Below are 57671 nucleotides of genomic sequence, written 5' to 3'. Positions count from 1 at the left end.
ACCTAAAAGCATAAAAAATATGTTGAATTAGGGTTCTAGATATTTGAAATAGAGTTGTTAAAACTTATATTTGGTATAAATCGATTATTAAAATTTTAGTCAATGAAAAAACAATTACTAGTATCAATACTATATTGCTTTCCCATATTTTTTTATGGTCAAATAAGTGGAATTGGAGAAGAGTTCGAAGACGGAATTTCTGATTGGACTAATACAGACGGTTCTACAACAATGCTTTCTCAGGAAATGCATTCGACTCCATATCAATCTAATCAATACTATTTGTTAAAAACCTGTGATGGCTCTAATACTGCTATAGGAGAAATGGCTGTTGTATATGGGTATGGTGGTAATTTTTATGATGATACATGGGGAATAGGTTTTGATTTTGATGTAAAAAATGATAATAACTTTCCGTTACATATGCGATTGGGATTTGAAGGATCCAATAATGTTGAATTAGCTACAATAAATTCCGTTGAAGTCCCTGCAATGAGTGATTGGACTCATGTAGTTTTTTGGGTAGAAGGTGGCTTTGATGTAGAAGTAACAGATGAAGGTGACTATGTTCCTAGTATGTTTGGTATTGTCTTTGATACCCTGTCTAATGTCGAAAAAATTCGAATTATACATAATGCAAATGTAAGTTTTGATGGAGAAATAGTGACAGGAACATTACAGGTAGATGATTTTAATATAGTTCTTCTACTTTCAACAGAAGAAAAGTTTTTAAATGATATCCAAATATTTCCAAATCCAGTAAACGATCTATTATTTATTAACTTTCCGCATGCAGTCAAAGGAAAGCTGACAATAACTTCTATTGATGGGAAACAATTGCTAACTAAGGAATTAAAAGCGGAACAAATGCAATTAGATCTTTCAAACATCAAAAGTAAAGGCATTTATTTCTTAAAGATAGAAACGCCAAAAGGAACAATCACTAAAAAAATTATAAAAGCTTAATTTGATAAACTAATCAAGCTTTTTTATACACTAAACTTACGTGAATTCGATATAACTTTACTTTAAGATAACTAGACCTTAAACATTTTATTAAAAATGTCAAATCGAGCGCAGTCGAGATTCTATAAAACAAAAAGTTTAGTAGTTTTTCGATTGCGCTCGAAATGATAATAGCGTATTTATAATATTTAAGAATACGTTCCTTGCTTATACTGAATGGTTTTAGTATTGGCATCAGCCCAAACAAGCGTGAGTGTTTTACCATCAGAAGCCATAGAAATTGGACCAGTTACATTAATAGCAACATCGGTCATTTCATCTTCTTTTGTCCAACCCGCTTGATCTAAGGTTCCATAACCGTTGCTTAGTTGACTTTCGGCAGCGTAAATTCCTGTAAGTCCAAATACTTCGGTATATACATTTGGCAAATCGTTATAACCGCCTCTGTGTACTAAATGCATTTCTCCAGAAGCAGTTGCCATGGCCATGTTTCCTAAGTTTTGATATTCATCTGCCAAAGCCGCCATTTTCTTTGAGAAGTGACCTACAGAGAAATCAGTAACCGACCATTGATGCAAGGTTGTATTGTTTTGCGGCGCAGGATTTCCTTGAAAATCTTGAGCTTCAAAAGCGTTGAATGGACCCGTATTGTAGGCAGTAATGCGCATTTTACGTGTATTTCTTTCTTTGTACACCAAGAATAAGGTTGCTCCTAATTGATACATGGTCATGGCGCCATCTGTGAGTTGATTGACAGCGACTGTGTTTCCAGAAAATCCTGTAGCGTCTCCTTCCATCGATTGAATGAATCCTTGATCGGAAACCCAGCATAACATTAATTTGTTACTGCCAGAAGCGATATCTTCATACGATGATAAAGCAATACTACCTTGCGGTTTTATATTTATAGATGAAGTGTCTGACCATTGTTTTGTGTCTGCATCATAAGTAGTAAGCATGAGTTCATCGCCAATACCTGTATACACTAAAAACGTTTTAGAATCTACAGAAGCCAAAGCAATTTGTCCTTGTGTGATAATGTCTAATTTGGTAGGATCACTCCAACCAGAGGTTTGCAAAATGCTGCTATATAATTGTCCATTAGCATTGGCGTATACCATATGTGTACCTTCGGCACCATTAGTCACAGCTAATTCATTACTCGCATCAATTTTTGTGTCAGTCGCTTCGTTCCAAGCAAATGATTCATCCCAAAGAAAGCGAAACCAGTTTGCTTTGTAATCGTTTTTATGTAAAGAATCTAATTGAAAGTTTTCTTGAACCGTTCTGATGAGGTTGTAATGATTGTAAGGTGTTTCAATAGAAGTTCCGGGTTTGATCATATCGCCCAATAATACCGTATAAATTTGATTTGGACCATCGTAATTGGTATCATAACCGTCAGCGTCATAATCGGCTTCATCAAAAGTAACTACAAGCAAGGTTCCTTTTGGAATGTTGGATTGTTCCCAAGCTTTTTCAGGATCGGTCAGTAATAAATCGACATCTAGATTCAATCCAACATTTTTAAGTCCAGTAGCAGCACTATCTTGAAGATTTGAAGTTTCAATATCTCCCAAAAATACATGTTCTAACCAAGCAGATAATTGCGGTACTAATTGCGTACGCGGATTGGTGTCAATATGTGTGTTGTATAAATAATGTCCGTCATTCCAAATATCGGGAGTAAACCAACTGTATTCTGGTAAATCATCATTCGCTACATCTTGCCAAAATTCATTTTCGCTGACAATTTTTTTCCATCTATCTTCATCTTTCTGTACGTTATGAAACGAAGCAAAAGCATTGTGTTTACGAAAATATCTAGAAAGATTTGCATTGTCGCCAGCAGGTGGAAATTGTGTAACTGGTTGTAATTTTTCATCATAGTTTGGATTTGCCCAAGCAGGATTCCAAGGTTCATTAGGATATGCTTCCATATACGCTTTCCAACTCACATTTTTAGCTTCTAAGATGTCTACTAACGTTTCTTGCATGAGCGGAGCAGCTGGAGGCGTATCATTGGTAACTCCGCAAATTTCACCAGCAAAAGATGCTAAGTAATTTGTTTGCGACGGATGAAAAGCGCCAAAATAATTGGTCATATCTGCACCAGCAGCGGCTAATTTTTTAAGAAATGGATTTTGAATTACATAACTACGGTATTGATTCTCAAACATTACAGTAATCACACGATCAAAGGGTTTGTTCATGGTTTCTTGATTAATAAGGTTAGATAATATGGTTTATAAATGTAAAACAAAGATTATGTAAATACAATGAGAAGCAATCCAAATCAAGCAAAAACAGGTATTAGTACGTGCCGCTATAGAAGTGAATTTTCGATAGCGTTTTTGTTTTTTGAATAAAAAGGACTCAGATAGATTCTAATGGAATAATCTACAGATTTTTAAAAACCAATATTTGGAATGTATGACTTTAAGGTATTAAGCAAAAAGCAATAATGTCGTAATTACTGAATAAAAAGCACCAATAACAGCAATAATCATCAAGATATTTCCAATTTTCTCGACATAATCGGTAGTGTTCGAAAAGTCACCTGAATTTTCACCTTTCGATTTTACGCCCAAGAAACTCCTTAATTGTTCGCTATCACTAAGTACTTTTCCAAAGAAGAATAAAGCCGCAGAATAAAGAATAGTTAATAGTAAAGTAATCAATGTAGAAAATGTTAACATATATCAGTATTTTAGTGAGTTAGTTTTTTAAATATAAGATAAAGATTATAATAAAAAAAAGCTACCTCATAAAGAGATAGCTTTTCTATAATTGATAGGCACTATGCTGTTTCTACACTTGGTACATCTGCTAAATTCCAATTATTTGGTCGTGTATACGTTTCTTCCATGTGAGCAGTAAGAATGGCATGTAGTTCTTTCCAAGTTTTTAATAAAGAATCTTCTACACTATCAGGATCTGCTAAAAGATTTTCAACTTCTATTTCTCCTTCATGAGTGCTATAGTCATACAATTCATATTGAATTTCTTCTGAAGCTGTACCATCATCATTTAATGAGATTTCACCATTATAATTGATCACACCATAATTTTGACTTCCGTAATCAGCAGCATAATACACTGCATATTTATATTTTTTGTTGATCAATCCTCGAATGCAGGTATATTGTGAGATAGAACAATCATCCGTAGCAAAATAGTTATACTCTTTACCGTTAGATTCTCCTTTTAATACTGCGTTGGCATAACTTTTTCCTTGCAATACATATTTATCAGCAACCTTAGCGCCCGTAATATCTATAATTGTTGGCATTAAATCGATGAGAGAAACCAAATCATCTTTAACGATATTCTGTGGCAAATTTGGATTGGAAAATATCATAGGAACATTAATGGTTTCTTTGTAAATGGTATTTTCTTTTTGACGTAATCCGCCTTGCGACATTGCCATTTCTCCATGATCTGACAAACGAATCACATATGTGTTTTGCTCTAACTGTTTTCCAACATGTATATTGGATCGCATTGCATTGATAATATCTCCAGTTAAATCATCGATAAGCGTTTGTAAATACGCATAGAATTTTAAATAATCTAAGGCTTCTTCATCACTGTCTAACTTTCCTCCTTGAAAACCTGCTAGAAATTCTTTTTGAGCATTTGGTTTGTTTTTTAAGGAGCTGAAATAACTCTCAGGCAATTTAAAATCATCATATGCCTTTCCTAACCATGCTTTGTCCGTATAACCTGCACTAATTGGTGTATATGGATATACCCAAATATCATGCGGATTTGCTAACGAAACGACCAAACAAAATGGTTTTTCTGCATTTGGATCATAGTTTTTAATAAAATCTACTGCCGATTCTTGACTGTCCAAAAACATAGGTCCATTTACAATTCTATTATCATTAGCTGCAGTTCCGCCTCCGAGGGAATTTAAAGGACTATTTTCATCAGGCGGTTGTTGTCCTCTTTCCGTAATATTCGTTTCGCATGTTCCCAAATCTGGAGAAGTCCATCCTGGAAACGCATAATGATTTTCCATAGCATCATCTTCAATCATCATACGATCCATATCCGAAGGACGCATATAACTAAAATTAGCAAATGAAGCATCTAAGTGCCATTTTCCTTTGTAGACCATTTGATAGCCTGAATCAGTCATTATTTGCCCTAAAGTAGCAATAGAACCGCCCATAGGTAAGGTACGACTCATATTAATGGTGTCATTTACTTTAAGCACACCATTGACCGTGGGATAAGTTCCAGAAAAAATGGTGGATCTACTCGGAGAACATGCCGTAGAACTACACATATTATTTGTAAACGTAACACCTGTCTTTTTCAAATGTGTTGTCCAAGGCAAATGCTCTTCAGCCCAACCATCAGGGAAGTGCTGTATGGTTCGTTGTTGATCGGTAATTAGAATAAGAATGTTTGGTTTTTTTTGTGTGTTTTTCATGGTGATTAGTTTTCTGAATTTTGATCTAGACAAATGTATATCAAAGATTTAGCTTATGCAGTTTCAGTAGAATCAAATTTTGAAAAACACGTATTATTACGTAACGATGATGAAGTGGTTATACGTTATAAATTATAAAAAAGCTACCTCATAAAGAGATAGCTTTCATTGATTGTTTTTTGATTGATGGTTGATTTCTACAACGTCTGTGGTATGGATTGATTCCAAATGCCAGTAGCTGCAGTTTTTGTAGCAAACTCTGTAAAACTGGTTGCTTTTCTTCCTAAAACTTTTTCAATGTCATGAGAAACCATTTGATTGTCTGTATTTGCAATTACGACTTCAAATAAATAGCCTAAAAGCCATACAAAATCTTCCGGAACACCCGCGTTTTTCATACCTTCTAAATAATCATTGAGTGAAATTTCTTGAAAGTTGATGGTTCTATTAGTTGCTTTGGCAATGGTTTGTACTGCTTCCTCGAAGGTTATCTTTTCAGGACCTGTAACGGTAATGATTTGTCCGTTGAGCGAATCATCGATCAATGCTTTTACTGCAACTTCTGCAATATCATCTGCATCTACAAACGGAATTTTTGCAGCTGCCATCGGTAAAGCAAGATGACCTGCTAAGACTGCATCTAAAAATACACTTTCGCTAAAGTTTTGATTGAACCAAGATGCTCTTACAACAGTATAGTTTAAGCCTGAGTTAGCCACAATTTCTTCGCAAGCTTCTGCTTCTTTTTCACCTTTCCCAGAAAGTAAAACTACTTTTTCTAATCCTTGTTTTAATGCCGTTTCTGTAAGTGTTTGAATGGCTTCTTTGGCACCCGGAATTGCCAAATCTGGATGATAAGAAATATAAGCACAATCCATTCCTTTTAGCGCATCTGCATAGGTTTTTGGATCATTCCAATTGAATGCTGGATTGCCATTTCTGGAACCGATACGTACGTTGTGACCTTGATTTTGTAAAATGTGAGCAATACGGCGACCAGTTTTTCCTGTGCCACCAAGTACTAAAATATTTGATTTCATAATGTTTACTGTATTTAAAATTTATATTGTGATACTTTGATAAGCGTGATGAGCAAGAGTCCAAAAGAAAGAACACTTGTAATAGTTCTGATGAGATGCAATCGATTCCATTTGACTTCAAACTGATTGCGCACTGTTTGTAAATCACTCACAGAAGCTTCTGCCAACTTGGTTTTGTCTAAGATTTCATTTAACGGAACATTTCCAAAAATGGTCACCAATACCAGTCCGAAAAAGTAGAGCAGAGTTGCCACTACAAGTAAGGAAATGATCGTAGTTGAGGTATTTTTCAATAAAAATATGCTTCCCATTTGTGCTACGAATGGACCGAAAAAGACCAGTATAAACGTCGGATTGATAATGGCGCGATTCATTTGCTGAAAAGCTTGTAAATAGCCCAAGTTGTCCAATCTACCAATTCCTGTGGTGACGGCATTTGTCCATGTAAAACACAATCCTGCGGAAAGTCCAGTGAGCAATGTTGCAATTGTGATTATTGTTAATTTAAGTGTCATCGATTAGTTGTTTTTGAAAGTAGTCCAAGTGAATAGTTCGCTTTTTTCTGTTGCTGTTGAATGCACTTCTAGCGTGATCGTTTCTTGCTTGACGGCAACAGCATCTGAGTTCATTTCCGCGGAAGCGAATAGCAATATAAGCTTCGAAATGATTGAAATTAAAATGATGTTTATAAGTCCCATAACTGATTGTTTTTGTTTGATGAGACAAAATTCAGAAAAGGAGTGAAGGGAAGATTGACCGTTTACGCCAATGTTTTGACAGTTTGCGCCAAAGCATTGATTTTCTTAGGATTTACGGAATTCAATAGGCGTTTTTCCTGTCCAACGTTTAAAAGCACGATTGAAAGCACTTTGTTCAGAAAAGCCAGTTTCAAAGGCAATTTGTGCCATATTTACAGTTACTTGTTTCAACAATATTTTTGCACGTTCTTCTTGTTTCTGTTGAATTAAATCGCGAAAAGTGACACCATGTTCGGAAAGTCTCCTTGTAAAAGTACGTGCACTCATTCCAAGAATTTCAGCCAATTGTGCCACACTCGGAATTCCGCTAGGCAAGGCATCTTCAATCAATTGTTGTATATCCGTAATGAGTTTATTGGTGTTGATTTCAATGCCTTTGGTTTCTTCTTCCACACGTTCTACCAAAAACTTATTGATACTGATATCGGCTTTGGCAGTACGTAGGTTTAAATCTTCAGTTTTATACGCAATGATATTGTGCGATTGATTGAACAGTATGGGACATCGAAACGCTTTGTGATAATCGTCTAATTTCTTTGGCGGATCATGCTTGAATGCTACTGAAACTGGGAAAATAGCTTTTTCACACATGGCCTGCAATACTACGACCGTTGCAGAAAAGGTGGCTTCGTTTGACAATTCCAATCCGCGGCGATGCGCATCTCTATATAAGTATACTTTGGAAATTTCGTTGCCTTTTTCAACCTTAAATACATACGTGTCTGATAGCAATTTGAAATAGCGTTCGCTTCGGTCAAATATTTCGCCAGCCCAAGAACAGGTTCTCCATGCCAAACCTAAAACACCATAATCTTCAATTTTCATTTCTTGTCCTACACGTACTGAAAAACCTGCACCTAGTTTTTCATCTAAAAATTCATGCAATTCAAAAAAGTGATCGGCAGGAACGGCGTTGATGTTGGGAATGGCTTCTATTGGTGTTTGTAAACTTTGGAATTCGTCTGTATGTAATCCTTCTGCTAGCGCATGATGGATCATCTTTTTGTAGAGGTTGATGGAAATATATTTCACGATACAGACTTTGTAACGAAAATACTAAAAAATGAAAGTAGTTTTTGTTTTAGATATTATTTTTAATGAATTCCGCAATCTTTTCCGCTTCGTTGATAACACAAATATGACTTCCCTTTTCAATGATAAAATCAGGTTTGCTGACGAGTTTGTACGGCAAGGTTTTGTCGTTGGTTCCATGAATCCGAATGATTTTAGTAGTTGCAGGAACTTTGGGTGCAGACCAAGAAGATAAAGCGCGCAATGCCCATTGTAAGTACGAATTGGTTTGTTTGCCAATCATACTTTTAAATAGTTGTGTTGTTTCTGCATTGAAACCGTGACTTTTGCCCCAGAACTTGATAGATTTCGTGCAGATTCCTTTGGTGAAAAATAGATCTAATCGTAATGGTTTGGCAATTTTGAAGGAAAGTGGTATTTCTTTTCTTGAGATAATGCTTGAAATTAGGATGATTTTTTCAATGGATTGCGTGCTTGCAATTTCCTGAGAGACAACTCCGCCAAGCGAATGTCCAATCAGAATAGTTTTTTCAGAAGTCTTAGGAATTGTAGCAAATAAACGTTGTGAATAGTCGTGAATATGCTCGTTTTTAAGCGGTTCAATCCAGTTTAGGTATTCAATTGTATATTCTGTTAAATTCAGATTGTGAAAAATACGATCGTCGTATCCCAATCCTGGAATTAAAATAAGTCTCATGCGATTTCAAAACGTTGTGTATCAACAAAGTTACGGCTTATTGATGGACTACAAACCAAACTGCGACAAATTCTTCTAAGCTAAGTTCGCCATCAAAGTTGAATAGAATATCGCCTCTAAAATTGGATCGTCCTTTGTATACTTTACCATCTTCAATCGTGGCAATAATATCAAAAGACGAAATGGAGTTTCCGTTGTAAATTACATTGTCTTGAATATTGAAGAGAATATCGCCTTGAAAAAAAGAATTTCCTCGGTACACTTTTCCATCTCTAATATTGGCAATAATATCTTTGATAAAGGTGAAATTTCCTTTGTAAATCTTGGAATCTTTTATGTTTACTATAATATCGAGTCTGAAGTTTGAATTGCCATCATACACTTTTCCATCTTCCACCGTACAAATAATATCATTCGTAAAATTTGAATTTCCATTGTACACAAAAGTTTGTGCTAGCATTATAGAATTAGCGAAGAGTAGAAGCGAAGTGAGTAACAGTTTTTTCATGGAATGAAGATAATCAATTCTGTCATTCTTGCGTAAGCAGAAATCTATTTTTAATGAAGCCAAAAATTTCCTATGGAGGAAATCCATTTACCTTTCGTTTTGGTAAAAACAATGGTCTTTCCATTTCCACACAATCCAGGACACAAATCTCTGATCATCATTACGGCTTTTGTTCTATCTTTTGAAAATAAAGGAATAGAAAAAACATACCAATTATCTTTATTTTCTTGATTAAAGCCTAGCTTGGAATTGTCCCATTGGAAATCATCCAATTTACTTTTTTGCTGTTTTATTTCTGAAATATCTTCTTCGGTAAATTTATCAAGATGATCAATGAGATTAAATGGTTCAATATAAAGTACAGTTTGGTTAGGAGACTCTTTTGTTAGTTCTTTTTTTTGCCCTTTATTTTGAATTTTTAAAATTAACTTATCGAGTGTTACACTATCTGCTTCTACTTGATTAAACCCAGATTCTGGAGTGATTCTGATGGCATAATTTTTATCTAGCTTTTGCTCTTTAATTACAATTTGCATAAAATCATAAATATCTTGATGGGAAGTGTCTTGCTGTTTACACCCAATAATTGTGAGTACTATTAAAATAAGTATACTATTAAAAGTTTTCATACTAAAATGTTTATATGGGATAATCATTAATCTTAAATATACTAATAATCCTACAAGTATTTTAAGTATTTAACATAAGATGTATATTCTATGATGTTGTATGTTATTGAATTTCAATATACACACACTTCAAATACGCACCTTCTTTAAAACCAATTGGATGATCAATATCGTGCAGTGTTTTTTGAAGAATGCTATAGTTAGCGTTGTTTCTGTGCAATGTTTCTTCTACCAAATCAAAAAAGATTTCAGCGGTAACTCTAGAACTACAAGAAGCCAATACAAGTGTTCCTTTTCGTTTTACTAATTGTAAGCCCAATTGTGTGAGTTTTTTGTAACTCGCCATGACTTTGTCTACTTCCGCAGCACTTTTGGCAAACGAAGGCCACAACTCTAATGTAATGAACGCTCTTCCCTTTTTAGAGGGAATTTCTGGAATTGGACTAGTTATATTAGATTATTTAGCTGATTATGATTCTAATTGGGATGAATGCTTGATGATAAATTAATAGTAGTTATAACTTATTTTGTATTGACGAAAAATTCTAATAGCCCACTAATTATTGTCAAAACTCCAGCAACCAACATTATATAACTCCATAATCTATTGGATATAAAAAATAAATGATGGTTCATTTCGATTCTTTGTTTTTCACCATGAACTTCTATGTAATCATAACTCGTCAAATATGTCCATATAAAAGAAATTAGAAGTCCAATACCTATTGAGATTTGAAAAACAACTTCTGATGAGATATTTTCTGCATAATAACTTCTTAGTGATGCAGCAATTATAAAAATTCCAAAACATGGAATTACTAAAAAGATCGGTATTAAGATTCCACGATTGTTATAAATTATAATCATCAGATTTTATATAAGATTGAAAATTAGTTAATGTATCTGCACATACACACACTTCAAATACGCACCTTCTTTAAAGCCAATTGGATGATCAATATCGTGCAGTGTTTTTTGAAGAATGCTATAGTTAGCGTTGTTTTTGTGCAATGTTTCTTCTACCAAATCAAAAAAGATTTCAGCAGTAACTCTAGAACTACAAGAAGCCAATACAAGTTTTCCTTTTCGTTTGACCAATTGTAAGCCCAATTGTGTGAGTTTTTTATAACTCGCCATGGCTTTGTCTACTTCTGCAGCGCTTTTGGCAAACGATGGTGGATCAATGACCACAATGTCAAATTTCGTGTTGACACGTGCTAGTTTACTTAATTCGTCAAAGGCATCGCCTACAATGATTTTATGTGTTCCTGTGTATGGATTGAGTTTGGCGTTACTTTTGGCAATTTCCAAAGCCGGAGCACTAATATCCAAACTTGTCACTTCTTTAGCGCCACCAACCAAAGCATGTACAGAGAATCCGCCAGCATAAGAGAATACATCTAAGACAGTTTTGTTTTTAGAAAGTTCGCCTACCTTTTTTCTGTTATTTCTATGATCTAAAAAATAGCCAGTTTTGTGTCCGTGAATGACGTTTGCAGAGAAATTAACGCCGTGTTCTTTAAAGATGATGACTTCATTTGCGAGTTCTCCATCTAAAATTTGTCCGTCAGTAAATTCAAATGCATTCTTTTCTTTTTGCACATTTCTACTGAGTCGCAATACAGTCGTTGTTGCTTTGCTAGTTTTGATCAATTCAGGCAAAATATCCTTTAGGTAATAAAACCAATACGAAGCGTATAACTTTACAACAAGCACATTATCATAGACATCGGCAACCAATGAAGGTAAGTTATCATTTTCGCCGTAAATCAGTCGGTAACTGTTTGTATCAGTTTGTAAAAGCGGTATTCTTTTGTTGTACGCTTCTTGCACTTTGTCAGCAAACCATGCTGCATTGATATTCGCAGGTTTGTTGGCTTGTAATATTTTGATGCGAATTGGAGAGTTGGGATCGTAAAATCCGCAAGCCAGAAACTTATTCCTTCGGTTGTCAAAAATAATGGCTAAATCACCAGATTTCCCTTCTTTGTTTTGCTTGACGATACTATTGTCAAAAACCCACGGATGTCCTTTTTTGACTAAAGTTTCCGCTGAAGGTTTCAGTTTTATAGCAATTTTGTTGGTGGATATTTCTGGTAATTTGATCAATTTTTCTGCTTTGCGATGAATTTGAGCAAAAGTACGGTTTTTGGTGTAGTATTGAGGTGTTAGTAGTGAGTATTGAGAAGTTTTGTTATGCTGAACTTGATTCAGTATTTTATTTTAAAGGTTTTTGGTCACGAATTCACGAATGTTTTTAGTTTGTTTATGGCATGACTTTGAAATTTGTGTTAATGCGTTGTTGGTCTTCGTTTTTCTATAACCTCCGAGCTTACCCAATACAAGTTTGATAATCCTTCTTCGTTTTCAGATCTAGTAAAAAACAAATATTTTCCATCTGGTGTGATACTTGGACATCCTTCGTTAAGATTAGAATTCACTTCATTTCCAAGATGAATAGGTTTTGTCCATGTTTCGTCTTTTTCCTTAAAACAGACATAAATATCAAAATCTTTTCTTTCTTCACTTTCTTTGTTTTGAGAATATACTAGCAAATAGTCTTGAGATGGAGATATAAACCCATGATGACCAAATTCAATATCAACTTCTTGTGCCTCGGGAAAATTTCCATTTTTATTCTGGGCATAGTACATTTTTCTTTTTGAAATATTTGTATAAAAAAGATCTCCGTTTTTAGCTTGATTTATATAAAAAACTAGATCCTCATTTAGAGGTGAATCAAGTTGTATAGCATCACTCCAAGAATCTTCTAAACGGTTTACATACCATATTTTCTCATCCGAAAAAATAGAATCCAAAGCCGTGAAATAAATTCTTTTGTTATCAAAGCTAACGAATGGATATAATTCCTCTTTTTTTCTTCCATTGGTGAAATTTGCTTTTTTAGCGGGCGTCCATGTATTGTCCTTAAGTTTTGAGAAAAAGATAGATACATCTCCTTCTTTTTCATTCACCGTAAAATAGACTTCTTCTAAATCAGGAGAAAACGAAATATTCGATTCATTCCTTCCATTGACTGAAATAATACCAGGAGCAAAAACTTCAGGCATTAAACTAGGTGGCTTTTGACCAAAATAAAAATTTTCTTTGGTTGAAGAATCCTCAACTTTTGTATTTGATTTATCAGTTTTGCATGCATTTAGAAGTATTATAAGTATCAGTGCAGAAAGTTTAATTATGTTATTTCTCATTACTTAATTTGTTATAGTTTCTGTGAACATTTCGTATAAAAATAGTAACGAATTTTTAGATACGTACTATTTCGTTTATTATTGACGTCTTATTTATAAAATTCTTTTTCGTTTTAGCGATTAAACTGCTGTTATTTCTATACACTGTTACCAAACGTGAGTATATTTATTATCCGATTTATTTGTTTCATAATTTATCAACTCTTGGGATCTGTTTAGTTAGCTATTTTAACCAAGCTGGTTTTGTTCCACCTTCTATAATTTTCTTTTCTGAAGAGCCATCACTGTTTATCGTGTAGATATCCCATCTTTCACCTAGTCTTACAAATATTACTTTAGAGCCATCAGGTGACCATGATGGATGCCAATCTTCAACAGTACTATGAGTCAACCGTTTTTGATTAGACCCATCGATATTCATTGTATAAATTTGATATATTCCGTCTCTATTAGACATAAAAGCGATTTTCGTAGCATCTGGTGAAACCTCTGGGTTCCATTCTTCAGCATCGTTATTTGTTAAATGAACAATGTTGCTACCATCAACGTTTGCGATACTTATCTCACTCTTTTTATCTTTGTATTCTGAATTATAGACAATTCTTCCATCCCGAGTAAAACAAGGAGCAGTACCTTTGAGTGACTTTATTTGAGTTTGATTACTACCGTCAGCATTCATAATCCAAATTTCTGCCTGAAAAACTCCTGTCGAATCTGTATATTCTCTTGCGTAAGCAATTTTTTTTCCATCAGGTGACCACGTTGGTGCGCTATCCCATTTATTTTTTTCATGAGTTAAGCGTTTTCTATTTGTACCATCGCTGTTTATTGTATGAATAGACCATGTTTTTTTTTCATCGTACTTTCCATAAAAAGCAATGCGTTTTCCATCTGGAGACCAGGCAGCATATCCTGCATTCTCAGTAATTTTTGTTTTACCCTCATTGGTGGCCACAATAATTCCGCCACTGCTATAAGCAATCGTATAGGGTGTTGGTTTGGATTTGTCGTTTTCTTTATTTTCTTGAGCAAAGACTATGTTTAGCGATAAAGCAAATGTCAATATTAATAACTTTGTTGTTTTCATGTTTTCTTCCTTTATTATAAATGTGTTGACTTCTCATTGTGTTAATTAAGAAAACAAATGTACTTCTTGAAAGAACTACAAGTCTTGTAAAATCTTGCTATTCTTTTTATAATCGCCAGGAGTTACTCCAACGTATTTTTTGAAGCTATGCGTAAAATGACTTTGGTCATAAAACCCTGATTCAAGGGCAATTTCTACCAAAGGGACATCCGTATAAAAAAACTTTTTTGAATTTTCTATTCTAATAGTAGTTAGATATTCCAAAGGTGTTAAACCAATACTCTTTTTAAAGCTTTTTTGTAGTTTAAATTTATTCACTTTAAACTTTTTTTGTAGCGTTTCTAAAGTGATTGATTGGTTATAATTTAAAGACAAATAATTTAGAATATCATCAAAAGGTTCATCAGCATTTTTTTGAAAATAAGATTGTTTTACATCATTCAAAGTATCCAAAAAAAGATTTTCAAGAACCTTAAAAACCGATGCTTCATTTATTTCAAAATCACTGCTACAGTAGGATAGAAAATAGGGAAAGCTTGCTAGGTGAGAATAATCGGTATTTATTTTTTTTGAAACACTTTTGATTACATCATCACTAATATAGAGGGCTTTGTAAGTCCAAGCACTATTTGTATTGCTCCAGTTTTTATGAATTGAGTAAGGGGGAATTAATTGCAAAGCATTTTTGCTAACCAAAAACTCCGAATTGTTAAACGCTATGTTTTCGCTTCCGTATTCGATAAAAACCATACTCCAACATTGATGGAAATGAAAAGGGAATTTTTTATCAATAAACGTTGCAGATTTAACTTCAATGCCGTCTAGTATCGGTAATTTTATTGTGCTTACTTTGTTTATTTCCATCATTTTAATTTGCAATTAAGTACTTGTATTTATTGAGCAAAGACAGCACCTAGCAATACGATTGTCAGTATTAGTAGTTTTATATTCCTTCTTTTGTCAATATGTTTGGTAACGTTTAGTATATGGCAAGTAGAGCAGTAGAAAACGATAAACTTTCGAGTTTGCACTGAGCCAAAACGTTGTATTTTGTTTTTAATTTATTCATTCTTAAAAGCCAAATTAAAAATTTGGCAGACTTTCCAGATATACATAAACCTTTCGGTTAAGTACTTATTAGCTATGTTTTATACGGCGTGTTATCAGACGTTATTTTTTTTGTATTTCTATTATTTGATTATAAACCTTTCTAACATTAGATATCAAATCGAGTTGCGGGTTGACTTTCATTCCAGGCCACCAATTCATTCCATTTCCCCATATCATCATAGGGTTTTTAGGTCCGATTGAAATAGTTCCGCTTCCATCATTTTTCTCATTGTATTGGATATCAGATAAAGTCCTAATATTTAAAGATTTTACATTTTTAGAAAATATTCCACTCTTTATAATTATTCTATCCTCTGTTAATCCGTAATAAGTATTTTCTCGTTGTTTTGAGTCAATTATAAACCTTCCGAATACAAATACTAATCCGACAATAACAAACGGAATTCCGAATAATGCAAATAATCCACCATCTTGTGAAGCCATAATTACCCAAAAAATCGCAAATCCGCACCACAAAATACTGAAAGGAATTAGAAAAATATCGGCAGTTCTAAATACGATTCCTTTTTTCGGTTGACCTGTCCAAAGTAAAGTTTCGTTATTGTCTAAATGTTGTCTTAATTCTGATTGTATTTCTCCTCTCATTTGTTTTTTCTAATGCGTGGTAACGTGTTTGTGTATGGTTAGTTGCGTGGTTTAAGCAATTAATTATACACGGTTTTAGGGTACGTTTTTTTTATAGTTTTCTATTAAATTACTCAATTCAGATGGCTTTTTTTCTAAACTATCAATAGATACTATAATTTCTTTTTCAAATGGCTTTTTTACAACTAAAAACTCATTTCTCATCCAAGAACTTTCTCTATCAGTATTCGCATATTTAGTCAAAATATAAGTAAAAGTATTATTCCAACTTATTAAGTCTTTGTTTTCAATTTTTAATCCATTTTTAGATAGAGCTATCTTTTCGGTTTGGTCAGCCATTTTAGCAAGCAAAATTCCAAAAATTGGAATTGAAAAGATTGTCAGAAAACCAAATATCTTTAAGAATTCAACATTCAGAATGTCCAGCGTGTCATTTATAAAATAATTGAAAAAATAAGCTCCGAAGAAATCTAAAAGGAACAGATAAACAAAATTAAAATCGAATTTTTTATTTCTCAAGATTAATTCATTCGGCAATTTTTTCTGCTCTTTAGTTAATAAGGTTGGTCTAATTTTCTCAAAGTATCTATCGTCTTTAAGATTAATCTCAATCAGTTTTTGTTGACTTTTTATTAGCTTCTTATTATTTCCGACATATTGAGTGCAAGTACTTATAAAGTCAGGTCTTTTCTCTGTGATTTCACAAATTGGTCCATTTAGGGATTTTCTATGATTTTCACAGCCAAAACACCAATTATGTAATAAGTCAATATCGTTCATCTTAAATGTACCCTAACGTGTTTGTGTATGATTTCATTGCGTATTTCAGCAACTAATTTAGCAAATACAAACCGAATAGAAAATCCACGAGGATTTTCGTAAGTAGGCGCGAGTACAAACCATAAATTATACACCGTTTTGTCTTTCGTGATAAATTAAGTAATCGACTACCAATTGTTAATCATTCTTTTAATACTTGTCATCGAATACATATTTTGCTATAAAACTTGTTATGTTTATACTAATTAATAAGAATTGCTCTATGATAATGTTATTGGAATATTTCTTGAGAATTTATCAACTCATTTTTGAGCAGCCCTTTTTCTAATTAAACATTTTTGTCAGCGTAATTTCTTTAACTCTTCATGTGCAGATTTAACTGGGTCTCGACTATCTTCTGGTAACCTAACACTTGTATTACATGTTGGTTCAGAACAGCTGAAGCTTTTGCCCGTTACAAGATTTGAAAAATCAAATTTGATTTTTCCATTTTTACATGCAGGACAATCTATAATATGTTCCATTTTGTTTTTTAATTTGGTTGTTACTAATTGTACTTAGTTAGGTTTTCTTAAATGGTGTGCAACGTGTTTGTATAAGATTAGTTGCGTGGTTTAAGCACTAAAGTTAGCAAATAAATCACAAATAGAAATTCCGCGAGGACTTTTGTAAATGGGCTTGTACTAGCAATTAATTTCATACGATGTTGCCAGTTGTTTTTATTCAAATTCAATAATTTCTTTTCCTTCAGTTCTGATTTGAAACAACTTTCGTAATTTAAAGTTTTCTGAATTTTCAATATAGAATTTTAAATTCTCAAAATTTATAGTAGTTGTTCCATTTTGTTCATTAATCAAAGTTTTTGCGTATTGTTTTCTTCTCTCTAGAAATCCACTTTCTTTTTTGTTGATAAACCATAGAGTTCTTAATTCGTCTTTATCTATTGCAATTGAAAAGTCTCTAAATGTTAATTCTTTTGAGTTTTGATTTATATTACTCAAATCAAATAATTCTCCAGAAGAGAAAATAACATTTGTATTTTTATTAGAAATCCAGTCTTTTAAATGAATTCCTTGTTGGAAATTGATTTGGTCATTTAGATGCAAATGAACAAGTTCTTGATATTTGAACTTGTTTTTGAGAAAGTACAAGTCGATGAATTTTTTTTTGCCATTATCGTATAATTCATATTTTAATTTCCCTTTTTGATTAATTGTTTTTTCAAATCCACAATTTCTATTTCCGTAGTTTATATTCAAATAAATTTTAACTTTCTTGAATTTTACAATTTCTGCTTTTTTAAAATCTTTTGATGTATTTAACCGGCTAATAATCTTATTATTATCAGAATTTTTTAAAACAATGTTTAAATTTCCATATTTGGTTTTGTCATCCTTTTTTTCGAGGTTAATATAGATATCAACAGGAACGAGTTTCCTTGAACATCCAAAAATCAGACATAAACAAAATAGAAGAGTTATTTTTCTTAAAGTCACTTTTTATAATTTAAGCCCAATATAATTCAGATGATTTATTTATGAAAGTTAGAATGAGTGTGAGCTAGTATTCATTGAGTTAACGGGTTTCTCAAATTACTGGCAACGTTTAGCATAAACGGTCGTTTTAATGCCGTTTATATAGTGTTGTGCTTTCGTTTTTTATTGCAATTGGCTGCTAAATTTCATCATTATTATAAATAATCATACTAACCTCATCATCGATAGGTTCCATTAATCTTTTAGTAGAAATACACTTACCTAAACTCTTTTCATTAAGCAAATACTCTCCATTTACTATTTTTTCGTAATCTTTTTTTCCTCCTCCAGAATTCCACACAGGATGCCCCAATTCGTGTGAATTCGTTAAAAAGAACTTTGTTACAATCTTAAAGTCGTTATTTTCTATTTCTATAACCAACAATAAATCTAATTCTTTCCAAGATTTACTTGCATCTGGTTCGGAAATCATGCAGAGAAAAACTGTCTTATCAATACTATTTCTATACTCATCTATTCGAAATAGATGCCTTTCATTAGTCTTTGGGTAATTTTTAACTCTTTCATAAAACTCTTCATCCATTAAACTATTCATCTTAGCTCCAAATGAATTTTTTAACTCTGGCACTAAATATTTCCCTAACAAATCTACCTTTGAATTATAGGCATCAAGATCGGGTAATTTATAAGCCTCTAAGACTTCAACCTCAGCCTTAAAAAACATATCAAAAAAATCAACAATTCTATCCATTTATTATTTTTTTTTAATGAAGCACAACGTATGTATATAAGGAATTCCTCTTATCATACTAAATTTGGAAAATAACAGGAACTCATTGTAAAACAACTTCCAATTATTTTCTATAAATGTAAAACAAAGATTATTTACTTGCAATGTGGTTTTCTCGTAAAAACAGAAAAACTTATTTTGTTTGCTCAAACAACTTTAAAAATCAACCAAATTTTTATCCCAAAAATGATATTTAAAAAACCTGCTGAGGTTTTGGGTAAAAGTAGCGGAGGAAATGACCAAAAGCAGCGGAGGTTTTTAGTAAAACCTCCGTAGGTTTTTTGAGAAAGGAACTGTAGTTGTTTGAAAATGATGTAAAATGCTTATTATTAAGTGTTTGTAAATGTGCATTTAAATGAATTTCGTTTTTTGATTTAGTAGTGAGTATTGAAAAGTTTTTGGTCACGAATTCACGAATTTTTTTAGCTTGTGTTTTTGTAGTAGTAAGATCTTTTCGGCACGCTAAACGAACATTGAGCAGCGTCGAAATGTGATTCAGCATCTTATTTAAAAAGGTATTAACTAAGGTTGCTATTCATATGATCTATTGTGTTTGCTAGTCTGGAAAAACTAAAAGTTAGATGCTTATATTCGCTATAGGTTCCAGGTTTGTTTAACGATTCTTTTAAACTACGAGTCCATTTATTGTATCTTTTATTTTTTATAGTGTCAATATCAATTGTATTTATAAACTCTTTATAATATTGTAAAAATTCGTCTGCTGTAATTGTATTTGGATAAATTTTAGTCCACAATGGATTTAAGTATAGGAAAAAGAATGACGGATTATATAAAAGATGAGATGCAATTTTCCAATATTCAACTTGAGTGATACTGTTCGATTTGATTTTTAATTGTAACATTTCTAAGGTATGCTTTCTTTTCTTCCATTTCTTTCGCAATTCTCTCTGGTTAAGCTTTACGTAGATTGCAACAATTGCAATGGAGGACATGTATAGGATGAATTGATTTTTTTGAAATGTGTCGCTATCATACGTTATATAGAATACAAAAATAGAACCGATTATCAATGTTAACCAAGTAGGCAGAAAGAACAAACTTCCTTTCATTCCTTTTGCATCTAAATAAGCCGCAATTAATGCTAAAATTTGTAACGATATAAAGGCTTCTTTTGTCCCACCAATCAGATCATAATTGTAACCAAATAAAGGAAGTACTAATTGAATTAGACCTAATAATGCGACTCCAATGATAGCTTGAAATAAGGCATATATGTTGAATATTATTGGCATTTTAATATGTTAGTTATGGGTTTGTCTAAGGTTAGTTATACGTTTTGCACCTAATTTAGCAAATACAAATTATATATGAAACATTTGACTTTTTTTACAAGAACACTTACCTAAGTAATGATACTTTTAGCTTGTTTTTGAGAACGAGTTTGGAAACTCGAGCTCGTGTGGAAATATTAGTGGAATGATTTTAATTCTTCTTGACATAGTTATTCCGATTCAAACCAATCTCGATTTTTTTACGAAACCAATTCGCAACGAGTTCAGTATTTTGAATGTCTTTTTGATACAACTCTATAATATCTGGATGAAATTTAGCGGTTGTTTTTGAAGCCCAACCTACACCTTGCCTAATTTCTTTGTCTTTTGTATTTGCCATGGATAACAAAATTTCAAACATTGTTTGTACATGTTCTTTTTCCAGTCCTTTTTTGATGGCGTAATGTGTGCCAGCTCCAAGCGAACGAATGACCCAATTTGTTGTATGATTGGATAATTTTTTGATTGTTGGAATTGTTTTTTGAGGTTGATGTAATAATGAAAATCCAAAAACACGCTCGCCAATAATGTCACACACGTACCAAATATCGGCGTCTGCGATGTATTCGGTTGCTTTGGTAATGGATTCTTTGAAGTGACTTTTTAACCTTTTTTGCAATATGATTCCTAAGAGTACATTACCACCTTCTGTTTTTAATTGCTGAATGTGATCGCAAAAAAGAATGTGTTGATTTTCAGGAAGCTTTTCGTAAATCGTTTCTCCGCAATATTCTAATATTGGAAATTTGACTTTGTTTGCTAAAATTTCTGAATGGATTGCGTTTACAAAACCCTCTAAACCATTTTGATTATATATGACGAAGGACTTTTCGAGGATTTCTTTGATTTCAGATTTTTTGGTGATGAGTCGCATTTTTTTAACGTTTATTGTCTAAAGGTAAACTCAACTTCATTTGATCTTCTATATTTAGACAATGTCAATCCAGCAGAGCTTCTCCAACCTTCTTTGATTGGTTTGAACACAGATCTAGATATATCTGGTTTTCCTAATTCTTCAAAAAAAGCTTCAATGATAAGTTCTCCATTGTTTGAATAACGTTTAATGGAAATCTCTTTTTTTTCTCTGTCTACGGTTAGTATTTCATAATTATATTGTGCGGTATCTCCTAAGTGAGTTGAGAATAGCAGAGAATCCCTGGAGTGCATTATTCCTTTTTTTAGATTTATCTTTCGTATTGGCGCTATGGTTTCTCCTGCTTTGGTTAAGCTAAGCATTAAGGTTTGATGTGCATCCCAAAAATTAGTAGCAGTTACTCCTTCTCGATATGTCAAATCATCAATAAACTGTTCTTTCGTGCTTAACTTTGAGTGCATCTGTTGAATGTATTTTGAGTATATTATTTTTTTTAAATCAGGTCTACTAAGAAATCCCTTTACATTACAGATGTATTCAGCACCAATTACGCCAAGAGACTTGTTGTTTTTTACATCGTAACATTCAAATTTCACTGTAGGATTACAATCTTTTAGAATAGGAATGTAACCGCCAAAACCTAAGCTTAGCTCTTCTTTTTCTCTGAGTTCAATTACTCTCGTTCCATCTCCACGTACTAGCGATGTCCCATTTGCGAACAAGAATCGATATTGAATATCTTCTTTACCAGCAAGTGCTCCATCCTGTATTTCACAAAAAGAACCGTGTTCTTGTAATGTCATACTATACCATTGCAGATGGAATGGAAGCAAACCATTATCGTGCAATACTATTATTCCTATAATTATCAAGATAAAATACTTTATTTTCTTTTTCATTGTAATTGCTGATCATGTGTTTGTATAAGGATCGTTGCGTATGTAGGATGCGTCTTATGATGAAACATTTTCGTGTTAAACGAAATAAAGTTAAGTCTTTTGGAATAATCTCGCAATGAGCTGTTCCGTAACTTGATAATTATATTTATGATATAAGAATAACCAGAGCTAATTTATGACAGTAAGAAATTTGATTTCCTAGGTAAGCAGGAATCTATTTGGATTATTTCGTTAGCATGAGTTTTGAAACTTGGGCTGACTTGTGGATTTCCTAAATAGTCAAAAGTTATTTTAGTTGTTTTGACAAATAAATATCTGTTTGTCCGAAGTATTTGTGAATGGACCTTCGTCAAAAGAACCAAACTTTTCAAGAATATGAAAACCACTCCATTGTAGATATGCATCTAATTCTTGGGGAAAAAACATGCGCATGTCTAAATTTTGAATTGAATCAAATTCTCCATTGATAAAATAGTGCCATTCAATTCGATTGATCTGTGTGTTGGCTTCATATTGCATAATTTCCTTGATCAAAACTTCTCTTTGATCATCGGTTGTGTACTGTGTAATTTTTTTAAGTTCTTTTCCGCCTTCTACAATAAATTCAATATTTGGATTGAAACAATCGAATATAAATAAACCATCTTTTTTCAAATGTTTCTTTACTGCTTTTAATGTTTGAAACAAATCGTCATTCGTATATAAATGGTGAATGGAATTAAACGGAATAAAAATAAGATCGTATTGCTGCGATACATTAAAAGTTCGCATATCTGCTTCGATGAATTCAATATTCACTTTGGCTTCTGAAGCTTTTACTTTCGCCTTCTCCAACATAGAAGCGGTAATATCAACGCCCGTAATATCATGTCCGTCTTTTGCAAGCGGAATGGTGAGTCTGCCCGTACCACAGCAAAGTTCTAAGATGCGTGCGTTTTTATTTTTTGACAACCAACGTTGGTAAAATGGCAAATCGTCCATATTGGTATTCATACCATCGTAGATGCTTGCATTATAAACTAAGTTGCCGACGTTGTAGGAGTTCTTCATTTTATTGCAAGTATCATTCAAATTAAAAAAATATAAAGTTAAGTCTATCTAAAGTTGATACAGATTACTCTCTATTTTTGACTTTAGTTTGATGAATATTGTAAATAGCATATTTATATGTTTTTTCAACCGAGTTTTTTCTCAAATGTATGTATTGATAAAACGAGAAGGTTAAAAGTAATATAAGTCCAATATCAACAAGAAGCTTTCCTTTAATTATAAAAAAGATAAGAATTGGGATTATACATATCACAAGTGTCCTAAAGAATTTTGAGCTAACCATATCACGTTCTACTTCATTTGCATAACTAGAATTTGATTCTAAAAGTGTAAACCGTGCCCATTCGTAATTAGACAAAAGCTTAAATTTTTCTTTTTTGTGTTTTTTGATTTCTTCAACTAAATCTGAACCTTTTAGAGAGAAGAATTTATCATAAATTATATCCAAAATTCTTCCTATTCTTTTTAATACATGACCAAATATGTAAGAATAAAAGAGAAGAATGGGGAATTGAAAATTATAAAACTTTTCATCTTTGAAAAGTATGTTGAACAAATCTTTAGTAACTGCATCCATATTGAAATAGAGAAAAATAACAAATACACCGCCTGGCACAAGAATCGTAAAGAAGTCTTGTAAGCCTATGAAAAAATCATTTGGTTTTAAACTCATTGTATTAGTTTTACATAGTCTTCTTTTACATCTGCATCAATTACAACTCCAAGTTGTCCGCCATAGAGTCGATCATTTCGATCTTTTCTAGGTCCTGAAATCCAAAACTCGTCTCCGCTATCCACATCAAAATAATTAGCTTTAAAACCACTTCCTTTAAGGCTTCTAAATTTACGACCTCTATAATAGAGTGTCTTTCCTGATTTTGAAAAATACACTCTACCAATTCTAGCGCTTCCTTCGATATCTGTAGATTTATCTTCGATGTACATGATTCTTGATCGCTCTAGTTTGAATTCTTTTGGTAATTCTTCTTCAGAGTATACTTCTGATATGTTAAATGTGGTCTTCATTTTTAGTTTTGTTTCTTATTATTTTTAGAATTTAGATCACTAAAATATTTCTTTGTAAAAGCTTTATCTATAGCTCCGTAAAAGTTACGAATTATCCATAACTTATTTTTTAACTGCGGAAACAATTCAACGGTAGCATAAAAATTTTCAGAAGGAAGGAATAGATTTTCTGCAAAAGAATTGAAATCATTCTCAAAACTAGATGTTGCATATTGATGCAAAAATCCTTTGGCATGCAGCAAGGAATTAAAATCTTGATTGCTTTTATCTTCTTTGAGTGCTGTAACTCCGCCATCTCCATAGGTAATTTTATTAGAAGCAATCCATCTATCTTTTTTCATATAAAATGGGTAATTCCGTAATAAAATACTAGAAAATTCATGATGAAACGACTTTTCAAGATACGCATCAGAATATCCTAGATCATTACCATTATTTGCTATATATACAGTATCAGAAGAGTTTGTTCCTCCAAATTTTTCGCCATAGAATTCTATAGATTTCAGGATATAAACTCTTTTTAAATTTTTAGTAATGACATTATTGGGATATTTATCGAGCGCAGCTTTGACTATTTTTAAACTTCTTTTAATTTCTGTGGAATCCAATGAAATTCCTTTAGCAGCAATTTCTGCTGTTGTCCAGCTAACAGGAAAAGTATCTTCATGTACTTCATAAAAGATTTGTATTCCAGTACGTTTATCAACTACTTGGGAATTAATTTCATTCAGAAAAAATATAAAAAGTATGATTACTAAATTTCTATTCATTATTGATACTTGTGTCATTGATGAGGTTACCGATGTTGTGAGTGGGTTTTATATTTTCTTTAGTTTTCCGCTTTGCAACTTACGAAACATAAATCCTAAAGGATAATATCCAAAATTCCATTGATCGTTTTCGTATTTAAAAAACATATAGTTTTCTATATACTCTCTAGGATGTTCTTCCAATCCTCTAAATTTATAACTTTCTTGGATTTCTATCAGATCTCTTTCTTGTGGATGATAATCAAAGTCAAATACTTTTATCGTATTTAACATTTCTAAAATATAATCTGCTTCAACATCCTTTTTAAGTTTATTTTTTGGAAAAATTATTCTTCCCATGACAGCTCGAGAACGATCTTCTTTGAAACGTTTTAGCGACCAGTATAAAATGGTTTCTTCATACGTGCCATCTTCGATTGCTTTTAGAGATGTTTCATAGGTTTCTTTATCGATATATTTGGAGCCCGTATTCATAAAATTATGAAACTCTTCTACTTTTTGATCGTAGAAATTCTGCACAGCATCTATAGAAGTTTTTCTTTCTTGTTGAGTTTTGTCCACACAAGTACAGAATTGAAGGTTAAAATTGGTTTTACACATAGTAAAGCAGTACTATAGAATTGGATGTTTATTGTAATTACTTAATTATAAAAGTACTAATTTTTATGATGAAGTAAATTTATTTTTAAATATGCCATACATTACACCAAAAAAGCCACCTCGGGATAGAGATGGCTTTTTAACAAACAACTAAATTCTAAAACCTAATAGTGTATTTAGAATTATCTTTTATATTTTCTGCGACTAGAAACAGTATTCGTTTTCTGCGTTTAATTTGTCTGCAATTTTGTTACGTAACGCAACAACATTTGGCATGTTTGCGTATTTTGTAAAACGCTTTAATCCCATTAACATCATACGTTGCTCATCACCTTCTGCAAACGAAACAATTCCTTCTTTAGCTTTTGTAGTAATTTTTTCTACAGCGTTGAATAAGTTTAAACGCGTCATTGCAATTTGAATTTCTTGAGAGTCTTCACCGAAACGCTTAGCATTTTTCTCCGTACGTAAAATAGAAGATTCTACCATATAGATTTCGATCAAAATATCTGAAGCTGCCATTAATAATTGTTGGTGCTCTTCTAATTGAGGTCCAAATTTTTGAACAGCCGAACCAGCTACCATTAGGAATACTTTTTTCAGTTTTGCTAGTAATTCTTTTTCTTCTGAGAATAATTCAGAGTAATCTGGAATGTCAAATGAAGGAATTCCCATTAATTCATCGGCTACTTTCATAGCAGGACCTAATAAATCAACATGTCCTTTCATAGCTTTTTTAACCAACATTCCCACAGCTAACATTCTGTTGATTTCGTTGGTTCCTTCATAAATACGAGAAATACGTGCATCTCTCCAAGCAGATTCCATTGGTGTATCTGCTGAGAATCCCATTCCTCCAAAGATTTGGATTCCTTCGTCTGTAATAAACTGTGCGTCTTCTGAAACTTTTACTTTTAAGATAGAACATTCAATAGCGTATTCTTCAACACCTTTTAATTCAGCTTCTTGATGTGTGTTTCCTTCCGATTCGCGAATTGCAATTCGATCTTCAATATTTTTTGCAGCTCTATACGCTCCAGATTCTCCAACGTAACAAGCAGTTGCCATTTGTGCTAATTTTGCTTTGATAGCTCCGAAGTTCGCAATAGGCGTTTTAAACTGAATACGTTCGTTGGCATATTTTGTAGCTTCTGTAATCACACGACGTTCAGCATCTAAACAAGCAGCAGCTAGTTTGATACGTCCAACATTTAAAGCATTCATGGCAATTTTGAAACCATTTCCTCTTTCAGAAAGCATGTTTTCTACAGGAACTTTTGTTTCGTTGAAAAATACTTGACGAGTAGAAGAGGAGTGAATTCCTAATTTGTGTTCTTCTTCACCTAACGTAATTCCGTTTGGATTTTCTCTATCAAATTCAACAATAAATCCAGTGATATTTTTATCATCTTCAATACGAGCAAAAACGATGAATGTCTCCGCAAAACCTGCATTTGAAATCCACATTTTCTGTCCAGAAATCAAATAATGTTTTCCATCTTCAGATAAAACAGCTTTGGTTTTTCCAGAGTTTGCATCCGATCCTGCACCAGGTTCTGTTAAACAATACGCTCCAAATTTTTCTCCAGCGGCTAACGCAGGAACATATTTTTGCTTTTGCTCTTCCGTTCCGTATAAAGTAATTGGCATAGTTCCAATTCCGGTATGCGCTCCAAAAGCAGTTGCAATTGATCCTGTAGCTCCAGAAATATAGTCACATACTAACATGGTAGAAACAAATCCCATTCCCATTCCGTCATACTTTTCAGGAACAGCGATTCCTAAAAATCCAAGTTCACCAGCTTTACGCATGATTTCTTCTGTAAGCGCGTAATCTTTCTTTTCAAACCGTTCTTTATTTGGCCATACTTCACGATCGATAAATTCTTTTACCGATTCTTTCATCATTTGTTGCTCCTCAGAAAAATCTTCAGGAGTAAATACGTCTTCACATTTTGTTTCTTTTACTAGGAATTGTCCTCCGCGTAAGATGTCCTTGTTTATTGTTTCCATTTTTTATAGTAGATTTTAGTATTTAGTAGTGAGTATTGAGATACTACTACTGTATGCTTTTTGGTTATTATAATTATGAATAGCAAGAAACTCACTACTCAATACTGATATCTCAATTCTAATTTAAGAATTCAAAAACTCCAGCGGCGCCTTGTCCAGTTCCTACGCACATGGTCACCATTCCGTATTTCCCTTTCATATCGCGCTTGCGCATTTCGTCAAATAGTTGCACCGATAGTTTTGCTCCTGTACAACCTAATGGATGTCCTAATGCAATAGCACCACCATTTACGTTTACGATGTCTTGATTTAAGTCTAATTCACGCATTACTGCTAATGATTGAGAAGCAAAGGCTTCGTTCAATTCGATTAATTCAATATCGTTTTGTTGTAATCCTGCTTGCTTTAATACTTTTGGAATTGCAGCTACAGGTCCAATTCCCATGATGCGTGGTTCTACACCTGCCGCAGCATAGTTTACCAAACGTGCAATTGGCTCTAAGTTTAATTCTTTCACCATTTCTTCACTCATGATCAATACAAATGCAGCTCCGTCACTCATTTGCGATGAGTTTCCAGCCGTTACACTTCCGCCTTGAGCGAAAACCGCGCGTAATTTATTTAATACCGCAGTACTTGTTCCTTTACGTGGACCTTCATCTTTAGTTACGGTGTAACTTTTCGTTGCTTTTTTACCATTTTCATCAATATAGGTTTGATCAACAGTAATAGGAACGATTTGATCTTGAAAACGATCTTCTGCCAACGCACGCAATGCTTTCATGTGTGAATTGTATGCGAATTCATCTTGGTCTTCACGAGATACGTTGAATTGGTTGGCAACAGCTTCTGCTGTATTTCCCATTCCCCAATAATAATCTTCGTGACCTGCGTTTACGATATCGTAGTTCAATTCTGTTTTAAATCCTGTCATAGGAACAGAACTCATGCTTTCGGCACCACCAGCAATGATACAATCTGCCATTCCTGCTTGAATTTTTGCAGCTGCCATTCCGATGGTTTCTAATCCTGATGAACAAAAACGATTTACCGTAACACCCGGAACATCAACAATATCTAATCCCATTAAAGAGATGAGACGCGCCATGTTGAGTCCTTGTGAACCTTCTGGCATTGCATTTCCAACAATAACGTCGTCAATACGTTTTTTGTCAAAGTCTGGCAATTCATTCATCATGTACTGAATCGTTTCGGCTGCCAATTCATCCGTTCTTTTAAATCTGAACACACCTTTTGGAGCTTTTCCAACGGCTGTTCTGTATGCTTTTACTATATATGCTGTTTTCATTTTCAATGAATAGTATTGAGTATTGAGTTTTTAGTATTGAGATTTATAATTTCTGCTGAAAAGCATAATTCATTTTCTGTATTTCAATACACTGCTCAATTATTGGTTGTACTTTTTCTTTGTTTATGAGATTTAACTCTTTTACTAATATCAATTGCGTTTGGAGTTCGTAATTAGAACCATTTGCAATACTTAAGAAATGTTTAAACTCTTTGTTTGAATTTCTTCCAGCACCTTCAGCAATGTTAGAAGGTATTGAAATGGCACTTCTTTTTATTTGAGATGTTAACCCAAATTTTTCATCCTTTGGTAAATCAGCTATCAGTAGATATACAGCTTTTGTCAAGGCTATTGACTTTGTCCATATTTTTAAATTATCTACTTTATGCATTTGATTTAGTATTGAGTTTTGAGATATTAGTATTGAGATTTTTCTTAGAACTTGTCTCAATTCTCACTACTAATATCTCAAGACTAATTTAGTTTCTAAGCGGTTTCCCAGTCTTCAACATATGCTGAATACGCTCCAACGTTTTACGTTCTGTACATAAACTTAAGAACGCTTCACGCTCAATGTCTAGTAAGTAATCTTCACTTACCAATGTAGGTTCCGATAAATCTCCACCAGCCATTACATACGCTAATTTGTTGGCAATTTTATGATCGTGTTCACTAATGTACTTACTTGCTTCCATTGCGTCCGTTCCTACTAAGAACATTCCTAAAGCTTGTTTTCCAAGAACTTTTACATCTTTTCTACGAACAGGTTGTGTGTATCCAGATTCTGCCATTAGTTTCGCATGAGCTTTTGCTGTTGCGATTTGACGATCTTTGTTAACAACCACGATGTCTTTTCCTTTTTGTAAAACGCCCATATCGAATGCTTCATACGCAGACGTTGCTACTTTAGCCATTCCGATGGTTAAGAAGTGTTCTTGTAGTACGTTTAATTCTACATCACCTTTTCTGAAAGTATCTGAAGCTCTTAACGCCATTTCTTTAGAACCTCCACCGCCAGGAATTACTCCGACACCAAATTCTACTAAACCAATGTACGTTTCTGCGGCAGCGACTACTTTATCAGCATGCATAGAAAGTTCGCATCCACCACCAAGTGTCATTCCGTGAGGCGCAACAATTACAGGAATAGAAGAGTAACGTGCACGCATCATGGTGTTTTGGAACATTTTGATCGCCATGTTCAATTCATCATATTCTTGCTCGACAGCCATCATGAAAATCATTCCGATGTTTGCTCCTACAGAGAAATTCGCTGCTTGATTTCCAATAACTAATCCTTGGAAATCTTTTTCAGCTAAGTCAATTGCTTTGTTGATTCCGGCTAAAACGCCACCACCAATGGTGTTCATTTTCGATTGGAATTCTAGGTTGATAATTCCGTCTCCTAAATCTTCAATAACAGCTTCACTGTTTCTCCAAACTTCATTTGATTTACGGATATTGTCTAAAATGATGAATGCATCTTGACCAGGTTTCTTAGTCTGAGCTTTTGCAGGAATATCATAATAATACGTAGCTCCATCTTTTACTGTGTAGAAGCTTTTTTCTCCAGCAGCAACCATTTCAGTTACCCAAGCAGCAGGTTCTTTACCTTCCGCTTTCATTAATTCAATTCCTTTTTCAATACCAACAGCATCCCAAATTTCGAAAGGACCATTTTCCCATCCGAAACCAGCTTTCATTGCATCATCAATTCGGTATAATTCATCAGAAATTTCAGGAATTCTGTTTTGAACATACGCAAACATGGCTGCAAAGTTTTTACGGTAGAATTCGCCCGCTTTATCTTTTCCGCCAACTAATACTTTAAAACGATCAATTGGTTTGTCAATAGTTTTTGTTAATTCAAGTGTAGCAAACTTGGCTCTTTTCTTTTCGCGATATTCTAAAGTATCTAAGTCTAACGAAAGGATTTCTTTTTTTCCTTCTGCATTGACTGTTTTCTTGTAGAAACCTTGTTTTGTTTTGCTACCTAACCATTTGTTTTCCATCATTTTTTCGATGAAATCTGGTAGTTTGAATAAGTCGTGTGCTTCGTCGTCTGGACAGTTCTTGTAGATTCCGTTAGCAACATGAACTAAGGTGTCTAATCCAACTACATCAACCGTACGGAACGTAGCCGATTTTGGACGACCAATTACTGGTCCCGTTAATTTGTCTACTTCTTCTATGGTGAGTCCAAGTTCTTTTACTTGGTGGAATAGACTTTGAATTCCGAAGATTCCAATTCTGTTTCCAATAAACGCCGGTGTATCTTTTGCTAAAACCGAAGTTTTTCCAAGGAACTTTTCTCCATACATCATTAAGAAGTCTGTAACTTCTTGCTTACAATCTGGTCCTGGAACAACTTCAAATAGTCTTAAATAGCGTGGTGGATTGAAGAAGTGCGTTACCGCAAAGTGTTTTCTAAAATCTTCGCTACGCCCTTCATTCATAAATTGAATAGGAATACCAGAAGTGTTTGATGTAATTAACGTTCCTGGTTTTCTGTGCTTTTCAACTTGTTCAAATACTTTTTGTTTGATGTCTAATCTTTCTACAACAACCTCAATAATCCAATCGACATCTTTAATTTTGTGTATATCATCTGTTAAATTTCCAGTAGAAATTCTATTTGCGAATTTCTGTGAATAAATAGGAGATGGTTTTGATTTAAGAGACGCTTTCAGGTTGTCATTTACCAATCTGTTACGTACAATTTTGTCTTCAAGCGTTAAACCTTTCGCTTGTTCTTTTTCGTTAAGTTCAAAAGGTACTATATCTAATAGTAACACTTCGACTCCGATATTGGCAAAATGACAGGCAATTCCAGAACCCATAATTCCAGAACCGATAACTGCTATTTTGTTAATTGGTCGTTTCATCTTTTTTTCAATTTTTAAATTGTTAGTCAAAATTTACTCGATCATCGAGATTTAAAATGCGTTTAGCTTAGTCTCTATATTTTTATTTATTACAAATGGTTCGTGAGTCCTGTCAGAATTAATTTGTTTTATAATGAACAAGTAAATTTTTAGTATATTTTTTGGTTATTATTTATTTTCTGCGGCAGCTTCTACTGCTGAATCAGTATATATTTTTTTATTGCTGATGAGTTCTAGAATGATTTCTGAAACTTCATAGAAATGTTTTAATTTTTCTTCTTCTATGTTAGCGCGAATTGCGTCATTAAAGCGTAATACGGTGGTTCGAGAAACATCTCGCATCTCTTTTCCGAATTCTGTTAAACAGATTAATACACTTCTACCATCTTTTGGATTCTTTTTTCTGTAGATGAGTCCTTTTTCTTCCATACCTTTTAAGGTACGTGATAGGCTAGTGGCTTCCATTCCCATTTTTGGGCCTAGCGCGGTAGATGGTGTGCCTTCTTCTTGATCGATACTAAGTAATGTAAAACCTGTGGCCATGGTGCTGCCATATTTTCCAGCCTCTTCATTATACATTTTGGAGATGGCTTGCCATGTAGCTCTCATTACATGATCTATAGTTTTTTCTTTCATATAGTTGTTTGTGCTTCAAATATATGAAAAAATACTATGCATGCATAATAAAATAAAAAATAATTTTATGAATTTGCTAAAAATTTAGTAGTTGGAGTAGGAGAATGTTAGAAAATACGCTGTAAATCGAGAATTTATAAGTATTTGCGATTAATTTTTGAATTAATTGAAATGCTGGTTAGTTTCTGGTTTTTCAAGTAGGGTAGTTTCAAAAGTAATATCATATTTTTCAGCTAGCCTATAATTTAGAACACCATCTTTTTGTAATGCATCTAATCTTTTAAGTTTTCGAATAGGTTCTTTATTAGTCATTCTCATGATTTGATGTCCATACTTTTCGATGCGATCATTGTAAGATACGAAACAACCATAAATGTTTTGTTTTTTTATCTTTTTTTGGAAGAAGAATTTACGTTTTTCATTTTTAGTATAAAGATCAACAGATATGATATACATGAATCCATCAGGCCATAGAATTTCGAGCACAAGTTTTCCTTCATCGCATTCTTTTTCAGCTTTTAAATAGTAGCTAGTGTCAGCATATTTACGTTGATTCTCTTTTATTATTTTCCAACTCATTTTATGTTTTCTGAAATAGATATAAAAAAACCGCTCAATTTCTTGAACGGTTTGATTTTGATCGTATATTTTATGCACGATCGTAGATACGTTCGCAACAATCTTTGTAGATTTCTTTGATGACTTTTCGTTTCATTTTCATAGTTGGCGTTAATTCTCCACCTTCAATAGACCATACTTTTGGGATAAGTTCAAAACGTTTGATTTGTTCCCACTTCCCAAAATTGCTATTCGCTTCATCAACTTCTTGTTGAATACGCGTAATAATTTCTTCCGAGGCACAGATTTCTGCTTCTGTTTTTCCAATATTCTTTCCTTTCTTTTCAATCCAATCTTTAATGAATTCGAAGTTTGGTTGAATTAAGGCAGCTGGCATTTTTTCTCCTTCACCAATGACCATGATTTGTTCTATGAAGCGCGATTGTTTGAATCGGTTTTCTATCAAGGCTGGAATGACATATTTTCCTCCAGATGTTTTGAACATATCTTTTTTACGATCTGTGATTTTTAAGAAACCATCAGCACTTACTTCTCCAATATCTCCAGTATGGAAATATTCACCAGACATGACACTAGCCGTTTTTTCTGGATCTTTATAATATCCTTGCATTACATTTGGTCCTTTTACAAGGATTTCTCCATCTTCTGCAATTTTTACTTCTACATTGTCAATCACACGTCCAACAGTTCCAATTCTAAATCCGCCATTGCGTTGATCGTTTACAGATACTACTGGCGAAGTTTCCGTTAATCCGTATCCTTCCATGATTGGAATTCCTGCGGCAGCAAATACACGCGTCAAACGTGCTTGTAATGGCGCACTACCAGAAACCATTAATTTTAAGTTTCCGCCTAAACCTGCTTGCCATTTGCTAAAGATGAGTTTACGAGCTATTTTTAGTTTAAACTCATACAAAGCACCATTTTTTCCGTATGGTTCATATTTTAATCCAAGCTCAATTGCCCAGAAGAATAATTTCTTTTTGATTCCTGTTAAATCAGCACCTTTAGCATAGATTTTATCATATACTTTTTCGTATAAACGAGGAACCGCCGTCATTACATGTGGTTTTACTTCTTTTAAGTTATCACTGATTTTTTCAATAGATTCCGCAAAAAAGATTTCAATTCCACAGTATTGGTATAAATAAAGGATCATGCGCTCAAATACGTGACACACTGGTAAGAAACTCAATGCTCTTGCTTGTCCGTTATTTAACGGAACACGTTTTTGACTGTCTAATACATTTGTAACTAAGTTGTTATGAGAAAGCATGACACCTTTTGGTCTTCCTGTAGTTCCAGAAGTGTATATTAAGGTTGCTAAATCTTCTGGAGTTACAGCATCTTTACGCGCTTGTAATTCATCATCATTGCTTGTATCTGCTCCTAGTTCTAGTACTTTTGACCAATTGGTTTCTCCCGTAATTTGATCAAAAGTATATACTCCTTTTAGTTTTGTATTTCCTTTGATTGCATTTAGTTTCTCCACAATTTCTACATCCGAAACAAAACAATAAATGGCTTCTGAATGGTTTAGGATATATTCATAATCTTCTTTGGCAATCGTTGGATAAATAGGAACATTTTGTGCGCCTACTTGCAAGATACCAATATCCATAATATTCCATTCAGTTCTATTGTTGGTTGATATCACCGCAATTTTGTCATTGGCTTGTACGCCTAAACGTAATAAACCTCTACTGATGGCATTTGCTTGATCTATATATTCTTGTGTTGATGTCGAAATCCATTCACCATTTTTAAACGTTGTAAGGGACTTTGCTATGGGATAGTTTGCTAATTGGTAGTAAGGAAAATCAAATAATCGCGTTACATTAGTCATTCTCTGATTTGGTTTTTTTGTGAACCTGCAAAATATAAAAATTGTCAGCCAATTTCAAAAGAATGTTAAAAAAGCGCAGGATTTTATGTGATATTTGTAATAATTATGCTAATTTTTTCTGAGAATTGAATTCGCTTTTAATCTTCGCTCTTATTTTTTAGACAGATTTTCACACATTGAAAAGGACTGCTGTTTTACTATTCTATAAGTAATCTTAGCGTCTTTATTTTTCCTAACATATTTAGTTTTACCACATACGTGCCCGTATTTAGTTTTGAAGTATTTATGTATAATTTATTGTTGTAGAAAAATTCCGCTTGCTGTACTTTTTGTCCTAAAAGATTGTATATGCTGACTTGTACGTTTGAATAGATATCTTGTAAATAGATCGTAGCAGCATTTTTACTAGGATTAGGAGTTATGTATACTTTATCATTGTCAGCTACGGGATTTACACCTAAGATAGCACTATTACAATATACTGTTACTTCCTGATTGTCTGGATTTCCAATACCAAAACAACGGCCATTGGCAGAAATGCTTAGACTTCTAGGTTCGTTGCCTATTTCTTGATTGGAAGTTGGTCCTGTAACTCCAAAAACTTCAACCCATTGTGTTCCATTGTAATTGTAAATCTCTATTCTACCAGCGTTGTTATTGTCGGTGTTTTTAGGAATACTGACTGCGATATAATTGGCGTTTTTTGACAGAGCCATGGCTGTACCTAAACCATCTTCAGACCAATCTTGCATTGTTTCAGGAGCTATTGCATCTAAATGTTGCCAGTTTCCAGTAGCACTAGAATATTCTAAGGTGCGAACTCTTCCTATACTCGTATTACTGTTTGAAGCACGATTGTTGGATATTGAAATTATATCTCCACTTCCGTTTAAATCGAGTAGTTTGTTAGAATTTATATTGAAAGGAATGGATATAGGACTTCCTTTTAAATTCCAAGTGTTTGCATTTCTTTCATACACTTGTACAGGTGTGTCTCCTGCAAAAGCGATAATAGTTCCGTCGTCATTTATAGATATTCCTGTTCCTAAATAACCATCTTCATCTGTGCCAATAAAATCGGAGCCAATTTGTTGCCAATCTGTAGCATTATATTCAAATACTTTAACGTATCCAATGGCAAAGAGATTGTCATCTGCAGAGTTTGCCGATGGAGCAGCAATAATCATCGTATTTCCATCAAAATTTAAATCTACATTAGACAAGTTATCAAAAGCTTTATTTCCATAAATAGTAGTGCCAATTTGTGACCAATTACCAGTACTATATCTTAGAACGCGTACCTTACCTACATTTTGTTGTGGACCATTATCTCCTAATTGACTTCCTAAAGCCAGTGTTGTTCCATCTCCGCTTAAGCTTAGTGTTAGTCCTTCTTCACTTCCTAGAAAATCTTGATTTGTTTCTCCAACAATATCGCTTCCTAGTTGTGACCAACTTCCATTATTATTTTGGTAGACTCTTACAATTCCAGCACCTGAATTTGCAAAAGGAGCAGCAACAGCAATGGTAAGTCCGTCATCACTCATAGCTATTGAAGTTCCAAATTGAGAAAGTGTGGTGGTGATTTGGGCATTTTCAATAGTCCATTGTCCCATGGATAACAAAGGAGCTAACATTAATAAAAGTAAAAGTGTACGTTTCATTGTGGTGAATTTATTATTTGGAGTATTTTTTGGAAAGAAATTCAAGTAACTATTTGTTAAATGAAAGCGCAAATTAAAAAAATAAAAAGCCGCAAAAACACCATCATATATGACTTTGTGATGAATTAACCTATAATAGTGACGAATTAGAGCGCTATTCTTTGTGTGAAATTGTATGAAGTTTCTTTTAGAAAAGTCAAAGTGATACATTTTTGAAATTATAAAAATATAGATTTAATAAAATTCAATGATATACAAAAAAAGACCCACCGTAAAGCAGGTCTTTTAATATGTATTTTATATGTTGTGATATGATGAACTAATCTAGATATGCTTTGTATTTTAATAAACCTTTGTTGAGCATTTCAATTGCGCCCTTACTAGTAATGGTAGCACCCGAAATAACATCAATTTTAGAATTTCCACTCATCAATTGTTCATCCCTTTTGTAAAGTGCATAATTTGAGCTTTCTAAACTTAATACACTTCCCACAAATTGAGATTCAAATTCAACTTTGCTCATATTTGCTCCCAAACCAGGAGTTTCCCCTTTATGATCGAACTCAATCTGAACGACTTTCAATGTTTTTCTATCTACAATTACTTTTGCCCAAATTTTGTCCCAGAGTCCTTTCCCAAAAACAGGTAAAATGGCTTTCGAAGTATTTTTAATTTCAAAAATTGGATACACTTCTGGCGTATTGTCTTTTGTGTTGGAAAGATACAATTTGAGTGCTTTTTCCATACCAATAGGCTTAATGTTTCCGTTTTGATCAATGACTTTAAAATTTAGGATTGATTTTAAATCTTTGGAATCATTGAATGTTGAATCAGCTAATTTGCCAAATTCATCAATGAGAGCATCTAAGTGAAATCCATAACTTGGCTTTAAAACACTTACAGACGTTTGTTTTGTAGGTATTTGTTTTTTATCACAACCAAGTACGATACTTCCAAAAAATACAAGTAAAAGCAATCTTTTCATCAAGTGAATCTTATTTATTCTTTGCTTCAATCCATAATCTTGCATTGACAAATGCTTCTAACCAAGGAGAAACTTCATCTTTTCTTCCTGCTGGATAGTTTGCCCAATTCCACTGGAATGTAGAACGTTCAATATGTGGCATGGTCACTAAGTGTCTTCCTGTTGTATCGCACATCATTGCGGTATTAAAGTCAGAACCATTTGGATTTGAAGGATAACCTTCATAACCATATGTAGCAACAATATCATATTTACTTTCTTCGTATGGAAGTTTAAATTTCCCTTCTCCATGAGAAATCCAAACACCTAAAGTCGTTCCCGCTAAGGTAGAAAGCATTACCGAATTGTTCTCTTGAATTTTTACAGAAGTAAAGGCACTTTCGTGTTTTTGAGAATCATTATACGTCATTTTTCCATGTTCGTCATGATCTGGATTGATGACTTCCAATTCCATAAACAATTGACAACCATTACAGATTCCCACAGAAAGTGTGTCTTCTCTTTTAAAGAAGTTTTTCAAGGCTGTATTTGCTTTTTCATTGTATAAAAATGCACCAGCCCAACCTTTGGCAGAACCTAATACATCTGAATTTGAAAATCCTCCAACAGCACCAATAAACTGAATGTCTTCTAGTGTTTCACGTCCCGAGATTAAATCGGTCATGTGTACATCTTTTACATCAAAACCAGCTAAATACATTGCATTTGCCATTTCACGTTCAGAATTTGAACCTTTCTCACGGATGATTGCTGCAAGTGGTCGTTTTACGTCATTACGAGGAGTTTGCGACGAAGTAATCTCATTATTCGCAGCAGATTGCTTCACGCTGTTCGCAATGACGTCACTTAGTTTGCCAGTGAAATGACTAGGAAATGTATATTGTAAAGGTTGATTTTTATAATTGTCGTAACGATCTTGTGCCAAACCATTTGCAGTTTGTTTTTGATCGAGTAGGAAAGAGGTTTTGTACCAAGTATCTCTTTTCTCTGCAACATCAAATGTAAAACTATCTTCGTGATTTTTAATGTTGACAGTTGCAGTATTGGTAACATTTCCAATATTGAAAAAGGCAATGTTGTTTGCGGTCAATGTTTCCTCTACACTTGCATCCGCTTGGAAAACGATTCCAGCATTTTCAGCAAATAATACTTTGATTGAATCTTCTTCTGCTAAATCAGAAATGTCAAGGTTTGCACCTAGATTAACATCCGCAAAACACATTTCAAGTAGCGTAGTGATCAATCCGCCAGAAGCGACATCATGACCAGCTGCAATTTTATCTTCTTTAATTAAGTTTTGAATCGTGTTGAAAACAGTTTTTACATACGCAGCATTTGTTACATTTGGCGCTTCATTTCCAATCGCATTTAATGTTTGATTGAACGAACTTCCACCTAATTTAAAATTGTCTTGTGAAATATTAATATAGTAGATATTTCCACCATCTAGTTGTAAAACGGGCTCTACCACTTTGCTAATTTCATTACAATTTGCTGCCGCAGAAATGACAACGGTTCCTGGAGAAATTACTTCATCGTCACCATATTTCTGTTTCATTGATAAAGAATCTTTTCCAGTTGGAACGTTAATTCCTAAATCGATAGAAAACTCTGAAATCGCTTTAACAGCCTCATATAAACGCGCATCTTCACCTTCATTTTTACATGGCCACATCCAGTTTGCAGACAACGAAACACTTTGCAAACCATCTTTTAATGGTGCCCAAATGATGTTTGTTAAAGCTTCTGTGATTGAATTGCGACTTCCCGCTTCAGGATGTATCAATCCAGAAATTGGCGAATGTCCAATAGACGTTGCAATTCCTTCTTTACCATTATAATCTAGTGCCATGACACCAACATTATTCAACGGAATTTGTAATGTACCTACGCATTGTTGTTTGGCAACTTTTCCACCAACACAACGGTCCACTTTATTCGTCAACCAATCTTTACAAGCAACTGCTTCTAACTGCAATACTTGATCGAGATAAATGTGTAAATTTTTGGTTTTATATCTTGGGTTTTTATAATTTCTTTTAACAGTAGTGTCTGTCATGATGGTTTTTGGCGAACTTCCAAACATATCGCTCAACGCTAAATCCATTGGTTTGTCACCTTTGGTTGCTGATTCAAACGTAAAACGATCGTCACCAGTCACATCTCCAACGGTATACATTGGTGAGCGTTCACGTTCTGCAATTTTGTTGAGTGTTTCAATATGTTCTTCGGCAATGACCAATCCCATACGTTCTTGTGATTCGTTTCCGATGATTTCTTTAGCAGACAATGTTGGATCGCCCACAGGCAACTTATCTAAATCAATTTTTCCACCTGTTTCTTCCACAAGTTCAGACAAGCAATTTAAATGTCCACCAGCTCCATGATCGTGAATCGAAACAATATAATTTTCGTCACTTTCTACCATTCCACGAATTGCATTGGCGGCACGTTTTTGCATTTCCGGATTGGAACGTTGTACAGCATTTAATTCGATTCCTGTTGAGAAAGCACCTGTATCTGCAGAAGAAACTGCGGCACCTCCCATTCCGATGCGGTAATTTTCTCCACCTAGAATCACTACTTTGTCTCCAGTTTTTGGAGTGTCTTTTATGGCTTGAGATGCTTTTCCGTAACCAATTCCACCAGCTTGCATGATAACTTTGTCATATCCCAATTTTCTGGCTTTTGCAGAACTAGAAGACGAGTTTTCTTCGTGTTCAAAGGTCAAAACAGAACCACAAATGAGTGGTTGTCCAAATTTATTTCCAAAATCAGAAGCTCCATTAGATGCTTTGATTAAGATGTCCATTGGTGTTTGGTACAGCCATTTTCTAGCTTTGAATTTTTCTTCCCAATATCTGCCTTCTTCCAATCGAGAATAAGAAGTCATATACACTGCTGTTCCTGCTAATGGCAACGAACCTTGTCCGCCAGCAAGTCTATCTCTAATTTCTCCACCAGAACCAGTGGCAGCTCCATTAAAAGGTTCTACAGTTGTTGGGAAATTGTGTGTTTCCGCTTTTAGTGAAATCACAGATTCAAATTCTTGCGTTTCGTAAAAATCTGGTTTGTCAGCCGTTTTTGGTGCAAACTGCTCCACTTTTGGCCCTTTGATAAAGGCTACATTGTCTTTATAAGCAGAAACAATATCGTTTGGATGTTGTTTCGATGTTTCTTTGATAAGTTTGAATAGTGAAGTTGGTTTTTCTTCTCCATCAATTACAAATGTTCCATTGAAAATTTTGTGTCGGCAATGTTCTGAGTTTACTTGAGAAAACCCGAAAACTTCAGAATCTGTAAGCTTTCTGCCTAATTTTTTAGAAAGATTGTCTAAATATTCAATTTCTTCGGTACTCAATGCCAAACCTTCTTGCTCATTGTAGGCAGCAATATCATCAATATCCAAAATAGCTTCAGGCTCAATATCAATCGTAAAAGTATCTTGATGCAAACCGTTGAATTTTTGAGAAATCATCGGATCAAAATCTGAAAAATCTTCCGCCACAGCATTAAACTCTTCAATTCTGATAATACCTTCAACGCCCATATTTTGGGTAATTTCTACAGCGTTGGTACTCCAAGGAGTAATCATAGCTGCTCTAGGGCCAACAAAAAAAGCATCCAATGATGCTTGTTCTATTTTTGCGACGTTGCCAAAAAGCCAGTTCAATTTTGCAACGTTTTCTGTTGATAATTCTTTTACTGTTTGTACAGCAAAAACTTTGCTGTGTGCGTTTCCAAAGAAATGAATCATTATGTAATTTTTGTGTGTTGTTGTTTTGAAAACGCAAATTTAATGTATTTGCTGATATTTTAACTTAAAATTGATACTATAATTTAGGAGTTATTCACGAGGTTTTGAACAGCTTGTTTTTAGAGGCGCTGTGCTGTTAGATTTTTAGATGGTTAGATACGCCTTACTTTTTGTTTTTTGAATGTTAGTTGTAGACTTCGCAAGTAATTTTGCAAGCTAAATTGACTAGAAATAAAAAAAGTAGCATAGCGCTACTTTTTAAATGATATATGTTTGAAATGCTTAAATTTTAGAAACCAAAGCGTTTTTTATATAAACCCATTTACCTTCAGCATCCAAATATGAATAGCTTGCGGTTCTGTTGGATGGAAACTATTATAATCAATCCAATAGGTAGTTCCAGTCAAATTAACATCGCTTTAAACTATTTTATATTTGCTGATTATACCTATTGTATGCCATCTATTTCCTATATGTTTACAGTTATGATGGTTTTTGTATCTTTCTCAGACTAATACAACCAATTTTATGTATACAAGACGAATATTTCCCATCAAAGGTGTTTTAAAATGGACACGTCGCCATATTTTTTTATTTCTTATTCTTGCTACGATTCCTGTAATTTTATTTGATGTCATTGGAATGAAATGGTTACGAGTTCCTTGGTTGCCATTGGGCGTTTTGGGTACAGCAGTTGCTTTTATTGTCAGTTTTAAAAACAACGCTTCGTATGATCGTTTGTGGGAAGCGCGCAAAATTTGGGGAGGAATTGTCAATGCGTCACGTTCTTGGACCATTATGGTGAAAGATTATATTACGAACGATTTTGCTTCTGACACTTTAGAAGAAAATGAATTGCAAACGATAAAGCGCGAGTTAGTGCACAGACATGTAGCTTGGTTGACCGCTTTGCGCTATCAGTTACGAAAGGACAAACCTTGGGAAATGCATTTAAAAAGTAAGCGCTCTAATAAGGAATTTCGTTCTAAACAATATAGAGTTTGTGAAGATCAAGAACCTATTTTGGAAGTTATTAGCGCTTATATTTCTGAACAAGAACAGGATGAAATATTTGCAAAAGGAAATCAGGCTTCTCAATTATTAGGAATTCAATCGAAACGACTAAAGGAACTGAAAACTAAAGGATTGATCGATGATTTTCGTCATATGGAAATGACCAATATATTGGTAGAGTTTTACACTTTACAAGGAAAAAGTGAGCGAATCAAAAATTTTCCATATCCAAGACAGTTTGCTACGTTGAATTATATTTTTGTTTGGGTTTTTATCATTTTACTTCCGTTTGGAATTATGGATGGTTTTGAAGGAATTGGCGATAGTATTTTAAAAGATTTGGCAACACATGAATCCAATTCGTCTACCGTTCATAAAATCCAAGAATTTATTGCTAGTCATTTTGAATGGTTTTCCATTCCGTTTAGTGCTTTATTGGCGTGGGTTTTCCATACGATGGAAGCTATTGGAGAAAATACAGAAAACCCGTTTGAAGGCGGACCAAATGATGTGCCAATTACAGATATGAGTCGCGGAATTGAAATTGATATCAGACAACTAATTGACGATACCGACATTCCAGCTCCGTATGTTTGGAAAAATGATATTGTAATGTAGGCTTGTTAGTTATTATGTTCGTTCTGTGTTTTTCTTTATTCATTCTATGAAAATCTGCATTCATGCAATTTTTTTCTTACAAAATTGTTTTTTGGTTAGCTTTATAGAGAAAGTTTTAACTAACCAAATACAATCATATTATGAGCACTGAAGAAAAAAGTTGTCCGGGTAATTTTGAAGACCGTAGCGATTTTAAAAAAATTAGAGAACGTTTAGAAAAAGGAAATGAGCGTTATGTTAAAGATGAACCAGATCATCCTAATCAATCAAAAGGTCGAAGAGAATGTACTAAAGAAAAAGGGCAGGAACCATTTGCAATTATATTAAGCTGCGCAGATAGTAGAGTTCCGCCAGAACTAATTTTTGATACAGGTGTTTCGGATTTATTTGTGGTGCGCGTGGCAGGAAATATAGCCAACATTTCTTCTATAGCAAGTATTGAGTTTGCAATTGCTCAATTAGGTTGCCAATATATTTTAGTCTTAGGGCATGAAAAATGTGGCGCTGTTGATGCTGCTATCAAAGGAGGTAATGCTGGAAGCGATAATTTGAATCAACTGGTAGGACATATTTTGCCAGCTGTCAATGCGTGTAATTGCAAATCCGAATCTGGTTTAGAAGAAGTAACGAAAGAAAATGTTTTTCATACTGTAGACGAACTAAAAAGATGTTCTACAATTATTAGAAACGCAGTGAACCCAGAAGGAGGAAAGAAGCCTACCGTTAAAATTGAAACGGCATATTATCATTTAGCAAGTGGAAAAGTTGAATTTATTGACAAATCTCCTTGTAGATAGCACAAAGAATTCATAGAAAGAAGCAAAAAACCGCACTAAATAATTTAGTGCGGTTTTTCAATATATGTTTGTTAGAAACGCTTATTTCATTGCGCCAACCATGTTTTCTGGTTTTACCCATTCGTCATATTCTTCAGGAGTTACGTAGCCTAAATTGATAGCTTCTTCACGCAACGTGGTTCCGTTTTGATGTGCTGTGTTTGCAATTTCAGCAGCTTTGTAATATCCGATTTTCGTGTTTAAAGCTGTCACCAACATTAAAGAATTGTTTACCAACTCTGTAATACGTCCGTGATTTGGCTGAATTCCCGCAGCACAGTTTTCTTCAAAACTTACACAGGCATCACCAATTAATTGTGCCGATTGTAATACGTTGGCAATCATCATTGGTTTGAAAACATTCAGTTCATAGTGTCCTTGAGTACCTCCAATAGTAACGGCAACATCGTTCCCCATTACTTGTGCACAAACCATGGTAATAGCTTCGCATTGTGTTGGATTTACTTTTCCTGGCATGATAGAACTTCCTGGTTCGTTAGCCGGAATAATTAATTCTCCAATTCCTGAACGAGGTCCTGAAGCCATTAAACGAATATCATTTGCAATTTTATTGATAGAAACTGCTAATTGTTTTAATGCGCCATGTGTTTCCACCATTGCATCGTGAGCAGCCAAGGCTTCAAATTTATTTTCAGCAGTAATAAAAGGTAATTCTGTAAAACGTGCGATGAATTCGGAAACACGCTTTGCATATCCTTTTGGTGTATTTAATCCTGTTCCAACAGCAGTTCCTCCTAAAGCCAATTCGCTTAAGTGTGGTAACGTGTTTTCTAAAGCTCTTAATCCGTGGTCTAATTGAGAAACATATCCAGAGAATTCTTGTCCTAATGTCAATGGTGTCGCATCCATTAAATGCGTTCTACCGATTTTTACAACATTTTTAAACTCTTCTGATTTCTTTTTTAAGGTATCACGTAATTGTGTTACACCTGGAATGGTATTTTCTACAATTTTCTTATACGCCGCAATGTGCATTCCTGTTGGAAATGTATCATTTGACGATTGCGATTTGTTTACGTCGTCATTTGGTTGAATGGTTTTTTCGCCTTCACCAATCTTCTTTCCTGCCAATTGATGTGCTCTGTTGGCAATCACTTCGTTGACATTCATGTTTGATTGCGTTCCAGAACCAGTTTGCCACACCACTAATGGAAATTGATCATCGTGCTTTCCTGCTAAGATTTCTTCACAAACAGTTGCAATTAAATCTCTTTTTTCAATTGGTAACACACCTAATTCACAGTTTGTAAAAGCAGCAGCTTTTTTCAAATAAGCAAAACCGTATACAACTTCTAGTGGCATACTTCCTGGTGCACCAATTTTAAAATTATTTCTTGAACGTTCCGTTTGTGCTCCCCAAAGTTTGTCTGAAGGAACTTGTACTTCGCCCATTGTATCTTTTTCTATTCTGTATTCCATTGCCCTGTTAATTTTTTTCGATGTGCAAAATTACAACTTTTTGTGCGAATAAGAATTAAAAAAGGTGAAAACACGCTTTCATTTGGGGATTTTCATGGAAGTATTTCTGGTGTACATTTTTGATATTTACTTGAGGAAAATTGTAATCATAAAAATCGTACATCATGCAAGCAAAAACGTTAACTTCCATAAAACTGCCCCAATCCATTACATTAAAAATAGAAACCAAAACACCTGCGAGTAGTAATATGACTCGAAAGTTGATCTTTGAAAATTATGAAGGTAGACGAATTGAATTACCCATCAAACTGATGCGAACAGGGACGCATGCCCTTGAAATTACTGAGTTTCCAGATACTACGCATAATTTACAAATATTGGGAAGTTTGAATCATCGTTCATTTTGGGATAAAATTTATCTGAAAAATAGTGGTGGATCAAGTAGTATTGATATTCGTAGAATGACTTTAATTGTACATTATCATAAAGTAGTTTCTGGAGCAGAAAAAGATATTCCTTTATTATCAAATACAATTATTAATCGTGTATTGAGAGCAGGAAATAACGAATTATATCTAACGCCTTTTATAGAGCGTCAGATGATGCGATATGCAGGTTTGACAAGTCGAAATCATCCTGCAGCAGTATTGGCAGCAAAAGATATTGGGAAAAGCGGAACAAGTGCAGAAGGTTATGATCAGTATGGTAAAAACTCAAAATATAGAGGTTGGATTAGTTATGAGTGTAGTGAATTTGCCTCCTGGTATTTACATGAAACAGATTGTTGGAAAGATTTTAAAAATAAATCGAAAACGGTATTTAGAGATATTGTAGCCACCAGTCAGTTACATGCCATTTACAAAAGTAAAAAACGAACATACTATTATCATAATGGAAGAAATAGGTTCTTAAACGAAATCACTCAAAAAGTATATACGCCAAAACCTGGAGACATCTTTATTCGTAGAGGAAATGGCGAATTTGAACATTCTATGATCTTCTTACGTTGGAATGCAAGTGCGAAAACTGCTTTGGTGATTGATGGACCATATCCAGTAACTCTGCGAACTGTGGATGTACATGCATTGGAAACTAGAGCAGATGATCCAAAAGATTTTATTGTTTGCGAATCGGTGATGACACGATTTTAATTCTAAGGAGTTTATGGAAAGTTAATTAGGTATAAATACTCATATATGTTTACTCGTGTTTAAGTATCTTGTGTGTCTAACTAACCAATTAAAAATATTTGTAATGAAAACTAACTTTCTGTATGTTATGCTATTAAGTGTACTTTTTTTAGCATGTAAAGGCAAAACGGATCAAAAACCAGTTACCACTTCCAATTCAGATACAAAGAATAAAGCAGGAGCGCAAATAGAGATTGCTAAGGGGAAAACTACTACGGCCAAATTCTTATCCTTATCAGATGTACATATTAATGGAGATATGACAGAAACGCAATTCGGAAATGTTTCAGGAACTCAATTGTGGAGTAGAACTAAGACTAAAATTGAAGCTGTTGTCAAACAAGAACAGCCCAAATTTATGGTGTATTTGGGAGATTTACCAGCGTATATTGATAGTGAGCGTGCTCAAAATACACATTTAATGTTAGAAAATTTGAGAAGCTTACAAATAGGGATTCCTATTTTATACTTGCCAGGAAATAATGATTCATTAGAAGGCGATTATCATTCTTTTACAAACGGTAACGGAAATTCTGTATTGACAGAAGACGAAAATGTGAGTAATAATTGGCCTATTATTAATAGTAGTTCTACAGTAATAAGAGCTCATAATTTAGATTTTAATAAAGAATTTGGGTATTACTCGGTAGATTTAGTGGACAATGGAAGTACATTAAAAGTCATAGCATTGAATACCGTTATTTTTTCCAATAAGAAGGAGAAAGATAGTGTAAATGGTAAGTTAGTTATACATCCAATGTATAATAGCAAACAGAATGCACAACATGAATATGTAACTGGAGATGATGGGATTTCGCAACAACAAGCGACACAAGACCAAATGACATGGTTTGAAACTACAATGCAAGGACTTGGACCTAATGATCGAGTGATGTTGATGATGCATATTCCTATTGGACTAGATAGCTATGGAGGAAAACCTATGTGGAATCAGGCACTTACATTTAAAGATCTTTCAGGGACAGAGCATTCTTTACACAACGGATTTATAGACATCATAGAAAAATACAAACCAAATATTACTGGATTGTTGAATGGACATACGCATACTGATGGATTGCGACGTATTTATAAGTCACACAACTCAAATCAATCAAGTGATATGATTTCCTTCTCAATTTCAACACCAGGAATTGCAGTGAATCATGACAACAATCCTGCGTTTAAAATTTTCACCTATAATTCGAGTAATTTTGATTTATTAGATTTTAAAACCTATTACGCATCGCCAACCAATACGGCGCAAAATGGAGATTTTAAATATGATAGTACTTCAACATATACTTTTAGCAGTGTGTACGGAGTAACGAATCCTAATGTAACTATTTTCAGTACGTTAGCAAATGAAAGTAATGCTGATGTTATACAGCATGTAAATGAAACTTTAGGAGCTATGAGTAATCAAGATGTAAAGATGGTACATGATGATGCAGTAGATGTTCACAAAAATTAAATTTGATTGTTAATAATTCTAAACGAATCAGTATGAATATTGAATATATTACAATATCTTTGTAGTGAATTCGATAAATTCCGGAAAACATGTTTGAATTTGATCAATATTTAGGCTTTTTAGCTTTCCTTACAATCCTAACCATTGGATTTTGGTTAATGATTCTTTTATTAACATTCATCGTACCTTACTGGGTAGGTGGAGCGTTAAAAGAACGTTTTGACGAATGGAAAGAAGCAAAAAAAGACTCCTAAATACGAAAAGGACAAAGACAAAAGGGAACTTATACAATATAAGTTCCCTTTTTTAATACATATTAAAATCGAGGAAATACTATTTTAAGGCTTCCCATAAAAATTCAGCGACCTTTTCTGAGGAAGCAGGATTCTGACCTGTAATCAACAATCCATCTTTTACTGCATGAGAATTCCAATCGCTCACTTTAGAATAGATGGCGCCATTATTTTTCAGCATATCTTCCACTAAAAATGGAACAACTTTCGTCAATTGTACGGCTGCTTCTTCAGTATTGGAAAAGCCAGTAACATTTTTACCTTTTACCAAAGGCGTGCCATCTGTATTTTTTGTGTTTTTCAAAACTGCTGGCGCATGACAAACCGCAGCCACAGGTTTTTTATTGTTATAGAAAGATTCTATTAATTTGATAGAAGTAGGATCTTCCGATAAGTCCCATAAAGGTCCATGTCCGCCAGGATAAAATACAGCGTCATAATCCGCTTCATTGATAGTCGCTAGCGGAAAAGTGTTGGCTAATTGCTCTTGAGTTTCTTTATCAGTATTGAATCGTTTGGTAGAAGGTGTTTGAAAATTTTCTTCCATACTTTTAGGATCAATTGGTGGTTGTCCACCTTTTGGCGACGATAATGTAATTACAACACCTTTGTCTTTTAAAGTGTAATAAGGCGTTGCGAATTCTTCAATCCAAAATCCAGTTTTCTCACCTGTGTTTCCTAATACATCATGGCTAGTCAACACAAACAACACTTTTTTCATTCTTTGTTTTGTTTGGGGTTCTTTTTCTTTCATAGTACATGCAGCAACCACAATAATGATCGCTAATACACTCATTATATACTTCATAGGGGTAAAGTTTACTAAACAAAGATAGCGTGAAGTAAGTAGAAAAAAATTGATGTATGTTAAGAACGCTCTTGCGCGATTTCTTTACGAATACGACTCAAACTTTCGGTAGTAATGCCTAAATAAGAAGCAATATGATAGTTTTTTACGAATTGTTCAATATTGGGATAATCGTTTGTAAAATTAATATAGCGTTCTTTGGCAGTTTGTGATAAATTGGCAAGAATTCGCTTTTGGAAACTCACAAAGGAACGCTGTAGTTTTTTGCGAATAAATCGTTCCGTTTTTGGGACTTTATTAAAAATGTCTTCCACATCATCTCTAGAAACTTTATACAGCGTAGCATCTTCAATACATTCAATAAACAGTGTGGCATTAGTCTCGGAAAAAAAACCAATATAATCACTAATCCACCAACCTTTAATAGCAAATTGAACCGTATGTTCTTTTCCTGATTTTGAAATCAAATACGTACGCAAACAACCTGTAGACACAAAGTATTGATGATCTACTTTTTCATTGGCATGCAATACAATATCACCTTTACAAAAAGTAACTTTTTCATATTTACTTTCAATAAAACGAATCTCTTCCTTAGTATAAGAGAGGGAATCACCGTGATATATTTCATGAATGAATGAAGTAGATGTTGGCATAAATTATTTTTTCACATACTTAGAGCCAAAAGGAGCTTTAGGATCAAAGCTGTTGATTTGCTTCGTATTAAATTTTGCTATATGGGCTTTTACTTTATCACTTAAAGAAGAAAGAGGAATGAGTTTTCCAGAAGTACTAATTATTCTTCCTTTTTTATTTACTGCAATACCAGCTGAAACATCTTTTTTACTTAAATTTTCTAAAATAGCACGACTCATTGGGCTAGGAGAGCGGCCACGTCTTCCACTAGAGGTTTTTTTTCTAGTTCTACTTCTTCTGAAATTTAAATGAACTGCGGCACTTACAGGCTGATTTACACCAAAATGAGGACCGTAATCAGGAACATTGGCATGAAAGCTATTGGCTTGTTTTAAAAAAGCAACCATATTACTTTGTGAGCCATTTCCTAAGTAATTATTTAATGCAGTCACAAAATTGTTATGCGAATTTGTGGCACGTGTTAATAATTTTTTAGTAGAATCAATGAGTTTTTTTGAATAACCAGCATTTTTATATCTATTTAATCGTTTTTCTATTCTTGAAACTCTTCTAGTTCCAGCTCTTAGAAATGATTTTGTCATTCTATGAAAACCACTAGAATCACCACCTTCATGATGTTTCTTTGTCAGGAGTGCAATATCTTTCCATGCCAAGCGATGTGGTTGCGCAGCATTTACTCCTGTTAAATTTGGTTTGCTTAAATTAATTTTAAAGTTATGTTTTCCAAACGTATTATGATATAGGATTGCACTCTTTTTGGAGTCTGTTGTAAATGAAGGTCTATCATAAGGACTTTTCTTTTTCTTCTTCTTTTTGTGGTCTTTGTTTATCCCTAGTTGAATGACTTTACTTGTTGTATTTTTAAGCTTTCGCTGGATAGTACTTTCAGGACGATTATCTATCAATTGCAACGAGGAAGTTCTCTTTGGAGCAAAAGACTCATTACGCTTTACTGCCGTACTTTTTTGATAACTATACATGCTATTTATCTTTTTAAACACTTAAAAGTAATTCCAGCATAAAGAAGAAACTACAATATTAAAGGTAAGAAAAATACTTATACACTTGCTAAATGTGGGCTTAAATTTTGCGGATTACACAATCCTATTTTCAAAATTCTAAAGTAAAAACAATACCAATATAAGCGATGTACACTGGTATTGTTGTATCTTTTTTAATGTATATTTTGCTGAAACCAAACTGAATTTTTACGATATGTAACATACACAAGCACCAATACAAATACAATTTGAGGAATGTATATGTCTTTATGTTGCATATGTGCAGCAATAGTTCCGCCAAAAAACACCAAACTCATTATAAAACCATAGATATAGGTTTTCTTAAAACAAAGTAACAAGCCTGAAACTACTGCTATAACACCAAGTAACAACATGTTTTCATGGTACACAGGATGCAATTCGAGTAAAATATTTTGATAAAAATCTACATGTGCTATTTTTAATAATCCACTGCTTATTAGTATCATAGCAATGGAATAATGAAAAACATTGTCTACTATTCTTTTAACTTTTGAGTTGCTCATAATCTCCTAAATTTTAAAGTTAAAAAGTATAGCCAACATGTACTGTAACAAACATAGTAATAGGAGCAATATCATATTCGGAAATTCCCAAGGTATTATTACCAGACAACTTTGTAGTATAGCCAATTCCTGCCCAAGGTTTTATATATAGGTTATTTTTAAAAGGTTTTAAGGTATAACCTACGTAACTCATGGCTAACAAATTTGTGAATTTTTCGTTTCCAGCAACCGTATCATTTTCAAGTGTAAACTCTTGAATTCCAATTTGTGTTCCTACAAACCATTTTCGATTCACTTCTGTAAAATGATGTTCCCCAAAAATGCTGTATCCTTGATTGATACGAACATTCCAACCTTTATTTTTATTCTTTGAATTAAAATCTACAAGTAAATCTGGCATATCCAAAGCGTAGGTTCCAAAACCAGCTAATAAGTGATCGCAGCCTTTGGGTTGAATTCTTAAGTGAAAACTATAACTATTAAAAGCAAAGGTAGCAGGATCTATTTCTACACTATACTTTGTGGCTTCGTTTTTTCCTTTCAATGTATTGTCTTGCGCAGTAGCATACAAACTGAAACATACAATAAACATAACTGTGATAATTTTTTTCATTTTTCTAATTTTAAATAGTTATACTATATATTTATTATATATAGTTAAAAATAAAAAATATCAATCGTTCATCTCGATCAATATTTCCTCAATTGTTTTTTGATGCAAAACAGCTTTCATTTGTTGTTCAGCATCCGTTAATAATTTAGAAATAGACTTTTGCGCATTATCGGGTCTTTTCCCTTCTGCTAAAATGTTGAATGTAGTTTGAAACAATGGTTTACCGGTTTCCAATGCATTTAAAATATCCAAAATCGTAATCTGTGACGGTTTTTTTAACAATCGAATGCCACCTTGTTTTCCTTCTTTAGTTTCAATAATTCCATGCATGGAAAGGCCTTGTAAAATTTTAACCAAAGTAGGTCTGGGAATATTCAATATTTCCGAAATAGACTTTGTAGAAAGAAACTCATATTGACCTTGTCGAATTTTATCAGAAATAAAAATGACAACTAATACTGCTTTCGAAAATGATAATGGATAACTCAAACTATATATTCTTTATATTTAGTATACAAATATATTTATAATTTTTAAAAATGCAAGTAAATGTATTTAGAATAAAAAAAACAGGCAACCATTTTTGGATTGCCTGTAACTTACATAAAACATTACAGTGCTAAGATTCTTTTCGCGTGCTAATTCCGAAAATACTATACAATGGGCAAAAATTGATAAAACTTGTGAGCAATAATACCGCAGCAATAGCGATTAAAGTAATTCCCAAAGTTCCTGAAATAACGTTTGTGAAGTAAAGTATAGCGACAGTAATTGTGATTAAAACTCTAATAATGCGATCTGCATTTGCCATATTTTTTTTCATCTTTAAAATATTTAGAATGATATATCACAAAGATCAATACTTATAAAAAACTATGCAGTGACCCAGGTCACACCGAACAAATTTTTATACCTTTTGGTGTTTGTACAATCTTTTCCTCGATTTCAAGCTTTTTTAAAACTCTGCTAATAACTTCTCTTGCAGTGCCTAATTCGAGCGCAATTTCTCCATGCGTTACCGTTACGTATTCCTGTTGGGTAACATTTGTTTTTTGGACTAAATAATCATAGAGTCGCTTGTCCATTTTATGGATCAATATATGTTGAATTGTATCTAATAACTCTACATAGCGCAAATCGTATTGTTGATAAAACAGCGTATTAAATTTTGGATACGATTGTAACCATACGGCAATCTTCTGAACAGGAATCAATAGTATTTCAGAATCTTCTTCGGTAATAGCAAATACTCTACTTGGTTGCTGATTCAAACAAGAAGAAAAAGACATCACGCAGCTTTGTACAGGCTGAATATAATAGAGTAGGAGCTCTTTATCATCAAAACGAGAAAACACTTTTACAGTACCTTTTAGTACAACAGGCAATACTTTTACATATTGCGCTTCTCTCAAAATTTGAGTTCCTTTTGGAAACTTTTGAATGGTTGCAATCGCACTGATTTCCGAAATGAGTTCAGATTCTAAAAACGATAATTGTTGTTGTAATGCTTCCATGTTGAAGTATATCTGTGTAAAATCATAAAAATAAAGAAATATGCTAGATTAAATATTTTAAAAAGCTAAAAGTTATGTGCATTGCTATCTGCTTTTTCTTAATTTCGCAATCTCAAAAAATAAAACATGATTACTGTTGATACTATTGCCGTAGAATTTAGCGGAACGACTTTGTTTAGTGATGTAAATTTTGTCATTAATGAAAATGATAAAATCGCCTTGATGGGAAAAAATGGTGCGGGAAAATCGACCATGATGAAGATTATTGCGGGTGTACAGAATGCAACACGAGGAAAAGTAAGTTGCCCAAAAGATACCGTAATTGCGTATTTGCCACAGCATTTATTGACAGAAGATAATTGTACTGTTTTTGAAGAAGCTTCGAAAGCATTTCAGCATATTTTTAAGATGCGCGATCGTATGGACGAACTCAACAAACAGTTGGAAACGCGTACCGATTACGAAAGTGAAGCCTACATGAAAATCATTGAAGAAGTTTCTGAATTAGGCGAACGTTATTATGCTTTGGAAGAAATAAACTATGATGCAGAAGTAGAAAAAGCCTTGAAAGGACTTGGGTTTAAACAAGATGATTTTCAACGTTTAACAAGCGAATTTAGTGGTGGTTGGCGTATGCGAATTGAACTGGCAAAGATTTTATTACAAAAACCAGATTTAATTTTGCTCGATGAGCCAACGAATCATATTGATATTGAATCTGTGATTTGGCTGGAAGATTTCTTGGTCAATAAAGCCAATGCCGTGATGGTAATTTCGCATGATAGAGCGTTTATTGACAATATTACAAATCGTACGATAGAAGTGACGATGGGACGTATTTACGATTACAAAGCCAACTATTCACATTATTTAGAATTACGTGCCGATCGTAGATCGCATCAAATAAAAGCGTATCAAGAACAGCAAAAATTTATCGCAGACAATCAAGCATTTATTGAACGTTTCAAAGGAACCTATTCCAAAACAAATCAAGTAGCGTCACGTGTGCGTATGCTGGAAAAGTTGCAAATCATTGAAATTGACGAAGTAGACAATTCTGCACTAAAACTAAAATTTCCGCCAGCGCCACGTTCAGGAGATTATCCAGTCATTGTAGAAGAATTATCGAAACGTTATGACGATCATATTGTATTTAAAGATGCTAGTTTCTCCATTGCTCGTGGCGAAAAAGTATCGTTTGTGGGACGAAATGGAGAAGGAAAATCAACCATGATCAAATCGATTTTAGGAGAAATTGAGCATGAAGGAAACTGCGCTTTAGGACACAATGTAAAAGTTGGATATTTTGCGCAAAATCAGGCGTCTTTATTAGATCCGAATCTGACAATTTTTCAAACCGTAGATGAGGTTGCCAAAGGAGACATTCGTACACAAATCAAAAATATCTTAGGACAATTCATGTTCAAAGGAGATGATATTGACAAAAAAGTAAGCGTACTTTCTGGTGGAGAAAAAACACGTTTGGCCATGGTGAAACTCTTGTTAGAACCTGTAAACTTGCTAATTCTGGATGAGCCTACAAATCATTTAGACTTGCGTTCCAAAGACGTGTTAAAAGATGCGCTCAAAGCGTTTGACGGAACCTTGATTTTAGTTTCGCACGATCGTGACTTTTTACAAGGATTGTCTCAAAAAGTATTCGAATTTAAAGACAAACGTGTCATTGAACATTTTGAAACGATTGACGCTTTCTTAGAACGCAATCGCATCAAAAATATCAAAGAAATTGATTTAAAAGCTTAATCTTTCAATTCAAAAATAGGTTTGCTGGCTTTAGAGTCAGAAATCAAAATAGCATAATCGACAAAATCAGTAGTAGACATTCCTTTAACGGCTTCACTATTCGATTTTGAATCTGTCATAATTACATCAATCAAATCTGGCATATTGTCTGAATATGGTGTGTTTTTTGCGTTCAATCGAAACAGTGTTTGGTCAGAAATTTTCGTATTTTTTAAATTATCAATTCCTCTAAAATATTCCTTTTCATAATCGCCAATACCAAAACCTGCTTCGGTAGTAAAACCTTTGTATTTTCCTTGTTCGTCATACAATTCGTCCCAAAGTACTTCGCTATTTGTTAAATACCCAATCACAGCAATAACATCTTCTTTCTTGTAAATTTTGTTTTCAATCAGACGTGTGAAAAAGTAAGGATATCCTTTTTTTCCTTCTCTTGATTTCTCCAAATGCGAAAAGCCAATGCGTAAAAATTGTGTCTTATTTTTAAAATCGTAACGTTCACTCAAATCCAAATAATTTTGATAAATCGTAGGCTCACGCAAACGACTAAAATCGGTAAAAGTGATCTTAATATTTTTTATGATATGATTCCAACTCGCTTCATCTGTAATTGCTTTTTTGTAGGTTTCAGAATTCGCTTCAGCATCGGCTACAAAACGCTTCAAAACACCTTTGGCATAACTGTCGTATCGAGGAGAATAATCGGTGGTATCCAGTTGAACCATTTGTTGTAATTCCTTCAATGCTTTGGATTGAATTTGTGGAGTATCTAACAAATCGATCAAATGTTTTGAAGTATACTTATACGTTGCCAACAAATCAATACCAACAACTTTCATTTTTTTGTTTTTGGGCAATTGATCATTGATTCTTTTCAATTTTTTCCACTTCTCGTATACGGGAATGCTGCGTTCTTGCGGAACTATTGCACCATAATGAATGATTAAATCTTTCAGTAAAATCGTATCGCCCGTCTGTAAAAACTGATCAAAATAATGCGCGATACTAAAATCAGTTTCAGGCAAATAATAGGAAATTGTTTGTGTTCTTTGGAGCGATTGTAAAAGATTCAATTCAGTAGTTTCTGTTTTTACACTTCCGTGATAGGCTCCAAATCCTAGAATTTTAAATCCTTTTTGAGGAAATTGAAGTGTTTCATTATGCAAATCATAACAATTTTTTTGAAGGTATTCCTGTTTGGTTTGTCCAAAACCTAGCATTAAAATGAAGAAAGCGCAGTAGAAGAAATATAATTTCATAGGATGATTTTTCTTAAAGAACATGAAAAATAAATTCTGTTACAGTTTTCGTCAAAAATAAATCAGAACCATTAAAATTGATATGATAGTTGATTCAAAATTGTACATTCATGATCCTATTTTAACAAAAATGATTCTGTACCAATTTTTATCTTATTTTAGGAGTATGAAAACAATGATATCAACCTTACTCGCTAGTTTTTTACTTTTTATAAGCTGTACTATAAACGCTCAAAATTCCTATGAATATGGAAAACTTCCAAGCAATTTAGAAGCACAACGTGTCGCAGATACGTATGCTGTTTGGAAAAAGAAATATGTGACTTCGGATGGCTGTCCAGAAGGCGCCAAACGTATTTTATTTGACGATATGTCGCATACTGTGAGTGAAGGAATTGGGTACGGATTGTTAGCTTCTGCAATGATGAAGGATAAAGCAACTTTTGATGCTTTCTACAAATACTATAATGCACATTTAGATGCCAATGGTTTGATGAATTGGAAAATTGGACCCGATGGAAAAATGGCAGGAGAAAATGCTGCAACCGATGCAGATGTCGATGTTGCCTACGGATTATTACTTGCACACAAGCTGATTGGAGACGAATTTTATCTGGCGGAAGCCAAAAAAATCATAGCATTAATCAAAAAGCATATGGTAGAGCCAGAAACTTTTGTATTGAAAGCCGGAGATGCTTGGGGCGGAAGCATGACCACAAATCCTTCCTACTTTGCACCTGCGTATTTTAAAGTATTTGGAAAAGTAACCAACGATGAATTTTGGAACAAAGTAAGTGACAAATGCTACGAGATTTTATTTAAAAGTTGGAATGCCGAAACAGGTTTAGTTCCAGATTGGTGTAAAGCCGATGGTACAACGCCAGCCGAGCGTGTGAGTTGGGCAAAATACGGCGGAAAAAACTATTACTACGATGCTGCCAGAACACCGTGGCGGATTGCTAAAGATTATGTGTGGTTTGGAGACAAACGCGCAGAGAAATATTGCAAAGCGATTAACGGATTTATACAAAAATTAGGAATCTCAAATGTAACAGATGGTTATACACTAGATGGTAAAACCTTTAGAACCGAAAAAACAAGTGCATTTGTAGGTTGTTTTGCAACCGCTACACTTACTTCAAACAATCAAGGATTTATTGATGCCGCGTATACTGAAAACATAAATACCTTTAATGATAGCTATTTTAATGACATTCTTCGCTTGTTAACATTGCAAATGCAACATGGATTATTTATTAAATATGAATGATTTTCAGGATGTTACCTAAGGGGGACAATTTTTAA

Annotated in this window: 55 protein-coding genes; 8 read left to right on the top strand and 47 right to left on the bottom strand. The window is 33.7% G+C overall.

The features are described 5' to 3' along the window. The first annotated feature begins 102 nt into the window (after nucleotides 1–102). Entirely contained in the window at nucleotides 103–966 is an 864-nt protein-coding gene (locus Q0845_RS07555; protein WP_298511351.1) for a T9SS type A sorting domain-containing protein, read from the top strand. 188 nt (nucleotides 967–1154) lie between these two features. Here the strand turns inward: Q0845_RS07555 and Q0845_RS07550 are convergent, their stop codons facing one another. The 37 genes from Q0845_RS07550 to purL form a co-directional block, all read right to left on the bottom strand. Beyond that, nucleotides 1155–3179, bottom strand: coding sequence for an alkaline phosphatase family protein (locus tag Q0845_RS07550; RefSeq protein WP_298511349.1), 2025 nt, complete (start codon nucleotides 3177–3179; stop codon nucleotides 1155–1157). A 234-nt stretch (nucleotides 3180–3413) separates the two neighbouring features. After that, a complete protein-coding gene (locus Q0845_RS07545) occupies nucleotides 3414–3665 on the bottom strand; it encodes a hypothetical protein (protein ID WP_298511347.1) in 252 nt (83 codons plus the stop codon). 101 nt (nucleotides 3666–3766) lie between these two features. After that, nucleotides 3767–5410 (bottom strand): sulfatase-like hydrolase/transferase, encoded by a 1644-nt coding sequence (locus tag Q0845_RS07540; protein ID WP_298511345.1) that lies wholly within the window; start codon nucleotides 5408–5410, stop codon nucleotides 3767–3769. Nucleotides 5411–5607: 197 nt separating this feature from the next. Further along, complete coding sequence (locus tag Q0845_RS07535) at nucleotides 5608–6450, bottom strand: NmrA family NAD(P)-binding protein (protein WP_298511343.1); 843 nt, start codon at nucleotides 6448–6450, stop codon at nucleotides 5608–5610. Nucleotides 6451–6464: 14 nt separating this feature from the next. Next, entirely contained in the window at nucleotides 6465–6965 is a 501-nt protein-coding gene (locus tag Q0845_RS07530) for a DUF1772 domain-containing protein (RefSeq protein ID WP_298511341.1), read from the bottom strand. Nucleotides 6966–6968: 3 nt separating this feature from the next. Next, complete coding sequence (locus tag Q0845_RS07525; RefSeq protein ID WP_298511339.1) at nucleotides 6969–7148, bottom strand: hypothetical protein; 180 nt, start codon at nucleotides 7146–7148, stop codon at nucleotides 6969–6971. 105 nt (nucleotides 7149–7253) lie between these two features. After that, nucleotides 7254–8240: an AraC family transcriptional regulator gene (locus Q0845_RS07520; protein ID WP_298511338.1), complete on the bottom strand. Its 987-nt coding sequence runs from the start codon at nucleotides 8238–8240 to the stop codon at nucleotides 7254–7256. Between the two features lie 49 nt (nucleotides 8241–8289). After that, a complete protein-coding gene (locus Q0845_RS07515) occupies nucleotides 8290–8937 on the bottom strand; it encodes an alpha/beta fold hydrolase (protein WP_298511336.1) in 648 nt (215 codons plus the stop codon). A 37-nt stretch (nucleotides 8938–8974) separates the two neighbouring features. Next, nucleotides 8975–9445, bottom strand: coding sequence for a hypothetical protein (locus Q0845_RS07510; protein ID WP_298511334.1), 471 nt, complete (start codon nucleotides 9443–9445; stop codon nucleotides 8975–8977). A 50-nt stretch (nucleotides 9446–9495) separates the two neighbouring features. Beyond that, nucleotides 9496–10074: a hypothetical protein gene (locus Q0845_RS07505; protein ID WP_298511331.1), complete on the bottom strand. Its 579-nt coding sequence runs from the start codon at nucleotides 10072–10074 to the stop codon at nucleotides 9496–9498. A 103-nt stretch (nucleotides 10075–10177) separates the two neighbouring features. Next, complete coding sequence (locus tag Q0845_RS07500) at nucleotides 10178–10420, bottom strand: hypothetical protein (protein WP_298511328.1); 243 nt, start codon at nucleotides 10418–10420, stop codon at nucleotides 10178–10180. 548 nt (nucleotides 10421–10968) lie between these two features. Continuing rightward, nucleotides 10969–12183, bottom strand: a complete 1215-nt coding sequence (locus Q0845_RS07495) for a class I SAM-dependent rRNA methyltransferase (protein WP_298511326.1) — start codon at nucleotides 12181–12183, stop codon at nucleotides 10969–10971. Between the two features lie 182 nt (nucleotides 12184–12365). Next, nucleotides 12366–13286: a hypothetical protein gene (locus Q0845_RS07490; protein WP_298511324.1), complete on the bottom strand. Its 921-nt coding sequence runs from the start codon at nucleotides 13284–13286 to the stop codon at nucleotides 12366–12368. 223 nt (nucleotides 13287–13509) lie between these two features. Next, nucleotides 13510–14373 (bottom strand): DUF5050 domain-containing protein, encoded by an 864-nt coding sequence (locus Q0845_RS07485; protein WP_298511322.1) that lies wholly within the window; start codon nucleotides 14371–14373, stop codon nucleotides 13510–13512. A 75-nt stretch (nucleotides 14374–14448) separates the two neighbouring features. Then, entirely contained in the window at nucleotides 14449–15240 is a 792-nt protein-coding gene (locus Q0845_RS07480; protein ID WP_298511320.1) for an AraC family transcriptional regulator, read from the bottom strand. Nucleotides 15241–15543: 303 nt separating this feature from the next. Then, nucleotides 15544–16089, bottom strand: coding sequence for a PH domain-containing protein (locus Q0845_RS07475; RefSeq protein WP_298511318.1), 546 nt, complete (start codon nucleotides 16087–16089; stop codon nucleotides 15544–15546). Between the two features lie 75 nt (nucleotides 16090–16164). Next, the gene (locus tag Q0845_RS07470) at nucleotides 16165–16869 is read right to left on the bottom strand and encodes a hypothetical protein (RefSeq protein WP_298511315.1); all 705 of its coding nucleotides are present in this window, start codon (nucleotides 16867–16869) and stop codon (nucleotides 16165–16167) included. Between the two features lie 719 nt (nucleotides 16870–17588). After that, nucleotides 17589–18365, bottom strand: a complete 777-nt coding sequence (locus Q0845_RS07465) for a hypothetical protein (RefSeq protein ID WP_298511313.1) — start codon at nucleotides 18363–18365, stop codon at nucleotides 17589–17591. Nucleotides 18366–18543: 178 nt separating this feature from the next. Beyond that, nucleotides 18544–19116, bottom strand: coding sequence for a hypothetical protein (locus Q0845_RS07460; RefSeq protein ID WP_298511310.1), 573 nt, complete (start codon nucleotides 19114–19116; stop codon nucleotides 18544–18546). 557 nt (nucleotides 19117–19673) lie between these two features. Then, entirely contained in the window at nucleotides 19674–20408 is a 735-nt protein-coding gene (locus Q0845_RS07455; RefSeq protein WP_298511308.1) for a hypothetical protein, read from the bottom strand. Nucleotides 20409–20598: 190 nt separating this feature from the next. After that, nucleotides 20599–21321, bottom strand: a complete 723-nt coding sequence (locus Q0845_RS07450) for a DNA alkylation repair protein (protein ID WP_298511306.1) — start codon at nucleotides 21319–21321, stop codon at nucleotides 20599–20601. Nucleotides 21322–21332: 11 nt separating this feature from the next. After that, nucleotides 21333–22220 (bottom strand): hypothetical protein, encoded by an 888-nt coding sequence (locus tag Q0845_RS07445; RefSeq protein WP_298511304.1) that lies wholly within the window; start codon nucleotides 22218–22220, stop codon nucleotides 21333–21335. A 291-nt stretch (nucleotides 22221–22511) separates the two neighbouring features. Continuing rightward, complete coding sequence (locus tag Q0845_RS07440; protein WP_298511302.1) at nucleotides 22512–23270, bottom strand: bifunctional 2-polyprenyl-6-hydroxyphenol methylase/3-demethylubiquinol 3-O-methyltransferase UbiG; 759 nt, start codon at nucleotides 23268–23270, stop codon at nucleotides 22512–22514. Between the two features lie 64 nt (nucleotides 23271–23334). Then, nucleotides 23335–23943, bottom strand: a complete 609-nt coding sequence (locus tag Q0845_RS07435) for a hypothetical protein (protein WP_298511300.1) — start codon at nucleotides 23941–23943, stop codon at nucleotides 23335–23337. Continuing rightward, on the bottom strand, nucleotides 23940–24296 hold the full coding sequence (locus tag Q0845_RS07430) for a hypothetical protein (protein ID WP_298511298.1): 357 nt from the start codon (nucleotides 24294–24296) through the stop codon (nucleotides 23940–23942). The genes Q0845_RS07435 and Q0845_RS07430 overlap by 4 nt, the downstream gene beginning before the upstream one ends. Nucleotides 24297–24298: 2 nt before the next feature. After that, a complete protein-coding gene (locus Q0845_RS07425) occupies nucleotides 24299–25066 on the bottom strand; it encodes a hypothetical protein (RefSeq protein WP_298511296.1) in 768 nt (255 codons plus the stop codon). A 48-nt stretch (nucleotides 25067–25114) separates the two neighbouring features. Continuing rightward, entirely contained in the window at nucleotides 25115–25627 is a 513-nt protein-coding gene (locus Q0845_RS07420) for a hypothetical protein (protein ID WP_298511294.1), read from the bottom strand. A 243-nt stretch (nucleotides 25628–25870) separates the two neighbouring features. Continuing rightward, on the bottom strand, nucleotides 25871–27679 hold the full coding sequence (locus Q0845_RS07415; protein WP_298511292.1) for an acyl-CoA dehydrogenase family protein: 1809 nt from the start codon (nucleotides 27677–27679) through the stop codon (nucleotides 25871–25873). A gap of 118 nt (nucleotides 27680–27797) precedes the next feature. Then, nucleotides 27798–28988: an acetyl-CoA C-acyltransferase gene (locus tag Q0845_RS07410; RefSeq protein ID WP_298511290.1), complete on the bottom strand. Its 1191-nt coding sequence runs from the start codon at nucleotides 28986–28988 to the stop codon at nucleotides 27798–27800. Nucleotides 28989–29031: 43 nt separating this feature from the next. Next, nucleotides 29032–29379, bottom strand: a complete 348-nt coding sequence (locus Q0845_RS07405; protein ID WP_298511289.1) for a four helix bundle protein — start codon at nucleotides 29377–29379, stop codon at nucleotides 29032–29034. 88 nt (nucleotides 29380–29467) lie between these two features. Next, entirely contained in the window at nucleotides 29468–31873 is a 2406-nt protein-coding gene (locus Q0845_RS07400) for a 3-hydroxyacyl-CoA dehydrogenase/enoyl-CoA hydratase family protein (RefSeq protein WP_298511287.1), read from the bottom strand. Between the two features lie 168 nt (nucleotides 31874–32041). Next, a complete protein-coding gene (locus tag Q0845_RS07395) occupies nucleotides 32042–32509 on the bottom strand; it encodes a MarR family transcriptional regulator (protein ID WP_298511285.1) in 468 nt (155 codons plus the stop codon). Between the two features lie 162 nt (nucleotides 32510–32671). Next, entirely contained in the window at nucleotides 32672–33088 is a 417-nt protein-coding gene (locus Q0845_RS07390) for a hypothetical protein (protein ID WP_298511282.1), read from the bottom strand. A 70-nt stretch (nucleotides 33089–33158) separates the two neighbouring features. Then, complete coding sequence (locus Q0845_RS07385) at nucleotides 33159–34934, bottom strand: long-chain fatty acid--CoA ligase (RefSeq protein WP_298511281.1); 1776 nt, start codon at nucleotides 34932–34934, stop codon at nucleotides 33159–33161. A gap of 197 nt (nucleotides 34935–35131) precedes the next feature. Then, the gene (locus tag Q0845_RS07380; RefSeq protein ID WP_298511280.1) at nucleotides 35132–36598 is read right to left on the bottom strand and encodes a T9SS type A sorting domain-containing protein; all 1467 of its coding nucleotides are present in this window, start codon (nucleotides 36596–36598) and stop codon (nucleotides 35132–35134) included. Between the two features lie 319 nt (nucleotides 36599–36917). Next, entirely contained in the window at nucleotides 36918–37583 is a 666-nt protein-coding gene (locus Q0845_RS07375) for an FMN-binding protein (protein WP_298511278.1), read from the bottom strand. Between the two features lie 10 nt (nucleotides 37584–37593). After that, nucleotides 37594–41340 carry a phosphoribosylformylglycinamidine synthase gene (gene purL / locus Q0845_RS07370; RefSeq protein ID WP_298511276.1) on the bottom strand — a complete coding sequence of 1249 codons (3747 nt, stop codon included), beginning with the start codon at nucleotides 41338–41340 and terminating at the stop codon, nucleotides 37594–37596. A gap of 528 nt (nucleotides 41341–41868) precedes the next feature. Between purL and Q0845_RS07365 the strand changes: the two genes are divergently transcribed. Both Q0845_RS07365 and Q0845_RS07360 read left to right on the top strand, forming a co-directional pair. After that, entirely contained in the window at nucleotides 41869–42972 is a 1104-nt protein-coding gene (locus Q0845_RS07365; protein WP_298511274.1) for a bestrophin family protein, read from the top strand. Nucleotides 42973–43112: 140 nt separating this feature from the next. Further along, complete coding sequence (locus Q0845_RS07360; RefSeq protein ID WP_298511272.1) at nucleotides 43113–43769, top strand: carbonic anhydrase; 657 nt, start codon at nucleotides 43113–43115, stop codon at nucleotides 43767–43769. Between the two features lie 81 nt (nucleotides 43770–43850). Here Q0845_RS07360 and fumC read toward each other — a convergent pair whose 3' ends face one another. Further along, entirely contained in the window at nucleotides 43851–45248 is a 1398-nt protein-coding gene (fumC, locus tag Q0845_RS07355) for a class II fumarate hydratase (protein ID WP_298511270.1), read from the bottom strand. Between the two features lie 164 nt (nucleotides 45249–45412). Between fumC and Q0845_RS07350 the strand changes: the two genes are divergently transcribed. The 3 genes from Q0845_RS07350 to Q0845_RS07340 all read left to right on the top strand — a co-directional run bounded on the left by Q0845_RS07350 (nucleotide 45413) and on the right by Q0845_RS07340 (nucleotide 48166). Beyond that, entirely contained in the window at nucleotides 45413–46399 is a 987-nt protein-coding gene (locus Q0845_RS07350; protein WP_298511268.1) for a hypothetical protein, read from the top strand. A gap of 103 nt (nucleotides 46400–46502) precedes the next feature. Beyond that, the gene (locus Q0845_RS07345; protein ID WP_298511266.1) at nucleotides 46503–47912 is read left to right on the top strand and encodes a metallophosphoesterase; all 1410 of its coding nucleotides are present in this window, start codon (nucleotides 46503–46505) and stop codon (nucleotides 47910–47912) included. A gap of 89 nt (nucleotides 47913–48001) precedes the next feature. Next, on the top strand, nucleotides 48002–48166 hold the full coding sequence (locus Q0845_RS07340) for a hypothetical protein (protein WP_170110073.1): 165 nt from the start codon (nucleotides 48002–48004) through the stop codon (nucleotides 48164–48166). 79 nt (nucleotides 48167–48245) lie between these two features. Here the strand turns inward: Q0845_RS07340 and Q0845_RS07335 are convergent, their stop codons facing one another. The 8 genes from Q0845_RS07335 to Q0845_RS07300 all read right to left on the bottom strand — a co-directional run bounded on the left by Q0845_RS07335 (nucleotide 48246) and on the right by Q0845_RS07300 (nucleotide 53343). Then, nucleotides 48246–49013 (bottom strand): type 1 glutamine amidotransferase domain-containing protein, encoded by a 768-nt coding sequence (locus tag Q0845_RS07335; RefSeq protein ID WP_298511261.1) that lies wholly within the window; start codon nucleotides 49011–49013, stop codon nucleotides 48246–48248. 59 nt (nucleotides 49014–49072) lie between these two features. Beyond that, complete coding sequence (locus tag Q0845_RS07330) at nucleotides 49073–49669, bottom strand: Crp/Fnr family transcriptional regulator (RefSeq protein ID WP_298511259.1); 597 nt, start codon at nucleotides 49667–49669, stop codon at nucleotides 49073–49075. A gap of 3 nt (nucleotides 49670–49672) precedes the next feature. Continuing rightward, on the bottom strand, nucleotides 49673–50650 hold the full coding sequence (locus Q0845_RS07325) for a hypothetical protein (RefSeq protein ID WP_298511257.1): 978 nt from the start codon (nucleotides 50648–50650) through the stop codon (nucleotides 49673–49675). 194 nt (nucleotides 50651–50844) lie between these two features. Next, nucleotides 50845–51216 carry a hypothetical protein gene (locus tag Q0845_RS07320; RefSeq protein WP_298511255.1) on the bottom strand — a complete coding sequence of 124 codons (372 nt, stop codon included), beginning with the start codon at nucleotides 51214–51216 and terminating at the stop codon, nucleotides 50845–50847. Nucleotides 51217–51235: 19 nt separating this feature from the next. Then, the gene (locus tag Q0845_RS07315) at nucleotides 51236–51829 is read right to left on the bottom strand and encodes a hypothetical protein (RefSeq protein ID WP_298511253.1); all 594 of its coding nucleotides are present in this window, start codon (nucleotides 51827–51829) and stop codon (nucleotides 51236–51238) included. Nucleotides 51830–51889: 60 nt separating this feature from the next. After that, nucleotides 51890–52318 carry an Rrf2 family transcriptional regulator gene (locus tag Q0845_RS07310; RefSeq protein WP_298511251.1) on the bottom strand — a complete coding sequence of 143 codons (429 nt, stop codon included), beginning with the start codon at nucleotides 52316–52318 and terminating at the stop codon, nucleotides 51890–51892. Nucleotides 52319–52448: 130 nt separating this feature from the next. After that, complete coding sequence (locus tag Q0845_RS07305; protein WP_298511249.1) at nucleotides 52449–52652, bottom strand: DUF2892 domain-containing protein; 204 nt, start codon at nucleotides 52650–52652, stop codon at nucleotides 52449–52451. Nucleotides 52653–52719: 67 nt separating this feature from the next. After that, entirely contained in the window at nucleotides 52720–53343 is a 624-nt protein-coding gene (locus Q0845_RS07300) for a Crp/Fnr family transcriptional regulator (RefSeq protein ID WP_298511247.1), read from the bottom strand. 126 nt (nucleotides 53344–53469) lie between these two features. Here Q0845_RS07300 and Q0845_RS07295 point away from each other — a divergent pair, with 126 nt between their 5' ends. Continuing rightward, complete coding sequence (locus Q0845_RS07295; RefSeq protein ID WP_298511245.1) at nucleotides 53470–55107, top strand: ABC-F family ATP-binding cassette domain-containing protein; 1638 nt, start codon at nucleotides 53470–53472, stop codon at nucleotides 55105–55107. On the opposite strand, the gene Q0845_RS07290 is transcribed toward Q0845_RS07295, so the two are convergent. Beyond that, nucleotides 55104–56366 carry a hypothetical protein gene (locus tag Q0845_RS07290; protein ID WP_298511243.1) on the bottom strand — a complete coding sequence of 421 codons (1263 nt, stop codon included), beginning with the start codon at nucleotides 56364–56366 and terminating at the stop codon, nucleotides 55104–55106. The two genes, Q0845_RS07295 and Q0845_RS07290, sit on opposite strands and share 4 nt — an antisense overlap. Nucleotides 56367–56541: 175 nt before the next feature. Here Q0845_RS07290 and Q0845_RS07285 point away from each other — a divergent pair, with 175 nt between their 5' ends. Next, nucleotides 56542–57636, top strand: a complete 1095-nt coding sequence (locus Q0845_RS07285) for a glycosyl hydrolase family 8 (protein ID WP_298511241.1) — start codon at nucleotides 56542–56544, stop codon at nucleotides 57634–57636. The last annotated feature ends 35 nt before the right edge of the window (nucleotides 57637–57671 follow it).

Origin of the sequence: uncultured Kordia sp., assembly GCF_947489565.1 — a bacterium.
GTDB lineage: Bacteria > Bacteroidota > Bacteroidia > Flavobacteriales > Flavobacteriaceae > Kordia.
The sequence above is the reverse complement of the archived record's forward strand: the minus strand, read 5'-3'. Positions and strand labels throughout refer to the sequence as shown.

Coding starts and splice junctions, on each gene's coding strand:
- Q0845_RS07555 (WP_298511351.1), top strand. CDS start 103: ATGAAAAAACAATTACTAGTATCAATACTATATTGCTTTCCCATATTT.
- Q0845_RS07550 (WP_298511349.1), bottom strand. CDS start 3,179: ATGAACAAACCCTTTGATCGTGTGATTACTGTAATGTTTGAGAATCAA.
- Q0845_RS07545 (WP_298511347.1), bottom strand. CDS start 3,665: ATGTTAACATTTTCTACATTGATTACTTTACTATTAACTATTCTTTAT.
- Q0845_RS07540 (WP_298511345.1), bottom strand. CDS start 5,410: ATGAAAAACACACAAAAAAAACCAAACATTCTTATTCTAATTACCGAT.
- Q0845_RS07535 (WP_298511343.1), bottom strand. CDS start 6,450: ATGAAATCAAATATTTTAGTACTTGGTGGCACAGGAAAAACTGGTCGC.
- Q0845_RS07530 (WP_298511341.1), bottom strand. CDS start 6,965: ATGACACTTAAATTAACAATAATCACAATTGCAACATTGCTCACTGGA.
- Q0845_RS07525 (WP_298511339.1), bottom strand. CDS start 7,148: ATGGGACTTATAAACATCATTTTAATTTCAATCATTTCGAAGCTTATA.
- Q0845_RS07515 (WP_298511336.1), bottom strand. CDS start 8,937: ATGAGACTTATTTTAATTCCAGGATTGGGATACGACGATCGTATTTTT.
- Q0845_RS07510 (WP_298511334.1), bottom strand. CDS start 9,445: ATGAAAAAACTGTTACTCACTTCGCTTCTACTCTTCGCTAATTCTATA.
- Q0845_RS07505 (WP_298511331.1), bottom strand. CDS start 10,074: ATGAAAACTTTTAATAGTATACTTATTTTAATAGTACTCACAATTATT.
- Q0845_RS07500 (WP_298511328.1), bottom strand. CDS start 10,420: ATGGCGAGTTACAAAAAACTCACACAATTGGGCTTACAATTAGTAAAA.
- Q0845_RS07490 (WP_298511324.1), bottom strand. CDS start 13,286: ATGAGAAATAACATAATTAAACTTTCTGCACTGATACTTATAATACTT.
- Q0845_RS07485 (WP_298511322.1), bottom strand. CDS start 14,373: ATGAAAACAACAAAGTTATTAATATTGACATTTGCTTTATCGCTAAAC.
- Q0845_RS07480 (WP_298511320.1), bottom strand. CDS start 15,240: ATGATGGAAATAAACAAAGTAAGCACAATAAAATTACCGATACTAGAC.
- Q0845_RS07475 (WP_298511318.1), bottom strand. CDS start 16,089: ATGAGAGGAGAAATACAATCAGAATTAAGACAACATTTAGACAATAAC.
- Q0845_RS07470 (WP_298511315.1), bottom strand. CDS start 16,869: ATGAACGATATTGACTTATTACATAATTGGTGTTTTGGCTGTGAAAAT.
- Q0845_RS07460 (WP_298511310.1), bottom strand. CDS start 19,116: ATGGATAGAATTGTTGATTTTTTTGATATGTTTTTTAAGGCTGAGGTT.
- Q0845_RS07455 (WP_298511308.1), bottom strand. CDS start 20,408: ATGCCAATAATATTCAACATATATGCCTTATTTCAAGCTATCATTGGA.
- Q0845_RS07450 (WP_298511306.1), bottom strand. CDS start 21,321: ATGCGACTCATCACCAAAAAATCTGAAATCAAAGAAATCCTCGAAAAG.
- Q0845_RS07445 (WP_298511304.1), bottom strand. CDS start 22,220: ATGAAAAAGAAAATAAAGTATTTTATCTTGATAATTATAGGAATAATA.
- Q0845_RS07440 (WP_298511302.1), bottom strand. CDS start 23,270: ATGAAGAACTCCTACAACGTCGGCAACTTAGTTTATAATGCAAGCATC.
- Q0845_RS07435 (WP_298511300.1), bottom strand. CDS start 23,943: ATGAGTTTAAAACCAAATGATTTTTTCATAGGCTTACAAGACTTCTTT.
- Q0845_RS07430 (WP_298511298.1), bottom strand. CDS start 24,296: ATGAAGACCACATTTAACATATCAGAAGTATACTCTGAAGAAGAATTA.
- Q0845_RS07425 (WP_298511296.1), bottom strand. CDS start 25,066: ATGAATAGAAATTTAGTAATCATACTTTTTATATTTTTTCTGAATGAA.
- Q0845_RS07415 (WP_298511292.1), bottom strand. CDS start 27,679: ATGGAAACAATAAACAAGGACATCTTACGCGGAGGACAATTCCTAGTA.
- Q0845_RS07410 (WP_298511290.1), bottom strand. CDS start 28,988: ATGAAAACAGCATATATAGTAAAAGCATACAGAACAGCCGTTGGAAAA.
- Q0845_RS07405 (WP_298511289.1), bottom strand. CDS start 29,379: ATGCATAAAGTAGATAATTTAAAAATATGGACAAAGTCAATAGCCTTG.
- Q0845_RS07400 (WP_298511287.1), bottom strand. CDS start 31,873: ATGAAACGACCAATTAACAAAATAGCAGTTATCGGTTCTGGAATTATG.
- Q0845_RS07395 (WP_298511285.1), bottom strand. CDS start 32,509: ATGAAAGAAAAAACTATAGATCATGTAATGAGAGCTACATGGCAAGCC.
- Q0845_RS07390 (WP_298511282.1), bottom strand. CDS start 33,088: ATGAGTTGGAAAATAATAAAAGAGAATCAACGTAAATATGCTGACACT.
- Q0845_RS07385 (WP_298511281.1), bottom strand. CDS start 34,934: ATGACTAATGTAACGCGATTATTTGATTTTCCTTACTACCAATTAGCA.
- Q0845_RS07380 (WP_298511280.1), bottom strand. CDS start 36,598: ATGAAACGTACACTTTTACTTTTATTAATGTTAGCTCCTTTGTTATCC.
- Q0845_RS07375 (WP_298511278.1), bottom strand. CDS start 37,583: ATGAAAAGATTGCTTTTACTTGTATTTTTTGGAAGTATCGTACTTGGT.
- purL (WP_298511276.1), bottom strand. CDS start 41,340: ATGATTCATTTCTTTGGAAACGCACACAGCAAAGTTTTTGCTGTACAA.
- Q0845_RS07365 (WP_298511274.1), top strand. CDS start 41,869: ATGTATACAAGACGAATATTTCCCATCAAAGGTGTTTTAAAATGGACA.
- Q0845_RS07360 (WP_298511272.1), top strand. CDS start 43,113: ATGAGCACTGAAGAAAAAAGTTGTCCGGGTAATTTTGAAGACCGTAGC.
- fumC (WP_298511270.1), bottom strand. CDS start 45,248: ATGGAATACAGAATAGAAAAAGATACAATGGGCGAAGTACAAGTTCCT.
- Q0845_RS07350 (WP_298511268.1), top strand. CDS start 45,413: ATGCAAGCAAAAACGTTAACTTCCATAAAACTGCCCCAATCCATTACA.
- Q0845_RS07345 (WP_298511266.1), top strand. CDS start 46,503: ATGAAAACTAACTTTCTGTATGTTATGCTATTAAGTGTACTTTTTTTA.
- Q0845_RS07340 (WP_170110073.1), top strand. CDS start 48,002: ATGTTTGAATTTGATCAATATTTAGGCTTTTTAGCTTTCCTTACAATC.
- Q0845_RS07335 (WP_298511261.1), bottom strand. CDS start 49,013: ATGAAGTATATAATGAGTGTATTAGCGATCATTATTGTGGTTGCTGCA.
- Q0845_RS07330 (WP_298511259.1), bottom strand. CDS start 49,669: ATGCCAACATCTACTTCATTCATTCATGAAATATATCACGGTGATTCC.
- Q0845_RS07325 (WP_298511257.1), bottom strand. CDS start 50,650: ATGTATAGTTATCAAAAAAGTACGGCAGTAAAGCGTAATGAGTCTTTT.
- Q0845_RS07320 (WP_298511255.1), bottom strand. CDS start 51,216: ATGAGCAACTCAAAAGTTAAAAGAATAGTAGACAATGTTTTTCATTAT.
- Q0845_RS07315 (WP_298511253.1), bottom strand. CDS start 51,829: ATGAAAAAAATTATCACAGTTATGTTTATTGTATGTTTCAGTTTGTAT.
- Q0845_RS07305 (WP_298511249.1), bottom strand. CDS start 52,652: ATGAAAAAAAATATGGCAAATGCAGATCGCATTATTAGAGTTTTAATC.
- Q0845_RS07300 (WP_298511247.1), bottom strand. CDS start 53,343: ATGGAAGCATTACAACAACAATTATCGTTTTTAGAATCTGAACTCATT.
- Q0845_RS07295 (WP_298511245.1), top strand. CDS start 53,470: ATGATTACTGTTGATACTATTGCCGTAGAATTTAGCGGAACGACTTTG.
- Q0845_RS07290 (WP_298511243.1), bottom strand. CDS start 56,366: ATGAAATTATATTTCTTCTACTGCGCTTTCTTCATTTTAATGCTAGGT.
- Q0845_RS07285 (WP_298511241.1), top strand. CDS start 56,542: ATGATATCAACCTTACTCGCTAGTTTTTTACTTTTTATAAGCTGTACT.